The organism is Shewanella sp. 1180_01 (genome assembly GCF_052850535.1).
Window position 1 is genome coordinate 115,343 of the sequence record NZ_VXCT01000002.1, and the last position, 45,995, is coordinate 161,337.

General features: G+C 46.4%; 41 protein-coding genes and 4 tRNA genes (1 of these 45 cut by a window edge). 33 read left to right on the forward strand and 12 right to left on the reverse strand.

Going from position 1 to position 45,995, the window contains the following annotated elements; all coding sequences use genetic code 11:
- Positions 1-1,696, reverse strand: the 5' portion of a protein-coding gene (locus FW758_RS02895) for a protein kinase domain-containing protein (protein WP_446444582.1). It extends 113 nt beyond the left edge of the window; the window shows 1,696 of its 1,809 coding nt (coding positions 1-1,696); its start codon is at positions 1,694-1,696; its stop codon lies beyond the left edge, outside the window.
- 249 nt (positions 1,697-1,945) lie between these two features.
- Between FW758_RS02895 and FW758_RS02900 the strand changes: the two genes are divergently transcribed.
- Positions 1,946-2,287, forward strand: coding sequence for a hypothetical protein (locus FW758_RS02900; RefSeq protein WP_106651699.1), 342 nt, complete (start codon positions 1,946-1,948; stop codon positions 2,285-2,287).
- Positions 2,288-2,389: 102 nt separating this feature from the next.
- On the forward strand, positions 2,390-3,046 hold the full coding sequence (locus FW758_RS02905) for a thiopurine S-methyltransferase (RefSeq protein WP_446444583.1): 657 nt from the start codon (positions 2,390-2,392) through the stop codon (positions 3,044-3,046).
- A gap of 268 nt (positions 3,047-3,314) precedes the next feature.
- Here FW758_RS02905 and FW758_RS02910 read toward each other — a convergent pair whose 3' ends face one another.
- Entirely contained in the window at positions 3,315-3,506 is a 192-nt protein-coding gene (locus FW758_RS02910; RefSeq protein ID WP_006080031.1) for a bacterioferritin-associated ferredoxin, read from the reverse strand.
- Positions 3,507-3,767: 261 nt separating this feature from the next.
- Here FW758_RS02910 and FW758_RS02915 point away from each other — a divergent pair, with 261 nt between their 5' ends.
- Positions 3,768-5,342: a methyl-accepting chemotaxis protein gene (locus tag FW758_RS02915; protein WP_006084217.1), complete on the forward strand. Its 1,575-nt coding sequence runs from the start codon at positions 3,768-3,770 to the stop codon at positions 5,340-5,342.
- Positions 5,343-5,427: 85 nt separating this feature from the next.
- Here the strand turns inward: FW758_RS02915 and FW758_RS02920 are convergent, their stop codons facing one another.
- Positions 5,428-6,363, reverse strand: coding sequence for a D-2-hydroxyacid dehydrogenase (locus tag FW758_RS02920; RefSeq protein WP_446444584.1), 936 nt, complete (start codon positions 6,361-6,363; stop codon positions 5,428-5,430).
- Between the two features lie 94 nt (positions 6,364-6,457).
- Between FW758_RS02920 and FW758_RS02925 the strand changes: the two genes are divergently transcribed.
- Positions 6,458-6,790: a DUF3392 domain-containing protein gene (locus tag FW758_RS02925; protein WP_446444585.1), complete on the forward strand. Its 333-nt coding sequence runs from the start codon at positions 6,458-6,460 to the stop codon at positions 6,788-6,790.
- 20 nt (positions 6,791-6,810) lie between these two features.
- On the opposite strand, the gene FW758_RS02930 is transcribed toward FW758_RS02925, so the two are convergent.
- From FW758_RS02930 to rsgA, 5 genes are all read right to left on the reverse strand, one after another.
- Positions 6,811-7,533: a glycerophosphodiester phosphodiesterase gene (locus tag FW758_RS02930; RefSeq protein ID WP_446444586.1), complete on the reverse strand. Its 723-nt coding sequence runs from the start codon at positions 7,531-7,533 to the stop codon at positions 6,811-6,813.
- Positions 7,534-7,547: 14 nt separating this feature from the next.
- A complete protein-coding gene (locus FW758_RS02935) occupies positions 7,548-10,751 on the reverse strand; it encodes a mechanosensitive ion channel domain-containing protein (RefSeq protein WP_446444587.1) in 3,204 nt (1,067 codons plus the stop codon).
- Positions 10,752-10,819: 68 nt separating this feature from the next.
- Positions 10,820-11,701 (reverse strand): DMT family transporter, encoded by an 882-nt coding sequence (locus FW758_RS02940; protein WP_446444588.1) that lies wholly within the window; start codon positions 11,699-11,701, stop codon positions 10,820-10,822.
- A gap of 6 nt (positions 11,702-11,707) precedes the next feature.
- Complete coding sequence (asd, locus tag FW758_RS02945; RefSeq protein WP_006080041.1) at positions 11,708-12,586, reverse strand: archaetidylserine decarboxylase; 879 nt, start codon at positions 12,584-12,586, stop codon at positions 11,708-11,710.
- Between the two features lie 62 nt (positions 12,587-12,648).
- Positions 12,649-13,713, reverse strand: a complete 1,065-nt coding sequence (gene rsgA / locus FW758_RS02950) for a small ribosomal subunit biogenesis GTPase RsgA (protein ID WP_259585424.1) — start codon at positions 13,711-13,713, stop codon at positions 12,649-12,651.
- A 112-nt stretch (positions 13,714-13,825) separates the two neighbouring features.
- Here rsgA and orn point away from each other — a divergent pair, with 112 nt between their 5' ends.
- From orn to FW758_RS03090, 28 genes are all read left to right on the forward strand, one after another.
- A complete protein-coding gene (orn, locus tag FW758_RS02955; RefSeq protein WP_006080044.1) occupies positions 13,826-14,371 on the forward strand; it encodes an oligoribonuclease in 546 nt (181 codons plus the stop codon).
- A 270-nt stretch (positions 14,372-14,641) separates the two neighbouring features.
- Positions 14,642-14,717 (forward strand) — tRNA-Gly (locus FW758_RS02960).
- 42 nt (positions 14,718-14,759) lie between these two features.
- Positions 14,760-14,835, forward strand: a tRNA-Gly gene (locus FW758_RS02965).
- A gap of 42 nt (positions 14,836-14,877) precedes the next feature.
- A tRNA-Gly gene (locus FW758_RS02970) sits at positions 14,878-14,953 on the forward strand.
- 42 nt (positions 14,954-14,995) lie between these two features.
- A tRNA-Gly gene (locus tag FW758_RS02975) sits at positions 14,996-15,071 on the forward strand.
- Between the two features lie 658 nt (positions 15,072-15,729).
- The gene (locus FW758_RS02980; RefSeq protein ID WP_006080046.1) at positions 15,730-16,185 is read left to right on the forward strand and encodes a hypothetical protein; all 456 of its coding nucleotides are present in this window, start codon (positions 15,730-15,732) and stop codon (positions 16,183-16,185) included.
- Positions 16,186-16,455: 270 nt separating this feature from the next.
- Positions 16,456-17,940, forward strand: a complete 1,485-nt coding sequence (locus FW758_RS02985; protein ID WP_446444589.1) for an NAD(P)H-hydrate dehydratase — start codon at positions 16,456-16,458, stop codon at positions 17,938-17,940.
- Positions 17,941-18,042: 102 nt separating this feature from the next.
- Positions 18,043-18,501 carry a tRNA (adenosine(37)-N6)-threonylcarbamoyltransferase complex ATPase subunit type 1 TsaE gene (gene tsaE / locus FW758_RS02990; protein ID WP_006084210.1) on the forward strand — a complete coding sequence of 153 codons (459 nt, stop codon included), beginning with the start codon at positions 18,043-18,045 and terminating at the stop codon, positions 18,499-18,501.
- A gap of 8 nt (positions 18,502-18,509) precedes the next feature.
- The gene (locus FW758_RS02995; RefSeq protein ID WP_446444590.1) at positions 18,510-19,931 is read left to right on the forward strand and encodes an N-acetylmuramoyl-L-alanine amidase; all 1,422 of its coding nucleotides are present in this window, start codon (positions 18,510-18,512) and stop codon (positions 19,929-19,931) included.
- Between the two features lie 13 nt (positions 19,932-19,944).
- Complete coding sequence (gene mutL, locus FW758_RS03000; protein WP_446444599.1) at positions 19,945-21,858, forward strand: DNA mismatch repair endonuclease MutL; 1,914 nt, start codon at positions 19,945-19,947, stop codon at positions 21,856-21,858.
- Positions 21,851-22,777, forward strand: a complete 927-nt coding sequence (gene miaA / locus FW758_RS03005; protein ID WP_012090254.1) for a tRNA (adenosine(37)-N6)-dimethylallyltransferase MiaA — start codon at positions 21,851-21,853, stop codon at positions 22,775-22,777. Before mutL ends, miaA begins: the two co-directional genes overlap by 8 nt.
- Positions 22,778-22,869: 92 nt before the next feature.
- Positions 22,870-23,142: an RNA chaperone Hfq gene (gene hfq, locus FW758_RS03010; RefSeq protein ID WP_006080054.1), complete on the forward strand. Its 273-nt coding sequence runs from the start codon at positions 22,870-22,872 to the stop codon at positions 23,140-23,142.
- A gap of 23 nt (positions 23,143-23,165) precedes the next feature.
- Complete coding sequence (gene hflX, locus FW758_RS03015; RefSeq protein ID WP_006080055.1) at positions 23,166-24,473, forward strand: ribosome rescue GTPase HflX; 1,308 nt, start codon at positions 23,166-23,168, stop codon at positions 24,471-24,473.
- 36 nt (positions 24,474-24,509) lie between these two features.
- Positions 24,510-25,649: an FtsH protease activity modulator HflK gene (gene hflK / locus FW758_RS03020; protein WP_006080057.1), complete on the forward strand. Its 1,140-nt coding sequence runs from the start codon at positions 24,510-24,512 to the stop codon at positions 25,647-25,649.
- 3 nt (positions 25,650-25,652) lie between these two features.
- Positions 25,653-26,546, forward strand: coding sequence for a protease modulator HflC (hflC, locus tag FW758_RS03025; protein ID WP_006080058.1), 894 nt, complete (start codon positions 25,653-25,655; stop codon positions 26,544-26,546).
- A 372-nt stretch (positions 26,547-26,918) separates the two neighbouring features.
- Positions 26,919-27,509: a ubiquinol-cytochrome c reductase iron-sulfur subunit gene (petA, locus tag FW758_RS03030; RefSeq protein WP_106651681.1), complete on the forward strand. Its 591-nt coding sequence runs from the start codon at positions 26,919-26,921 to the stop codon at positions 27,507-27,509.
- Positions 27,509-28,723 (forward strand): cytochrome b, encoded by a 1,215-nt coding sequence (locus FW758_RS03035; RefSeq protein ID WP_006080061.1) that lies wholly within the window; start codon positions 27,509-27,511, stop codon positions 28,721-28,723. Before petA ends, FW758_RS03035 begins: the two co-directional genes overlap by 1 nt.
- Positions 28,723-29,421 carry a cytochrome c1 gene (locus FW758_RS03040; RefSeq protein ID WP_446444591.1) on the forward strand — a complete coding sequence of 233 codons (699 nt, stop codon included), beginning with the start codon at positions 28,723-28,725 and terminating at the stop codon, positions 29,419-29,421. The genes FW758_RS03035 and FW758_RS03040 overlap by 1 nt, the downstream gene beginning before the upstream one ends.
- A 96-nt stretch (positions 29,422-29,517) precedes the next feature.
- Positions 29,518-30,147 carry a stringent starvation protein SspA gene (sspA, locus tag FW758_RS03045; RefSeq protein ID WP_006080065.1) on the forward strand — a complete coding sequence of 210 codons (630 nt, stop codon included), beginning with the start codon at positions 29,518-29,520 and terminating at the stop codon, positions 30,145-30,147.
- Positions 30,147-30,584, forward strand: coding sequence for a ClpXP protease specificity-enhancing factor (locus FW758_RS03050; protein WP_006080066.1), 438 nt, complete (start codon positions 30,147-30,149; stop codon positions 30,582-30,584). The genes sspA and FW758_RS03050 overlap by 1 nt, the downstream gene beginning before the upstream one ends.
- Positions 30,585-30,776: 192 nt before the next feature.
- On the forward strand, positions 30,777-31,361 hold the full coding sequence (locus FW758_RS03055) for an anthranilate synthase component II (RefSeq protein ID WP_446444592.1): 585 nt from the start codon (positions 30,777-30,779) through the stop codon (positions 31,359-31,361).
- A 207-nt stretch (positions 31,362-31,568) separates the two neighbouring features.
- Positions 31,569-34,049: a S9 family peptidase gene (locus FW758_RS03060; RefSeq protein ID WP_446444593.1), complete on the forward strand. Its 2,481-nt coding sequence runs from the start codon at positions 31,569-31,571 to the stop codon at positions 34,047-34,049.
- A 204-nt stretch (positions 34,050-34,253) separates the two neighbouring features.
- Complete coding sequence (locus tag FW758_RS03065) at positions 34,254-35,399, forward strand: HDOD domain-containing protein (RefSeq protein WP_006080071.1); 1,146 nt, start codon at positions 34,254-34,256, stop codon at positions 35,397-35,399.
- Positions 35,400-35,454: 55 nt separating this feature from the next.
- Entirely contained in the window at positions 35,455-36,366 is a 912-nt protein-coding gene (locus tag FW758_RS03070) for an alpha/beta hydrolase (protein WP_063881800.1), read from the forward strand.
- Positions 36,367-36,674: 308 nt separating this feature from the next.
- Positions 36,675-37,892: an aspartate aminotransferase family protein gene (locus FW758_RS03075; RefSeq protein WP_006080073.1), complete on the forward strand. Its 1,218-nt coding sequence runs from the start codon at positions 36,675-36,677 to the stop codon at positions 37,890-37,892.
- A 127-nt stretch (positions 37,893-38,019) separates the two neighbouring features.
- Positions 38,020-39,039 carry an arginine N-succinyltransferase gene (gene astA / locus FW758_RS03080; protein WP_012090250.1) on the forward strand — a complete coding sequence of 340 codons (1,020 nt, stop codon included), beginning with the start codon at positions 38,020-38,022 and terminating at the stop codon, positions 39,037-39,039.
- A 9-nt stretch (positions 39,040-39,048) separates the two neighbouring features.
- Complete coding sequence (gene astD, locus FW758_RS03085; protein ID WP_446444594.1) at positions 39,049-40,509, forward strand: succinylglutamate-semialdehyde dehydrogenase; 1,461 nt, start codon at positions 39,049-39,051, stop codon at positions 40,507-40,509.
- 209 nt (positions 40,510-40,718) lie between these two features.
- Positions 40,719-41,522 (forward strand): DUF1338 domain-containing protein, encoded by an 804-nt coding sequence (locus tag FW758_RS03090; RefSeq protein ID WP_107949274.1) that lies wholly within the window; start codon positions 40,719-40,721, stop codon positions 41,520-41,522.
- 115 nt (positions 41,523-41,637) lie between these two features.
- On the opposite strand, the gene FW758_RS03095 is transcribed toward FW758_RS03090, so the two are convergent.
- From FW758_RS03095 to crp, 4 genes are all read right to left on the reverse strand, one after another.
- Positions 41,638-42,966: an ATP-binding protein gene (locus FW758_RS03095; protein ID WP_446444595.1), complete on the reverse strand. Its 1,329-nt coding sequence runs from the start codon at positions 42,964-42,966 to the stop codon at positions 41,638-41,640.
- The gene (locus FW758_RS03100; protein ID WP_006080080.1) at positions 42,963-43,637 is read right to left on the reverse strand and encodes a response regulator transcription factor; all 675 of its coding nucleotides are present in this window, start codon (positions 43,635-43,637) and stop codon (positions 42,963-42,965) included. The genes FW758_RS03095 and FW758_RS03100 overlap by 4 nt, the downstream gene beginning before the upstream one ends.
- On the reverse strand, positions 43,618-43,965 hold the full coding sequence (locus tag FW758_RS03105) for a PepSY domain-containing protein (protein WP_446444596.1): 348 nt from the start codon (positions 43,963-43,965) through the stop codon (positions 43,618-43,620). The genes FW758_RS03100 and FW758_RS03105 overlap by 20 nt, the downstream gene beginning before the upstream one ends.
- An 82-nt stretch (positions 43,966-44,047) precedes the next feature.
- Positions 44,048-44,683 (reverse strand): cAMP-activated global transcriptional regulator CRP, encoded by a 636-nt coding sequence (crp, locus tag FW758_RS03110; RefSeq protein WP_006080082.1) that lies wholly within the window; start codon positions 44,681-44,683, stop codon positions 44,048-44,050.
- A 430-nt stretch (positions 44,684-45,113) separates the two neighbouring features.
- Here crp and FW758_RS03115 point away from each other — a divergent pair, with 430 nt between their 5' ends.
- Complete coding sequence (locus FW758_RS03115; protein ID WP_011845736.1) at positions 45,114-45,893, forward strand: tetratricopeptide repeat protein; 780 nt, start codon at positions 45,114-45,116, stop codon at positions 45,891-45,893.
- The last annotated feature ends 102 nt before the right edge of the window (positions 45,894-45,995 follow it).

Sequence of the window (45,995 nt, forward strand, 5' to 3'; positions counted from 1 at the left end):
GGCCTTGGATTTTGCCGACATGATGCAAGATGCGATCGAGACTGGCGCGAAATGCCGCCTGCTTACGGGGGTTGAGCAGCTTCAAGTAACTGTGGATCTTTAAGTGATTCGGCAGCGCCTCAAAAATGATGCAGCCTGTGTGGTGAATTTGGTTGATGCGGGCTAATTCTTCCATGATCTCCACCGGCAATTCGAGGTTTTCGTCGGGATCTTTACCGTCTTCGAAGTAAGAGTGTAACCGTGACTTATCTTCTAAGGTGGGCACATCACCAACTTCAAAGGGCAATTGCAGATCGGCGCTGGCAACAAACGGCTCGCTGATATCTGTTCGCTCGATATGCAGCGTGTCTTTGGCGTTAAAGAAACAGGCCTTAAACACCCCGATACGTTTAATTCCCCGCGCCAGATCCACCATATTGTTGACCGCAATAATTAAGGCACTTTTTTGCTTTGCATCGTAAATCGCAAGATTGGAGTCGATAAACACGCCGGTTTCTTGCCAGTGGATCGCGAGACCGCCCACGATCGGATATTGCGCTAACCGACCCACGGCGGCGATAAAACCTTTTTCGGTATCGCCCATGCCTGCGAGGAAGTTGCGGTAATATTTTTCGAGCTGAATATCATCCATCTTGGCGATAGGATCTTGGGCGTTATGTTCCTTCAAAAAGGACTTACGCGAGCTGTAGCTGACGGTTTCAACATCTTTGTCGCGGGATTGCACCCACACAGGAATTTCACCCTGTAACTCGACTTTGGGCAGTTCTGGTAAATGCAGTCTGTGGCTGTGGCGCATACTTTTTAAAAAGTAATCACCGGCAATATTGCGCTGCTTAGGATCTGTGCTGAGCATGCCCTCTAAGGTGCGGGCTAATTCCATTGGTAAGCCAATGCTGGTGGGCGAGATAACTTGTGCGCCGAAGCGGCTTGCTTGCCCTGAGGCAAGGGCATACAGAGTTGCTGCTACACCTTGCTCATCGAAGCGCGGGCTGGAGAGTGCCCCATTGAGTTGCTCTTCGCCGATAAAGTACACATCGCCCATACGGGCGTTGGTATGTTGTTGATCGCTCGACATTAACGCCATCACATTGTCTTCGACAGGCTTGTTATATTCATCTCTCTGGGCAAATACCGCCGAGCCCCAATCGATCAACGATAAGTGTTGCTGCTCAATGTCGTAAACCAGGTTCGAAGGTTTGATATCGCCGTGCACTAAGGGCTTGCCCGTGCGCAGGTAATACAAGATATCGGCGAGTTGTCGGGCGATGCTCATGACCATAGCTGTGGGCAGGGCGCCCATACGGCGGCAAAGTTGGTCGAGATCTTCGCCTTTTGCCCGCTCCATCACAAGTATGCCTTGCTTGCCGACTCGCTCAAATTTGATCGCGCCCGGCACATTGGGATGCTTGAGTAAGGACAGCATAAAGGCTTCTTCTTCGAGCCTATCTTGAATGTGTTGTGGCAGATTAATCCGCGAGAACTTAAACACATGGGCATCGCCCGCTTGATTGATACCCGCAAACACGAAACCGTAGGCACCTTTGCCGACCAATTCGATATCGGTATAACCTAACTTGCTCAGCTGCTGTTTACAGAGACGGATCCACGCCTTGTGTTTACGGGCATCATTGGCTTTGAGCAAGTAAATGGATTGCTCTTCAGAAATATAAAAATGCTGCAGCTGAGGTGTTTGCAAATTGTGCTCCTTGTTTTGTTCATTTAACCAGTAAGCGGGGGCGATAATCAAATAGCGGCTGGCTTTATTTTAGGATTCAGAGCGGCATTAGTGATCAGCGTCAGGCGCGGCTTACCTATACCATCATTTCGTCACTGACTTTGACTTACATCAAGTTAAATCCTCGCGACTATAGGTAATCTTTGGGACATGAGATGGAATCAGTTTTTGTTAATTAACCCACAGACAAAGTGCAGCTAAGGAGGGCATATGCCCACCCAATATAAAGCCTTGTTGATCGAGCTATTGGAATATCCGCGTAAGCGAATTTTGCAGTCAATGGAAGTGACCCATTGCCCACATGCGGTATTTTTTAATGATAGCGACGAGCAATGTTTAACTTGTCATCAGGGCATGGAATGTATCTGGATGAACCAGAACGACGAGCTGGTGGCCGTGAACGAAAAATCGATTGCCGAGTTAAAACAGCAGTTGTTGATCGCCGTGGATTTTATTGACTCATCGTTAAGCCCGCACCATTTATCACGCCGTCAATGTCAGTGTGATAACTGTGTTTGGCTGCGTAAAGTGCAAGCCACGTTAGATCAGTAAGTGAGTCTTTACATTGCTGAGTTTGTCGAATGGCAGGCAGCTTTGCATCCGCTTTAAAATGTCATTAGAGTAAGGACAACTTTAGCGAATAGAGATAAACCCATGGAACCCGGTTTTTGGCATGAAAAGTGGCACCAGCAGCAAATAGGTTTTCATCAGCAAGACATCAATCCTTTCCTGGTTAAGTATTGGCAGAATCTTGGATTACCCGCAGATACGCAGGTTTTTGTGCCCTTATGCGGCAAGTCGCTAGACATGTGTTTCTTGGCCGAACAAGGGCATCAGGTCATAGGTTGTGAGTTGAATGAATTGGCGGTGCAGCAATTTTTCAGCGATAACCAACTCGAGATGACGCAAACGACCGTGGGTGAACACCAGCATTATCAAACCGAACAGATCAGTTTGTATCAGGGTGATATTTTCACTTTACCTAAGGCTATCACTCAAGAAGTGACAGCTTTTTATGATCGCGCCGCGTTGATCGCATGGCCAGAGAGCATGCGTGCACAATATGCCAAGCAGCTCGCGAGTTTGTTACCTAGCGGCAGTGTCGGCTTATTAGTGACCTTAGATTATCCGCAGGAAGCCTTAATTGGCCCACCTTTCGCCGTATCCCCAACTTGGGTTGAGCAGCATCTGAGTGATGACTTTGACATTGAAGTATTAGCCTCCCAAGATGTGTTGGCCGACAATCCCCGCTTTATTAAAAAAGCCGTGCCTTGGCTTAATGAAGCCGCCTATTTGTTGAAACGTAAGTAGGGTTGAAACGTAAGTAGAATTGACTCGAAAGTGGATCTGCAACCCCATTGAATGATCAGTAGTATTAGAGTTCAGTGGGACTTGTCATTAAAACATCATATCTAAAGTCTAAACTGGCAAGATTATTTAAGACGAAGTGGCGGGCGGATGGAAAGTTTTGTTTTCGCTGGACTTTTTTGATTGAGTTTGCTTGAGTCAGCGTGGTTTTAGCTTGTCGGAAGTGTGTTCGTTAGCGAGTTACCCATTACCACTCTATTCGCGATTCAATTTACGCGACTTCGTAATAATTAGGCTCACGCTCTAATTGATTCTGGATGATCTGCACCGCCATTCTTGCACACTTGCCACATTGATCGGCAACACCTAAGCGCTTTTTCACGTCAGCAAGCGAGCTATCGCCCTGGCTTACTGCATTTTTAATTTGCGTATCGGTGATCGCATGGCAAAGACAAACGTACATATATTAGTCTCCAAAAGAATTGCGCTAATTCTAAATGAAAACGCTTATCAAATGCAATCATGATTTTTGAGTGATTTTCATACATTAACGTTTTTGTTACATGGCGCACGTTTTATCGTCTATGCTAGATGTGTTTTAGCATTACACTGCTAGGCAGTTTTAGAAGTAGGTTCAGGAATATAGAGTCAGGGTGATGATGCCTCACGGATGGATAACTCATGGATGAATAACGAAGAATTAATCAAAGATCCATAAGGTTTCATGAGAACTAATCTACCAGTTACACAGCGAGAATATGATTATCCAGCGGATTGGATTTTATTGTCGACCACGGATACTCAAAGTCATATTACCTACGCCAACCAATCCTTTTGTACCGTTGCCGGTTTTGAACTCGATGCCATGTTAGGCAAGCCTCACAACATGGTGCGTCATCCAGATATGCCTCCCCATGCGTTTGAAGATATGTGGCGCTGCATCAAAAAAGGCGAGCCTTGGAAAGGGATAGTGAAAAATCGCTGCGCCAATGGCGATCACTATTGGGTTGATGCCTATGTCTCACCCATTTCAGTTAATGGCAAAGTCGTCGAGTTTCAATCTGTACGCACTAAACCCACCCGCGAGCAGGTTAAGCGTGCAGAAACGGCTTATGCAGAGTTGAACAAAAAGGGCAGTGTCAGCGCGTTAAAACGTACAGTGAGCATGCCCGCCAAATTGCTATTACTAGCCCTACTTGCCATGCTGCCGATGCTTTACCTTGCTCTGCAAATTGGCTTAATGGGCTTTATTGCCCTAGCGATAAGCATCTTAGTGTTGCTGGTGGGCGGTAATCTGGTGCTGAGTCGTTATTACGCGATAGTGGCTAAGGCAAAGCATATCTACGATAACCCCTTGATGGCGCATATTTACAGTGGAAGCAGTGATGATCTTGGCGCGATTGATTTGGCGCTCCAAATGCAGACCTCTGAGCTTAAGTCGATTCTGGGGCGTGCATCGGATTCCTGTTATAACGTGTCTGAACAGGCCAAAATATCTGCCGCAAAGGGCAAACAAATTCAGAGTACCAGTCAGGCTCAATTGTCTGAAATAGAGCAAGTTGCTACGGCGATGCAGGAGATGACCGCCACATTAGGTGATATGTCTTCCAATTGTGCCGATGCCGCCAGTGCCACGCAAATGGCATCCGCTGAAACCATCAATGGCGATAAAACGGTGTCGAGCACCATTAGCTCGATTCAAGCTATGGCGGAGCAACTGCAACAAACGTCGAAGGTTATTACTGAGTTAGAAGCCCACAGTAAAGATATCGGCACTGTGCTAGATGTGATTCAGAGTATTGCGGGTCAGACTAATCTACTGGCATTAAATGCCGCGATTGAAGCGGCGCGTGCGGGTGAGCAAGGCCGTGGTTTTGCCGTTGTTGCTGACGAGGTTAGGGCATTGGCGCAACGTACCCACGATGCCACCAAGGAAATCCAAAGTATGATTAACCTGTTGCAGCAGGGGACCAATAAAGCTGTAGTCAGCATGCAGCAAGGCGTGGTTGCCGCGTCCCAATGTATTTCAACGGCGGATTTAGCGGGTACGGCATTACGTACGATTCGTGAAGCTATTTCGACCATTACCGATATGACGCACCATATTGCCAGCGCGGTTGAAGAGCAATCGAGCGTGGCGAATGAGATGAATCGCAGCGTGGTGAATGTGTCGCAATTTACCCATTCTAGCCATCAACTTGGCAGTGAAATGGTCGGCTTGAACGATGAAGTGACTCGCGAGATGGATTCTCACTCAGTCTTGGTTGATCAATTCTTAAAGCGCAGCTTTAGGGTGTAATCACCTAAAACGTAAGATAAAAAGGCAATAGTCTGACTATTGCCTTTGCTTTTTCTGCTCTCTGCATCAATTCCTGAGCGCTAACTCAATAGCCCTTACTAAAGTCGATTCGATTCTGCAGTGGCTCACCGCTAATGTAGCGGCGATAGTTTTGGCTAAAAATCTCGACGATTTGTGCGGGATGGCTTGGCGCAGAAATATGCGGCGTGATGATGGCATTTTCCCGCTCCCAAATGGGATGGCTATTGGGCAAAGGTTCTTGAGCAAAAACATCTAAAACCGCTTGTTGAGTAGGTTTAGCGATAAGCTGGATATTGAGCGCATCGAGATCGAGTGCATCACCGCGGCCAACATTAAACAGCACTGCATCATCTTTTAGCTTACCTAAGGTTTCAGCGTTAAGCAGGTTCTGGGTTGCCGGAGTGCAGGGCAGTAAATTGACCACCACATCGGCTTGTATCAACATCTGGACTAAATTGGCCATCGTTTCAATAGCATCAAAACCTTCAACTGTATTACCACTACGATTGATCCCTGTGACATGCATGCCAAAGTGCTTTGCCGTCTGCGCGAGATGCTGGGCAATTGAGCCAGTACCGAGTATGAGTAATCGCATTCCTTGTAAACTTGAGTGGCGTATGGGTGGTTGAACTTGCCACTGTTTTTGCTGTTGCAGCTGGCGATAAAAACCATGACCACGGATATGCGCGAGTAAATAACCGAACACAAACTCACTCATCAACGGGCCGAAAATGCCTTTAATATTGGTAAGTTGATAGTCTTTTCGGCCCCTTGGGCTCATCAGAGCATCTATGCCTGCAAAGCTTGATTGTAACCATTGCAGATTTTTAGCATGGGGCAATTGGGGCGCGGCGAGTTTAGGTTCGGCTAACCAAATATCAGCTTCAATTATGCCCGCTGGATTATCGTCGAGTAGCTCTAAATCAGGGAGTTCCTGCGCCTCAATCAAATCGCGATACTGTTGATTTGCCTTCGTTAGCAAGAGTAACTTGTGCCCCATGGCGTCTCCCTTTATGCTTGGTTATTGTTATTTTTCAATGTGCTGTCGCGGCCACTCAGATGGATTGCACAGCATCTTTTTAGGTTGAGTCATTATGGATCAGTTAGTCGCCCTTATTGCCCAGTTGGGTAACATGCTTCGCCCTTGGGCTTTTGATATTGCTACCGCTATGGTGGTGTGTCTTATTTTGGTTTTTTCAGCGGATGTAAATCGTATCTTAAGGCGTCATTTGTTGGGGCATTCTTTTGTGCTGCGAACATTTGTTTTTATTATTGTGAATGCCTTTGGCTATGGCCTATTGATCGTGAAAGCCACGCCTTGGGTGGCAAGGCATATAGTGGCTATGCCATCCCATTGGATGTTTTTACTGATAGTGGCCGTGTTCATTTTTATCGGCTATTGGGCTCAGCGAAATAACCAAGTCTAATATCAATATCAAGCTTGTCGTTATTCGAAGTAACCAGAGTAATCGGCCGTTGTCATTTGAGTTAAGGCTTGCATGGCGCGGTCGGGATAATTGCTAAACACGCCATCGACGCCTATTTGCTTAAGTGCATGAATATCATCGCAATGGTCGACAGTATAAACATAAACCTTGGCACCTCGGTTATGGGCGTCATCTACTAGTGCTTGGCTGATAAAACTCACATCCAAATGCAATGAATAGGCATTAAGGTCGCTTACCACGCCAGCCCCTTCGAGTGGAATACTGGCAAGCAACGGCGCGACTAAAGCATCTGGCAACGCCTGTTTAAGTTCATGCAGATACGGGTGATTAAAAGAAGAGATCAGTAACTGCTCCTGGGTAAACCCAAGCTGACTCATAGCCTTTGGGTATAAGTCGATTAACGGCGTGACGGTATTAATGCCTTTTAATTCAATATTGACTATGCAGCGCCCCGCAATCAGCTCAAGTACCTGCCATAGCGTCGGAATGGATTCACCTTTCACATTGATGCTTGCCAGATAATCCTTACTTACTAAATGGATCACGCCAGAGCCCGAGCTTTTATTATCAAGCCTTCGGTCATGAAACACGACTAACTCACCTTCGACATTATGCACATCGAGCTCGACGGCCTGAGCCCCTAATTCTAACGCCTTAGCCATGGCAGCTAAGGTATTCTCGGCCTGATAACCGCTGGCGCCGCGGTGAGCAAAAATAAGCATGTTCTGCGATCCTATTAGCTTCTAATAATGCCTTGTTGCTCTCGACTTTGACCATTCTTAATATGGATTTCCATCTGCGGATAGGCGAGTTCGAGATTGTTTTCTTTGAGTTTTTTAGTCACTCGTTTATGTAAATCATGGCGCAGTGGCCAACGTGCCGACATATCTTTTGCATAGGCGCGCACTTCATAATCTTGGGTATGTTTACCAAAGCCGGCAAACCAGACTTCAGGTTCTGGGCTGGCGAGTGCATCTTCACATTCTTGCACCGCTTGGTACAACGTCGCTTCGACTTTGGCGGGATCAGAATCCCGCGCCACCGACACATAAACAATGACCCGCGTAATAGGATCTGACAAAGACCAGTTGATCAACTGCTCTGTGATAAAGGCCTTGTTCGGGATGATAATTTCCTTTCTATCCCAATCGATAATCGTTGTCGCCCGAATTTGAATTTTACTGACAGTCCCCGTTAAATCGCGAATCGTCACTGTGTCGCCAATCCGTACTGGCTTTTCAAACAAAATGATCAGACCCGAAATAAAGTTGGCAAAAATTTCTTGTAAACCAAAACCTAAACCGAGCGACAGTGCGGCAATCAGCCATTGCAACTTAGACCATTCCATCCCGAGATTAGAGAAGCCGATTAATAGTCCGAGGAAAACCACTAGATAACGACTGACGGTTGTGATCGCAAACCCTGTACCGGGGGAGAGATCGAGTCTTTGTAGGATCATCAACTCAAGTAAGCCGGGGAGATTAGTGGCAATCATCAGCGAGAAACCGACCACTATCAGGCCAAACATCAAGGACTTCATGGTAATGGGCAACTGTTGTTCTAGGCCATTGACGCTGGTATTGGTCGTCCACAGCGTGATGCCATCGAGGAAGGAAAACAGCGCCGTATGGGTTTGAGTCCACAGACCAATCAAGCTGACTAAGAAGGCCAATAACAACAGCGAACGCACTAGGCCGAGGGATTGGCTCGAAATGGTTTCCAGATCGACCACGGGTTCTTCGTAGGTATCGAGTCCATCGGCGGAGAGATGATGGGTTTCACCTTTTTCCCGTTGGGCCAAGCGTTCGGCACGTTTTGCCTTAGCGCGGTCGAAGGCGATACGCCGGCGTTCAATTAACATCCAGCGTTTGATCAGTTGGTATAACAGCAAGAAACCCAGACCAAGTACGATCGACAATTGCAGTTGTAACAGCATTTGGAAAGCGGTGAAGTAGTAACCCCTAAAGGCTAATCCGGCACTCAACAAAGGTACAGAAATCAGCAAGGTCCAGAGGATTTTCTGAATGAGTTTTTTGTTTTTACCGTCTTTCTTAGCATCCGAGTTTTTACGGCTAAGAATTAAGATGTCTTTGTATAACAAGAATAAAACGATACAGAAAACAATAAAGGCACCACGGCCTATGCTGTTGCGCACCAGTGAGGTGTCGAGCACTTCGGTAAAGCCCATCAAGCCCAATAATGGACTGGCGACCAGCACAAAGTGTCTGAGCCTTGATTGTCCCGCTTGGATGAGTTTTGAAGGGCGTTTAAAATGGCCCACGAGTACGCCTTTGTCGAGCGTCAGAATAAAGATGAAGCGATATAAGAGGTAGACTAAACCAATCGCCAGTATGCCCATGCCCACTGCTTGCACAAAGTTGCGATCGGATTGATAAAAAATCAATCCCGCCATGATCACAGGGAAAGGTTTTATTAAGGCATAACTGACACTGCAGGCGAGCGCCTTGAGGGTATAAATAAATTTATCTTGGGTCACATTGCCCACATAAGTGGTGTAATGATTAAGCAAGCGATTGAATTTAGGCGTGATTAAGTCCTGTACGACTAAACACAGTACCAGCAATATGATCCACCAAGACCAATAATCGTTTTGCTCTTCCCACGCTTTACCCAGTTCATCCCACTGCGCTTGCTGCACTAGCCAAACCGCGCTGCGCTCAAGGTCGGTCAGCCATAACTTACTGATACTGGCAGCATTAGGCACCCAGAACAAATGCTCGTTAAGGGTGTTTTTGAGGGTGAGGTGCTGCTGACTCAGTTGTTGATAGTTGACCTTCAACTTACCTAATTCACTCAAGTACTGGTCATAGCTTTGCATCAGCTGCGAGATCAAACTTTGTTGGGAGTGCAGTAGCTTAATCTGCTGCTCATTGTATAAGCCGGGCTGTTCTAACTCTTGATCATTAAGGGCTTGTTGCTGCTCTAAATGGTATCTGTCTAAGCGCGCATCGGCGATCAGGGTTTGTAGTTTTTCGTGATTCGGCGGCTTAGGTAGCGATTGCAACATTTGCAAAAAGCGCTCACCAAAGGCGGAGTTCATTTTGACCCAAGTGATCTGTTCTTGGATGTTCGCCAACTGTTTGGCTTGGGATTGATATTGGGTTTCCGATTGCTCTTGTTGCTCGACCACATTGTTGATCTGCAAGGTTAAGGTTTGCAGTTTTTGGCCATAAATCTGGTTAGTGTCGGCAATGTTGCGGGTAATAGGATCGACGACTTTGCCCGTGTTGACTAAGTTTTTGGCTAAAGTGGCATCGGTTTGTTGCTGACGTTGTTTATTGATCGCCTTATTGATGGTTTCAATCAAAGCTTCTTGCTGCACCAGTTGTTGCCGTACTAGCTGTAATTGTAATTGCGTCAGTTCAATGCGTTTTTGGCTGCTGGCGAGTTCAGCCTCATTGGTCGCAAGGCTTTGTTCAAAGAAGAGTCGTTGAGTTTGTTGTAACTCACCCGTTGGGGTATCAAGTGGGGCGAGTTCAGCCTTTTTGTTTTGGGCGACACTCTGCCTCGCGCTGGCGATCACTGTGGGTAAGTCGTTGTGGCGCTGCAATAAATCGTTTACTTGTCGGCCAAGGGTAGATTCGCTTTCTTTAAGCTCAGACAAACGAATATAGGCCATCGAAGCTTGCTGGCTGAGGTCTGTGCCTTTTTCCAGAGAGAGAGGTTTATAGGCTTCTTTCAGCGCTTGGTTGGTGCGCTTCTTGTGTTGTTCAAAATCGATTTGCGCCTGTTGGAAACTGGTCGCACTGGCGGCGAGCTTCTCTATGTTAATTTTTAGGTCGTTAATTTGTTCATCAATGCTGAGATTTTGTTGCTGATCTTGCTTATTTATGCCAAGACGTTTGTCCAACTGCAAAGGCGAATTGGCTAAGACGGAAAATGAGAAAAAAGCAATAACGAACAATAAAATACGTGGCATATGGGCTAAAGACAATTAGGGGCGAAAGACGCTCCATATTAGCCAAATTGCGTTGAGATTGGTATGTTTCAGGCGTTCTTTTTTCGCCGCTGTGACTGGTGCGATTGATGGGTTTCGAAGATGGCGGTCGCGACTATGATAGTGCCGCCGATTACGGTATTGAGATTGAGCTCTTCACCCAAAATAATCAGCGCTAACATGGCGCCATAGAAGGGCTGTAAGCAAGAGACTAGCCCAACCGTTTTGGCGCTGAGTTGCCTCAGTGCGGAAGTGAATAGCGCATGGGGCGCGGCGGTAAAGGCAACGCCGAGTAAAATAATTAACCCCCATACTTCGAGTGAGATGCTGTTCAGTTCCGTTTGGTGCCACGGCATTAGGAACACGACGGCGACCAAGGTTTGGTAGAACATGGCATGTGGGCCGCTGTACTGGGAAAAGTAGCGTTTGTGCAATAAGTTGCGGGCGGTGAACAAGATGGCGGACACTATGCCGATGGCAATGCCCAGCGTAGTGTCGTTACCTAAATTGGCCTCAGGGATGAGTAATATCACCCCTATCAGCACTAACACACCGCTGATCATATCGAGTAATTTTATTTTACAGCCTGTCAGCAACGGCTCGGCAATCACTGTCATCACCGGATAGGTGAAAAATGCGATCATGCCAATGGCAACCGACGAGAGTTGCATGGCGGCAAAATACGTGACCCAATGCAGGCTTACGATAACCCCAAGCCCGATGGCGACCAGATAATCTTGTTTGCTGGCCAGCGTTAGCCGTTTACGGCTGAGTTTGACCAGCAAACCTAACACAGTGGCTGCGACGATACAGCGTAGGAAGGTGATGTCGAGGGCACTGAGTGGGATTAATTTAGAAAACAAAGCCGTGCCGCCAAATAGCAGCACAGCCAAATGTAATTCAATTAATCCCGAAGGTTTAGCAGAACTCAAGAAGGGTTAATCCGCTTGCTTAACATCTTTCAGGTTAGCGAAGGCTTGTCCCATACGCGTAACAGCTTCGGCTTCGACACCTTCAGCAAAGGTCGCGATAGCATCTTTAGCAAACAACATCACTACAGTACTGCCTAACTTGAAGCGACCCATTTCCTCACCTTTGTCTAAGGTAATGGCATCTGGACCTTGGGTTGGATATTCCCAAGTGAAGACTTGCTTACCTGTCGGCGGCGTGACTGTGCCTGCCCAGACGGTTTCGATACTGGCAACAATCGTTGCGCCAACCAATACCATGGCCAATGGACCTAATTCGGTTTCGAAAATCGCCACCACACGTTCGTTGCGGGCAAAGAGACCGGGTACGTTTTTGGCCGTTAACGGATTAACCGAAAACAGTTCGCCAGGTACGTAAGTCATTTTTGATAACGTGCCTTTAATCGGCATGTGGATACGGTGATAGTCTTTAGGCGCCAGATAGATAGTCGCAAAATCACCGCCTTCGAAGCGTTTAGCATCTTCAGCTTGATCGCCAAGCAGGGTTAAGGATGAATAGTGGTGACCCTTAGCTTGGAAGATGCGGCCGTTTTTAATCGGGCCTAATTGGCTTACGGCGCCATCGACGGGATGCACCATGATATCGGCGTCCATATCTAACGGACGAATACCGGGTTTAAGGGCGCGGGTAAAAAAGGCATTAAAGCTTTTATAGGCTTCAGGCTCACTCTGCGCCGCTTCGCTCATATCAATTTTATATTGTTTAATAAACCACTTGATAGCGGCCGTGGTTAACGCGCCCGCTTCGGCGGCGGCGAGTTTACCCACTAAACGAGATAATAAGTGTTTCGGCAGCATGTACTGCAGCGCAATTTTGACTTTATCCAATTTTAATTCCTTTTCTTACTGCTCAATCTTTGCTGAGACTGTTGTTATTTATCAATAAGTCGCTATTCGTCAGTGGCCGCACGGAAATGGCGGGCATGACGTTGTTCATCTAAGCTGGCGATAATTTTATGGTAATTATTAAAACGATCTGCGCTGATCTTACCTTGGCTCAGGGCTTCTTGCAGTGCACAGCCGGGATCGTCACCGTGTTTACAATCGCGGAACTTACACGCGCCAAGATACTCGCGAAACTCGATAAAACACCAGCCCACACGTTGTGCAGGAAGATGCCATAGGGCGAATTCGCGCACGCCTGGGGAGTCGATTAAATCGCCGCCACTAGGTAAGTGCAACAGTTTGGCTGTGGTGGTGGTGTGCTGACCTAAACCTGAGTTATCGGAAACATCACCAATCACTAGTTCGGCATCGGGTAATAGGGCATTGATGATCGATGACTTACCCACACCAGATTGGCCGGCAAATACGCTGACTTTATCTTTGAGTATGTCTTTGATGGTATCGATACCATCACCTAACTTGCTGCTGACTTTATAAACTGGATAGCCAATATCTTTATAGCGCTGCAGCGCTTCATCGATTGCCTGCGCTTCATCGGGATTGAGCAAGTCAATTTTATTCAAAATGATGATAGGCGGAATATCAGTATCTTCGGCGGCCACTAAATAACGGTCGATGATCTGGGTGGTAAAGCTGGGTAATACCGAGGACACAATTAAAATTTGGTCGATATTCGAGGCGATAATTTTCACGCCATCGTATAAATCTGGGCGTGTGAGTGATGAGCGACGTGGATGAACGGCTTCAACAATACCCGCTATGCCGCTATTGGCTTGGCTCTCAATGGCTAAGCGTACGATCACTTTATCGCCAGTGACTAAACTGGTGACGGCACGGCGAATATTACAGCGCACAACTTGGCCGCTTTCGGTTTCTATGTCGGCATGTTGGCCAAAACGAGAAATCACAGTACCGGGCTGTTCTTGCCCCAGTGAACTATCCTGTAATTCTGGCGTATTTTTTTCGCCACTGTCACGATTGAGTCGCTTCTCGTGATTAGCACGCATACGGCGTAATTGACCTTGGCTTAGGGGTTTCTTTTTACTCACTGATTCGTCTTCGTCAATTAGGTGATTTTTTGTGTCGGAAAAAAGCAGTATGATACACGCTCTTGAATAAAAAAGCCTGAATTTAGGCTAACTGACATGATAAGGCTGATTTATGACGGCAGATGTAAATAATCTCATTTGGATCGATTTGGAAATGACAGGGTTAGAGCCCGACGTCGACAGGATCATTGAAATTGCCACTTTAGTGACAGATCAAGAACTCAATATTATCGGTCAAGGTCCGGTTATCGCGATTCATCAATCGGATGACGTGCTGGCCGCTATGGATGATTGGAATCAAAAGCACCATGGTGAGTCAGGGTTGATTGACCGCGTTCGTGCTAGCCAAGAAACCGAAGCGCAAGCCGTGGCTAAGACGATTGCCTTCTTAGAACAGTATGTTCCTAAGGGCGCTTCTCCAATGTGTGGTAACAGTATTGGCCAAGATAGACGCTTCTTAAATCGTTATATGCGCGAGCTGGAAGATTATTTCCACTACCGCAATGTGGATGTCAGTACGATTAAAGAGCTAGTGAAGCGTTGGAGCCCAGAAACTATGGCGGGCTTTAAGAAGCAAAATACTCACCAAGCACTGCAGGATATCCAAGAGTCGATCGCTGAATTGCAGTATTATCGTAGCAAAGTATTTAAAATTTGACCGATCAGTAGATAAATATGCAAGAAGGGGTTGCAGCCGCATGAATTTTTCATATAATGCGGCCTCAACTTTTTGATGCGAACAGAGATGTACGGTCATTTAGATTGAATGCGACATTAGCTCAGTTGATAAAGGTTGATAGACGATACCTTTGTTAATTTTGAAGGCAAATGTAGCAGCGATACAAAAGGCGACATTAGCTCAGTTGGTAAAGGTTGATAGGCGATACCTTTGTCAATGTTGAAGGCAAATGTAGCAGCGATACAAAAGGCGACATTAGCTCAGTTGGTAGAGCGATACCTTGCCAAGGTATAGGTCATCGGTTCGAACCCGATATGTCGCTCCAAATTAAAATTTAGTGATTTGCCAAATCATTAATACAGATTATGCGACATTAGCTCAGTTGGTAGAGCGATACCTTGCCAAGGTATAGGTCATCGGTTCGAACCCGATATGTCGCTCCAAATTAAAACTTAGTGATTTGCCAAATCATTAATACAGATTATGCGACATTAGCTCAGTTGGTAGAGCGATACCTTGCCAAGGTATAGGTCATCGGTTCGAACCCGATATGTCGCTCCAAATTAAAATTTAGTGATTTGCCAAATCATTAATACAGATTATGCGACATTAGCTCAGTTGGTAGAGCGATACCTTGCCAAGGTATAGGTCATCGGTTCGAACCCGATATGTCGCTCCAATTTCCTAAATATTCCACTATCATATTACTCAATTGACATTAGCTCAGTTGTGATTTTTGATATGGCGATACCTTTGTGATTGTTAAATTAGTCAAGGTATAGGTCATCGGTTCGAACCGCTCTTGATCAAAATCATGTCGCTCCAATTTCGATAAATCCCCCCAAACTACCTTATCAAGCATCATTTCAATCGTGTTGCTCATATTGCTATCACTTACAATGCTTAAGCCGTGAACTAAGGCATAGATTATTTCTCGACCACTTCCGATAAAATCATTTCGCTGTAATTCCGTTAAACTCTCAACAGCGACTTTTTCACGTCATTCCCTCAATTAGCTCATCTATTCCTTTCTTGATTAACTACTATCCACTTCAAACCCTCTATCTTTGATTCATCATGCACAACCAAAGACTTACTCCAACCTTTTAGACTAAGTATTTTGAGATCTCTTTTGGCTTTTCTCTCTTATACAAAACAGTGTGATAGGATTTAGATGCGTGATCTGTAGCGTGTTTCTTCAAGTTTTCCTAAATTAGATAGCTTCGCGAAAGTTAAATTATGACCTTGTTCAAATATTCGTAACGCTTTTACTCACATAATGAAGCTAGACAAAATTAATAGCGCCAAGTAGTTGGCCTGACAGTGGAGTGCATTATATGCGTATTCAACAATTACGTGATCTACTTGAGTATGTGGCAAATTGCCGCTTAGATATGGCGCAACTCTATGGCCGACTCAATAATCAAGCTGACTCGGCACGTGTGAAAATGATGCTGGATTATTTTGAGTCACATCAAAAAACCATGGCGGAGAAACTGCGCGATTATATAGAAGAAGCGCCACATCGTATTCTCGATACTTGGTACAAAGACTTCACCTTTGAAGACTTTACCAAGCGTTGCCAAGATACTATGTTGCCCGCGAACATGAATGAAGACGATGTGCTCAACTTGCACTTAGACTTAGAAAATCGTCTGATTGGTTTGTTAGAAAAAACGGTTAACTCAACCACTGCCGAAGATGCGCGTAATGCACTAGCCAACTTGATCCGAGTAGAAAAAACTCAGCAACAACGTTTGGTCCACAGCACGATTCGGATGGACGATATCTAAACCGTCATCGCTTCTCCATTCCCAACGCCAGCCTAGTGCTGGCTTTTGTCTTTGTGTCATCTATTTATTGACGACTTTTGCGCTACTTTGCTCCATTTGGGCGAGTATCTGCGCCTGAACTGATTTACGTCATAATTTCCCGATCCGATTCTTGCTACTTTCTTGATCTATTGGCTGATTTTTTTATCGGCCTTGCTCAATGCTGCCAAGACTCCTATGGTGAGGTAACTCATTGTGGAATGAAGTCGTTGGCATCTAAGGAGATCCTTCATGGCACAAGATCTATCGCAATTTCCCAAGGCCTTATTTACCCAAGCACAAGTTCGGCAAGCTGAACTGAGTGCTGTGTCGCAGGGAGCCTCTAGCCTCTATGAATTGGTCGAGCGTGCTGGCGCGGCGGCTTTTGAATGTTTAACAAAACATAACCTCAATGCCTCTTCTGTATTTATCCTCGCTGGCAGCGGTAACAATGGTGCCGATGCCTTAGTGTGCGCCCGTTTAGCCCGTGCCAGTGGTATGGCCGTTTCAGTGATGATGACGTCAGCGGCAGGCACGCCTGAGTGTCAGCAAGCATTGGCCCATTATCTTAAAGACGGCGGAGAGTTACTGCCGAAAGCCGTTGCGCCCATTCTTGCGGCCAAAATCATCGTCGATGGTTTACTCGGCACAGGTGTGCGAGATGCGGTGCGCGATGATATGGCTGAGTATATTCGTGCCATCAATGACAATGCAGCTTGGGTATTGAGCCTTGATTTACCGTCTGGAGTGATTGCCGATACCGGCGCTGTGGCGGGTGTTGCTGTGATGGCGGATGTCACCTTGTGTTTTGGTGGCTGGAAGCAAGGTTTGTTAACGGGTAAGGCGCGGCATTACAGCGGCGAACTTGAATTTGCCGCTTTAGGATTAACGCCTTTCTTCGCTGAAGCGAGTGCACAAAGAGTAGGAAGAGAGACGCTTAAAGATTACTTTGCCGCCAGAGCGCGCGATAGCCATAAAGGCCAGTCGGGTAAGGTCACTGTTATCGGCGGTGATATGGGCATGGCTGGCGCCGTGCGACTGGCAAGTGAGGCATGTTTGCGTGCCGGTGCAGGATTAGTCACAGTGATCAGTCGACCTGATCATCAATTGACGGTGAATGTCTCTCGTCCGGAATTGATGTTCTGGGGTTGTGACTTAGTCGATATGGAAGTGTATCTGCGCCTTGGTTGGGCGCAGGTTATCGTACTTGGTCCTGGTTTAGGTAAGCATGACTGGGGCTATAACTTGTTTAAAGCCGTGGGCTTAAGCGATAAACCCTGTGTTTTGGATGCCGATGCCTTAAATCTATTGAGCAATGAACCGCGGTGGCAAACCAATTGGGTGCTAACACCGCATCCGGGTGAGGCTGCGCGTTTACTCGGCTGCTCTGTGGCAGAAATTGAGCAGGATAGGTTTGCGGCTGTACGGGCGATACAGCAAAAGTACGGCGGTGTTGTGTTGCTAAAAGGCGCGGGAACGGTCATTTTTGATGGCAAACAAATGGTTGTTGCACCTGTCGGTAATCCTGGGCTTGCCAGTGGTGGGTGTGGCGATGTGTTATCTGGTATTATAGGCGCGCTCATGGCTCAGGGAATGGATAACATGCAGGCGACTGTGCTGGGTGTTGTTGTACATGGTTGCGCTGCCGATCTTGCGGCAATACAGGGAGAGCGTGGCATGTTAGCGAGCGATTTAATGCCTTTTATTCGCCAATTAGTGAATAGTGATTTACTCTAGGCGGTATGTGAGACTCAAGCGGAGCTGGACTTTGTTCTGTGCTCTGTGCCTTTTTAGGGTTGAGTCGCTTCTCCATTAATAACAGCAGTGATATAAGCGGATATGACAGAGTTAACTTTTTTCTTAGACAACGAAGACGACACTATTGCGGTTGGGCAAAAATTAGCCCGCCATGTCCAAGCGCCTTTGACTCTGTATCTTACGGGTGATTTAGGCGCCGGTAAAACGACGCTGAGTCGCGGCTTAATTCAAGGTTTGGGCCATAAAGGGGCAGTTAAAAGCCCGACTTACACTTTAGTTGAACCATATGAGCTAGAGGGTGTCGAAGTTTATCATTTTGATTTGTATCGTTTAAACGATCCAGAAGAACTCGAGTTTATGGGTATTCGTGATTACTTCACGGATAAGAGTCTGTGCATTGTTGAATGGCCAGATAAGGGAGAGGGTTTATTGCCCGATGCCGATGTCCATATGCATTTAAGTTATCAAAATAGTGGGCGTGAAATACGCATAGAGGCCTTGTCAGAGCCAGGTGAAAAGTTATTAAAAGCGATAAAATAAAAACTAAAATGATAAAAAATAACCCTTATTTTCAAATTATTATTCTTTCTTTATTTTCTTTTTTATCTGTGGCGGCCTATGCGGCTAATCAGTTAGAAAGCGTACGCATTTGGGCTGCGCCTGAGTCGACTCGAATCGTGTTTGACTTAAGTGAAGCGCCTGATTACACCTATTTCTCTTTAGATGGCCCTAATCGCTTAGTGGTGGATTTAAAAAAGTCCGCCACTAAAGTTGCGCTTAAAAATCTTGAAAACAACAGTAAGTTAGTCAAGGGCGTGCGAGTCAGTAAGTCGCCGACTAAGGGTGATTTACGCTTAGTGATCGATTTGGTGAAGCCTCTGAATGCAAGCTTGTTCTCGTTACCTGTGACCGCGCCCTATGGCAATCGTCTCGTGGTTGATTTAGAAGATAAAACCTTAACAACCGCCACCGCAGTCGTCTCATCCACACCCGTTAAAACCGTTACCCAAGCGGCGCAATCATCCCGCGATATCGTGATTGCTATCGATGCGGGTCATGGCGGTGACGACCCCGGCTCCATTGGCCCTTCTGGCGTTTACGAAAAAAAGGTTGCCCTAGAAATCGCCAGACGTGTTTCGAGTAAAATCAATGACACGCCTGGCATGCGCGCTGTGATGATCCGCACCGGCGATTATTTTGTGAATTTGAATAAGCGCTCTGAGTTGGCCCGCAACAGTAAGGCCGATCTACTGATTTCTATCCATGCCGATGCTTTTACTTCCCCGAATCCTCGCGGCGCCTCTGTGTGGGTATTATCCATGCGTCGGGCTAACAGTGAAATTGGCCGTTGGTTAGAGCAAAAAGAAAAGCATTCTGAGTTACTTGGCGGCGCGGGTGAGATTATCCAAAACACGGATAATGAACAGTATTTAGCTATGACGCTGCTGGATATGTCGATGAACAGTTCGATGGCCATTGGTCATTCAGTCGCTGGCGATATTCTTAAGGATTTAGGCGGCGTGACTGATTTACACAAGAGTCGCCCCGAGTCGGCGAGTTTAGCTGTGCTGAAATCACCGGATATTCCTTCTATCTTGGTGGAAACGGGCTTTATTTCGAATCCGAAAGAAGAGCGTTTGCTGTCGAGTAGCCGCCATCAAGAAAACATCGCTAATGCTATCTACAAGGGTGTGAGTCGTTACTATCACAATAATCCGCCGGCGGATACCTTGCTTGCCCAGCGAGGCGGCGCAAGCTCTAGCAGTGCTAAATCGACTAAAGAGAGAACGCCAACCGCTTATGTGGGAAGTTCAACGGCATCGAACGTCAAACATAAAGTCAGTCGTGGCGAGTCTTTATCGGCCATCGCGCAGCGTTACCGTGTGCCTATGTCTAGCATCAAACAAGCGAATGGGATGAAGTCCGATGTGGTGCAGTTAGGGCAAACGTTAGTCATACCCCAGAGTTAAATAGGAAAGCATGATGGGCATTCAGATCCTGCCACCGCAATTAGCCAACCAAATTGCGGCGGGGGAAGTGGTTGAGAGACCCGCTTCCGTAGTCAAAGAATTGGTCGAGAATAGTCTCGACGCAGGAGCGAGCCGAGTCGATATTGAAATCGACAAAGGCGGCAGCAAGTTGATTAAAATTCGCGATAACGGATCTGGTATACCCAAAGATGAACTCGCGCTCGCCTTATCGCGCCATGCGACCTCAAAGTTACACACCTTAGACGATCTCGAAGCGATCCTCAGTTTTGGTTTTCGCGGTGAAGCGCTAGCCAGTATCAGCTCAGTCTCACGCTTAACCTTAACCTCGCGCACTGCTGAGCAAACCGAAGCATGGCAAGCCTATGCAGAAGGTGCCGACATGGCGGTTAAAGTCATGCCCGCCGCGCATCCTGTTGGTTCTACGATTGAAGTGGTGGATTTATTCTTCAATACGCCAGCTCGCAGACGCTTTTTAAAGAGCGATAAAACCGAATTTACCCATATCGATGAATGGTTAAAGCGCATTGCATTAGTGCGCGGTGATATCCATTTTACGCTGACCCATAACGGTAAGACGGTACGCAATTATCGTCCTGCCATGAATGAAGCCCAGTATTTACAACGTTTGACGCAAGTGTGTGGTCGCCCATTTGCTGAGCAAGCGCTTAAGATTGAATGTCAACACGATGATTTGCGCCTCAGTGGCTATTTACAGTCACCTTGGTCGCCTGTTATCAGCGATACCCATTACTTTTATGTCAACGGACGCCTTATCCGTGACCGCTTAGTCAATCACGCGGTGCGCCAAGCTTTTGCCCAAAAAGCGGAACTGGAGCAACCCGGCTATGTGTTGATGTTGGATATCGATCCCCATCAAGTGGATGTTAATGTGCATCCTGCTAAGCATGAGGTGCGATTCCATCAGAGTCGCTATGTGCATGATTATATTCTGCAAGCATTGCAATCGGCGCTGGAAGAAGCAGGGGAACTCAACTTCGTTCACTCAAGCTCTTTGGATGAAGTTGAAGATGTGTTTGTGGATGCCCCGACAAGCGCCACTGAAATCTCAGCCCCTTTTGTGCTTGGTGCTGATTCAGCTCAAGTTAATGTGCCAGCTGATACACTTGAGTCTGCTCAACCGTTAGTTGCCTCTGCCGTTCAAGTAAAATCTGCCGGCGCAGGACGAGAAGGCACCAGTTTTGGCACTCAAACGAATGCCTTTGGCAGCATGGCCACGCCAAGGGACAATAGTCGCGGCAGTTATTCTGCTGGTGAATCTCGGCAACGTACTGAATTACCGTCAAAAGCGGCAATTGCAAGTTATGGTGCTTTACTGCAAACACCTGCTTACAGTGTAAAAGATCAAGATTATCAGCCATCTCTGCCTATGCCTGCGATTTTAGATAGCCAATATTGGGTAATGGCGACGGCGGATAAACTCAGTCTATTGCCAATAAAATCAGTAGCATTGGCGACGCGTTGCCAAGAGATTGAAGCTAAGCTAGCGACCGGATTAATTGGGCAGCCTCTACTGATGCCAGTGTCTGTCGCGGCCGATGCAGATTGGCAGGCTGTGCTCGATGAACATGACACGCTGATCCGCCAATTAGGTTTAGAACTAACAATTCGTTACCAGCAGTTGATTATTAAAAAAGTGCCCCCATATATCAGAGAGAGCCAGTTAGCAAAAGTGATCCCTGAGTGGTTACAATCGCTGCGTTTTGAAACACCTGCGCCAAGCGCACTGGCATTTTGGTTGGCAAAACACAGTTTAACGGGATTCGTTTCGGCACCAGAAATCTGGGCAGCATTTTCGCAGTTAGCTGAAGAGAAAAGACAGCTTATTGCCAACAAAGCAATATTATTACCTTGGCAATCGTGGCTAGAAGAGCAAGCAAGTGAATAAAGAATTACAGCCTAAAGTGATATTTTTGATGGGGCCAACGGCCTCAGGCAAAACTGCTTTAGCATTAGAATTGGCCGAAAAGCATAACTGTGAAATCATTTCGGTCGATTCAGCATTAATTTATCGCGGTATGGACATTGGCAGTGCCAAGCCTTCCGCCGACGAACTGGCCCGTGGGCCACATCGATTGATCGACATTCGCGATCCTAGTGAAAGTTATTCGGCAGCCGACTTTAGAGCCGATGCGATAACCGAGATAGAACAGATTATCAGTATGGGCAAAACGCCAGTATTAGTTGGCGGAACCATGATGTATTTCAAAGCGTTACTCGAAGGTTTGTCACCTTTGCCGAGTGCGGACGAGGCCATTAGAGCCGAAATCCAAGCTGAGGCGGATGAAAAGGGATGGGAAGCACTGCATGACCAATTAAGGGAGATAGATCCCGTGTCGGCAGAAAGAATTCATCCTAATGATCCACAAAGACTTTCAAGAGCGCTGGAAGTCTATAGAATAAGCGGCAAGAGTATGACTGAGCTGACTCAGACCAAGTCTGCTCCCTTGCCCTACGACGTAGTGCAGTTTGCTATTGCACCGCGTGAGCGCAAAGTGTTACATGACTTAATTGCGCAACGTTTTGCGATTATGCTCAAGCAGGGCTTTCTTGAGGAAGTCACAGAGCTGAAAGCCCGTGGAGACCTGCATTTAGACTTGCCTTCAATGCGTTGTGTGGGTTATCGACAGTGCTGGCAATATCTCGATGGTGAGTTTGACTATGATACTATGGTCGAAAAAGCGGTTGCTGCTACTAGGCAATTGGCTAAGCGTCAATTAACATGGTTGCGCAGTTGGCCAGAGTTGAATTGGCTCGAAAGTGGTGCTGAGGGGAATTTAGTTACACTTATGCGTCAATGCCGCTAGCTTATTAGCCCTTGCTGTATAATACTAAAACTAAACAAAAAACTATCACTGATATCGATTTATTTTATATAAATTAAAAAGGAAATAATAAAATGGCTAAGGGGCAATCTTTACAAGACCCATTTTTGAACGCATTGCGTCGCGAGCGCGTTCCTGTATCAATTTACTTGGTGAACGGCATTAAACTCCAAGGACAGGTAGAGTCGTTTGATCAATTTGTCATTCTGTTGAAAAACACAGTGAGCCAAATGGTTTATAAACACGCTATTTCTACTGTCGTGCCAGCACGCCCATTCAACGTCACTGGTCACCAAAATGCCCAAGGCGGATATGGTGCTCAAGATGATACGCCTAGTGGCGAATAAGCTATATCTAAGGAGTTTACTTCTTGTTTGATCGTTATGAGGCGGGAGAAACTGCGGTTCTTGTCCATATCGACTTTTCCGATGAGGAACGCCGAGAAGATTTAGTCGAGCTGCAGCTATTAGTGGAATCAGCTGGAGCCCGATCAGTCGGGGTGATTACTGGAAGTCGACGTTCGCCGGATCGCAAATTTTTTGTGGGTTCTGGTAAAGCTGAAGAGTTAGCCGCATTAGTGGCGGCGACCGAAGCCAATGTGGTGATTTTTAATCATGCATTGAGTCCAGCCCAAGAGCGTAATCTTGAGCAAGTGTGTCATTGTCGAGTACTCGATCGTACGACACTTATTCTCGATATTTTTGCCCAAAGAGCGCGTACTCACGAAGGTAAGTTACAGGTGGAGCTAGCGCAATTGCGCCATATGTCGACTCGCCTGATCCGTGGCTGGACGCATCTTGAAAGGCAAAAGGGAGGTATTGGTTTACGTGGTCCAGGGGAAACCCAGCTCGAAACCGATAGACGTTTGCTCAGAGGACGGATTAAAAATATCAACAAGCGCTTAGAGCGAGTTGATAAACAACGTGAACAGAGTCGACGTGCACGTAAGCGCAGTGATTTGTCGACAGTGTCATTAGTCGGCTACACAAACGCGGGTAAATCAACGCTGTTTAATGCCCTAACATCATCCGATGTTTATGCTGCAGATCAGTTGTTTGCCACACTCGATCCCACGCTAAGAAAGTTAGATTTACCCGATGGTGCCGTGATATTAGCTGATACTGTAGGGTTTATTCGTCATTTGCCCCATGATCTCGTTGCTGCATTTAAGGCAACCTTACAAGAGACAAGGCAAGCTGAGTTACTACTGCATATCGTTGATTGTGCAGATGAAAACATGGCGGATAACTTTGATCAGGTTCAATCTGTACTGAAAGACATCGAAGCCGATGAAGTCATGCAACTCGTGGTGTGTAACAAAATCGATTTACTCGAGGATGTAACTCCAAGAATTGAATATAACGACATAGGCAAACCCGTTCGAGTTTGGGTTTCGGCACAGAAGCGTTTGGGATTTGATTTGCTGTTGAAAGCCATCACTGAGCTAATTGGTGAGGTGATTAAAGAGCTAACACTTAGAATTCCGGCAACTGCTGGACATTATCTTGGCCAGTTTTATCGACTGGATGCGATACAGCAGAAAGAGTACGACGATCTGGGGAACTGTATTTTGTCTGTTCGTTTATCGGACGCCGATTGGCGCCGATTAGCTAAACAGAGTCAGGGTGAGTTAGAAACCTTCATCTACGAAGATTCGATAGATGAGGCTGTTTGTTAATAATCTAATTTATTTCATCCACTTATGGAGTGCTAAATGGCTTGGAACGAGCCCGGTAACAAGGGTAATGATCCTTGGGGAAATAAAGGTGGTAACGACAAAGGACCACCGGACCTTGACGAGGTTTTTCGTAATCTTTCAAAGCGCTTTGGCGGCAAAGGAAACGGCTCAGGCCAATCTTTTAGCTCGTTTAGCCTAATCATCATTCTTGCTGTTGCTGTAGTTGTTTGGGGACTTTCGGGTTTTTATACAATTAAAGAAGCTGAGCGTGGTGTGGCACTGCGATTTGGTAAACACGCTGGCGAAATTGGCCCTGGACTTCATTGGAAAGCCACATTTATCGACCAAATTTATCCCGTCGACATTCAATCGGTTCGCTCTATTCCTGCGTCTGGTAGCATGCTGACATCCGATGAAAACGTCGTGAAAGTTGAGCTTGATGTTCAGTATCGTATTTTAGATGCTTACTCATATCTATTTAGTGCCGTCGATGCGAACGCCAGTTTGCGTGAAGCGACTGACAGTGCACTGCGTTATGTCATTGGACATAATAAGATGGATGATATTCTGACTACCGGCCGTGATGCTATTCGTCGCGATACGTGGAAAGAGTTAGAGCGCATTCTTGAACCGTACAAATTGGGTCTCGCTGTTGTTGACGTCAACTTCTTACCGGCGCGTCCGCCTGAAGAAGTGAAAGACGCCTTCGATGACGCGATTTCTGCCCAAGAAGATGAACAACGTTTTATTCGTGAAGCTGAAGCCTATGCCCGTGAAATTGAACCAAAAGCTCGTGGTGAAGTTGAACGTATGGCACAACAAGCGAATGCTTATAAAGAGCGTGAAGTCTTAGAAGCTCGCGGTAAAGTGGCTCGTTTTGAGCTGTTATTACCTGAGTACCAAGCCGCGCCTGACGTGACTCGCAAGCGTTTGTATCTCGATACAATGCAGCAAGTGATGACAGATACGAATAAAGTGCTGATTGATGCCAAGAACAACGGCAACTTAATGTACCTACCGCTAGATAAGTTAATTCAGCAGAAGCCTGCGACAACTGAGCTGGAAGCTAAGCCACAGCAAAATGTCAATTCTTCATCTGTATCAACGACTCGCGCGAATGAGCCTTTGAGTGGACGTCCATCCCGCGATGATCGTACTCGCCAAGGGAGGGAGTAATCCATGGGTAGATTAAGCGTTATTCTTATCGCCGTACTCTTAGGTATTGGTTTGTCATCTTTAATGGTGGTGAATGAAGGCGAGCGCGCAATTGTGGCGCGTTTCGGGGAAATTTTAAAAGACAACGTTGACGGTAATCGAGTCACCCGCGTCTACGGTCCAGGTCTGCACATTAAAGTGCCTGTGATCGATAAAGTAAAATTACTCGATGCCCGTATTCAAACACTCGATGGTGCTGCTGATCGTTTTGTGACTTCAGAGAAGAAAGACCTTATGGTCGATTCCTATGTGAAGTGGCGTATTGCAGATTTCGAAAAATATTACCTGTCTACAAACGGTGGTATTAAGTCGAATGCTGAATCGCTATTACAACGTAAGATCAACAACGATTTACGTACTGAGTTTGGTCGTCGCACTATCAGAGAGATTGTCTCTGGTAAGCGTGATGAATTGCAAAATGACGCGTTAGAAAACGCCTCAGAAAGCGCCAAAGACTTAGGTATTGAAGTTGTCGATGTGCGTGTAAAGCAAATCAATTTACCTGCTAACGTCAGTAACAGTATTTACCAACGTATGCGTGCCGAGCGTCAAGCTGTGGCAAAAGAGCATAGAGCACAAGGTAAAGAGCAATCTGAAATCATTCGTGCAACGATTGATGCCAATGTAACAGTGAAGATTGCTGAAGCTGAGCGTAAAGCCTTAACCATTCGTGGTGAAGGTGATGCATTAGCTGCGAAGATATATTCTGATGCTTACAGCAAAGATGCTGAGTTCTTCGGCTTTGTTCGTAGCTTAGAAGCCTATCGTGCCAGCTTCTCAGGCAAGTCCGATATTATGGTATTAGAGCCTGATAGCGAGTTCTTCAAGTATATGAAGAGCACTGCACCTAAGAAGTAATACGTTAAAAGTATTGATCTAATAGGCCCTGTTACCCAGGGCCTATTTTTTTATCTAATGATTGCTAACTTAGGTAAAGAAAACGGCGGTCGTATTCATATTAGCGATGCATGCTTTATGCCGATGTCACAGACAAGATGCTCAAAATATGATCCAAATGGATTAAAATGGGTTAATAGTTGGGTCTTTTTTAGACTTTTTTTAAAAAACACGCAATCTCCCTAACTTACTTGCGTGTTTTCACTATGATCTGCTTCTAATTTTTAGCTATAATGAGCCCCGCTTCAAACTTCGATTTTTGACCCTAGTGATGACTAAGGGCCGAAAGTCTTTGAAATATAAAAATTCCAACACCCTCTGGGAGATAAGTGGATGAGCAATGCGCCAGTCGATACCGGACGTCGCAGATTCCTGACAGCCGCAACCGCCGTAGTAGGTGGTGCTGGTGCCGTCGCTGTAGCGGTTCCTTTCATCAAGTCATGGAATCCGAGTGCCAAAGCGAAAGCTGCAGGTGCACCGGTCGAAGTAAATATCAGTAAAGTAGAGCCAGGTCAGCTGATCCGTGTTGAGTGGCGTGGAAAACCTGTATGGGTTGTCCGTCGCACAGATGCTGTGATCAATGAACTGCCAACACATGATGATAAGTTAAGAGATCCTGCTTCTGCTGAAATGCAGCAGCCTGAATATGCAACAAATCCTTTGCGCTCAATTAAGCCAGAGTATTTTATTGCTGTCGGTATTTGTACCCACCTCGGATGTTCACCTACTTATTTACCAGATTCATTTGGTGAGCAAGTTGAAGGTGTCACTTCTGGTTTCTTCTGTCCATGTCATGGCTCTAAGTTCGATATGGCTGGCCGCGTCTTCCAAGGCGTACCTGCTCCATTGAACCTAGTTATCCCTCCACATCAATACGTTGATGATGGCACCGTGATTATCGGTGTAGATAAAGGAGTGGCGTAATGGTTAAGAATTTAATTAATTGGATTGATGCGCGTATCCCTATGACGGCGACTTATAACCGTCACGTGGGTCAGTATGCAACGCCAACTAACTTTAACTTTTGGTACTTTTTCGGTTCGCTAGCGATGTTGGTATTGGTTAACCAATTACTGACGGGTATCTGGTTGACGATGAACTATGTACCAACAGCAGAAGGCGCATTCGCTTCTGTTGAGTACATAATGCGTGACGTTGAATACGGTTGGTTGCTGCGTTATATGCACTCTACCGGTGCTTCAGCGTTCTTCGTAGTGATCTATCTGCATATGTTCCGTGGTCTGATTTACGGTTCATATCAGAAGCCTAGAGAACTACTGTGGTTGTTCGGTATGCTGATTTTCCTCGTGCTGATGGCTGAAGCCTTTATGGGTTACTTGCTGCCATGGGGACAAATGTCGTACTGGGGCGCGCAGGTAATTATTTCTCTGTTTGGTGCTATTCCTGTTATTGGTGACGATTTAACCCTGTGGATCCGTGGCGATTACGTGATCTCTGGTGCAACATTGAACCGATTCTTCGCACTGCACGTGATCGCACTGCCGTTAGTATTAGTGGTACTCGTGTTCTTACACTTAATTGCGCTACACGAAGTGGGTTCAAACAACCCTGACGGTATCGAGATTAAGAAGAACAAAGACGAGAATGGCTGGCCAGTTGATGGTATTCCATTCCACCCATACTACACAGTAAAAGACATCATGGGCGTTGCAGGCTTCCTGATTGTGTTTTGTTATGTGTTGTTCTTCATTCCTGAAGGCGGCGGTTACTTCCTTGAGAAGCCAAACTTTGAAGCGGCTAACCCGATGAAGACACCTGAACACATTGCACCTGTATGGTACTTCACACCTTTCTACGCCATTTTACGTGCCATTCCTGATAAATTAGCAGGCGTAATAATGATGGGGCTATCGATTGCTGTACTGTTCGTATTGCCTTGGTTAGATCGTTGTAAAGTTAAATCAGTTCGCTACCGTAGCACACTGCACAAGTTGAACATTGCTCAATTCGCAATTTCTTTCATAGTGTTAGGTTACTTAGGTGTAGTTCCTGCTACGCCGACGCTGACGATAGTTGCACAGGTGTTTACTTTTACTTACTTTGGTTTCTTTGTGGCGCTGTGGGTATACAGCAAGAATGAAAAAACTAAACCTGTTCCAGCGAGGTTGACACACTAATGAAAAAATTACTGATTGCATTAGTCACCTTGTTGCCGACGCTGGCTATGGCCGCAAGCGGGCATAAAATACATTTAGAAGACGCTAATGTTGACCTGCATGATAAAGCTTCTTTAGAGCGTGGTGTGGACCTGTTCCAACATTATTGTTCTGGTTGCCATAGCACTCAGTATCAGCGTTATGAACGTGTCGCTACTGATCTCGGTATCTCTATTGATGACATGCGTAACAAGTATATGTTCACCGATGCCAAAATTGGTGAGCTTATGCAAAACGCGATTCCGCATAAAGATGCTGCTAAATGGTTTGGTGCTACACCGCCTGATTTAACATTAGTTGCACGCGTTCGTGGCGAAGATTGGGTTTATTCCTATCTAAAAGGCTTCTATAAAGATCCTAGTCGCCCATTTGGTGTGAATAACACAGTGTTCCCATCTGTTGGTATGCCACATGTACTCGAAGAGTTGCAAGGCACACCAGTTAAACAAGAAGATGGCACTATTGTGGTGACTGGCGGTAAATTAAATGCGGAAGAATATGATCAAGCGATTCGTGATATCACGGGTTTCTTAGTCTATTCGGCTGAACCTGTTAAGCTAGAGCGTCAAGCTATGGGTTGGTGGGTACTCGGATTCCTGTTTATATTCTTTATTGTGGCCTACCTCTTGAAGAAAGAGTATTGGAAAGATGTACACTAGGCACCAATAACGGGTAAAATGTAATATCCGCATAGTGTAAACGGGGGGCTTAGCCCCTCGTTTACTTTTGTTTTATTTCGATTCTGGAGGGTATCAATGGCTGTTGCTGCCAACAAACGCTCTATCATGACACTGTTTTCAGGTGCTGATGATCTGTATAGCCATCAAGTACGTATCGTGTTAGCTGAGAAAGGGGTTACTGTTGATGTTTTACAGGTCGACCCTAACGAAATGCCTGAGGATTTGCTCGAAGTAAATCCATATAACTCAGTGCCAACTTTGGTAGACCGTGAACTCGTTTTATACGAATCACGCATTATCATGGAATATTTGGATGAGCGTTTTCCTCATCCGCCTTTGATGCCAGTTTATCCAGTGTCTCGCGGCCAAAGCCGTTTGATGATGCACCGCATAGATACAGACTGGTATTCGCTAGTTGACCGTATCCGTAAGGGTGATCGTGTTGAAGCCGCTCGTAAAGAGTTGACTGAAAGCCTGATTGCAATTGCGCCAATCTTCGGTGAAGTGCCTTACTTCATGAGCGAAGAATTTGGTCTAGCGGATTGCTACCTTGGCCCATTGTTATGGCGCTTACCTGTATTAGGTATTGAGCTAGATAGCCGTGTAGCGAAAGATATCAAAGCGTACATGACACGTATTTTTGAGCGTGAATCGTTTAAAGCTTCTCTAACTGAAGCTGAACGCGAAATGCGCATGGGTATGTAATGAAACCTTTGACTCCAAATCGTCCTTATTTACTAAGGGCTTACTATGATTGGTTGATGGACAACCAATTGACTCCTCACGTTGTGGTGGATGCCTTTGTTGAAGGCACTCAAGTACCGCAGCAATACGTGAAGGATGGCCAGATAGTGTTGAATATCGCTGCTGGCGCAGTGGGCAATTTGCAAATTAGCAATGAGTTTGTGGAGTTCAATGCGCGTTTCGGTGGTGTTCCCCAGCAGGTGATGTTGCCAATGGCGTCGATTGTCGCTATTTATGCCCGTGAAAACGGTGCTGGCACTGTCTTCGATATTGAAGATGCTTACCTGGTGGATGATGAAGTCGATTCATCTTTATCGGTTGTTGAAACAAACGATAAAGCACCTGAGCCGACTGATGAACCACCTAAGCGTCGCAGCCATTTAACCGTCGTAAAATAACGACCGCTAAAGAGCTGTGGTGAAATGCCCAAGTTGTTTTAAAACTAAGCCAGTCCTATGACTGGCTTTTTTGTCGCTGTATTTTATCGCCGTAATTGGCTAAACCTTGAGGATAAGGTGTGGTAGCATTTGCGCCCGCATTCATCCGTCGGATATGCGTTACCTTTACCCATTTAGGCCAATGGATCTTGTATGTTGCTAATGATCGATAATTACGACTCTTTTACCTTTAACTTAGTGCAGTATTTTCAGCAGCTAGGGCAAGAGATAGTGGTTAAACGTAATGACGAAATTAGCATCGCCGAAATCGAGGCGCTTGCGCCTACTCATCTGGTGATTTCGCCCGGCCCTTGCACTCCCAATGAGGCGGGGATTTCCCTTGCGGCGATTAAACATTTTGCCACGCGCATGCCGATCCTAGGTGTGTGTTTAGGGCATCAGGCGATGGCGCAGGTTTTTGGTGCCAATGTGGTGCGTGCCTCGCGGGTAATGCACGGCAAGGTCAGCGCCATTGCGCATACTGGCCAGCGGTTATTTGAGGGATTAAATCAGCCCTTAACCGTCACACGTTATCACTCGTTATTGGTGGATGCTGTGCCTGAAGGTTTTGTTCTCGATGCTTGGTTTGATGATCCAATTCACGGCCGAGAAATTATGGCCATGAGCCATCAAGACTTACCGCTGTATGGGGTTCAATTTCATCCCGAATCGATTCTTACCGAGCAAGGTCTCGAACTGTTAGCTAATTTTTTAGCGCAATCGGCAGTGCCTGTATAATTTCCTCGCCCTAAAAACTCCTCGTCCTAAAAACTCCTCGCACTATATTCGTACTATCAATTTCTGTTACAAGATTTATCCTTTTTTTAAGCAAGTTTAGCGATTAACTATGCTATAACTGCGGCAAAACTACGCGAATAGGCAAAACCAGCAGATAAACTAGACTGGGTCATTTAGCCGTTGCGATAACAATAAAAGGAAGGACAAATGAGAAGCGTAATGCGAAATTTGGGTTTAAGTGCGTTAGCGGTTGCCGTGTTGGCAGGTTGCGCAGCGACATCGACTGAAACAGCAGCTCCTGCATCATCCCCACAAGCATTCCAAGTTCCCTTAGCCCAACCGCCACAGGTTTCACAGGCACTTACGCTTAATCAAATTATGGCAAATCCCGATTGGATGGGTGTTTTCGCCAAAGAGGCTTACTGGAGCGACGATAGCCAAAGCGTGCTATTTGCCCGCCAAGCGAGTGCTTCACCTCTGCGCAGTTATTATCAGCAAGGCATCAATGACAGTCGCGCCGTCGAGCTAGCGCTTGATAAATTACACGTGGCAGATCAGCAGTTTGGTGTGTTTGATCGCACTAAGTCACACAAGGCTTATCTGTATCAGGGCAACATTTTTGTTAAGCAATTAAGCACAGGTAAAATCAGCCAACTGACTCGTCAGCGCAGTGCCATCGATGGCGTGCGTTATCTCAATAATGGCGATATCGCCTATTGGCAGGGCGACAATGTTTTCCAAATTCATCAAGACTCAGGCTTAGTCGAGCAGCTTGCCGAAATTAAAATGGCGAAAGCCCCAGAAGGTGTAAAAGAGCCAACGTCTTACATTGCCAAGCAACAGCACAGATTGATTAAGTATGTGGCGCTGCAGCAAGAGAATGCTAAAGCCAAAGCACAGTACAAAGATGAATTGCAAAAAAGCGACCCGACGCTCGCCGCCAGCACTTGGTATTTAGGCGATAGCGAAGTGGTTTCAGAGCTTAGTCTGTCACCGGATGGCCGCTATATCTTACTCGCCCTGACCGATAAGAATTACACCGGCAGCAGTGAACACGACATCATGCCTAACTACTTAGGTAGCGATGGTTATATCGACCCTGTGCCAGTACGTGCACGTGTGGCTGAAGATACGCCACCAGGACAACGCTTTGTAGTGCTTGATTTAAACCAGCATAAACAAGTCGATATCACTATCGAGGGCCTTACTGGTTTTGATGAAGATGTACTCGCCAAAGTGAAAGCTGAGAATGCTAAAGCGAAAGGCGAAACTTACCAAAGCACTAAAGCGCCACGCAAGATTCAGCTAATTCAGGATTGGGGCTGGACTCAGAGCGCGATTCAGTGGCATGAATCGGAAGATAAATTAGCCCTGATGCTAGAAGCCACCGATAACAAAGATCGTTGGATCGCCAGTGTCGATTTAACTAAGGGTAAATTCACCACCGAACATCGTTTGCATGACGACGCTTGGGTGAATTACGACTACAACCAATTCGGTTGGTTGCCGGGGACGGATTCTCTGTACTATTTGTCGGAAGAATCAGGTTATTCGCAGCTCTATGTGAAAGGACTCGGTGAAAAGCCGCGCGCCTTAACCCAAGGTAAGTTTGTAGTGAGCGACATCCAGCTGTCACCGGACGCAAATTACATCTACTACAAAGCTAACCAAACTCACCCTGGCATTTATAACGTTCATCGGGTGAATTTAGCCACAGGCAAAAATGAGCAATTAACGCAGTGGGATGGCAACTTAGATTACAGCCTAAGTCCTGATGGCACTCAGCTACTACTCAATGCTTCACGCCGTACTCAGCCCAATGAACTTTATGTTCAACCTATTGGCGGTGAGTTAAAGCAACTGACGTCTTACACCAGCGATGCCTTTAAAAACTATCCATGGCAAGCGCCAGAAGTGGTCGCTGTACCTTCAAGCCATGGTGCCGGCAAGGTGTACGCCCGCGTCTATTTGCCACAAGGCTATGATAAATCCCGCGCCGAGAAATACCCTGCGGTGATTTTCAACCATGGCGCTGGTTATCTGCAAAATGCTGACTATGGCTTTAGCGGTTACTTCCGCGAGTTTATGTTCCACAGCCTGCTGACTCAGCAAGGTTATGTGGTGATGGATATGGATTACCGTGGCTCTAAAGGTTATGGCCGAGATTGGCGCACCGCGATTTATCGCAATATGGGTCATCCAGAAGTCGAAGACTTAAAGGATGGCGTTAGCTGGATGGAAACCAATACGAATGTCGATACGCAACGTGTCGGGACTTATGGTGGTTCCTACGGCGGATTCTTAACCTTTATGTCATTGTTCACTGCACCAGACCTGTTCCAAGCAGGAGCCGCACTGCGTCCTGTGGCGGACTGGGCACATTATAATGCGCCTTATACCTCCAACATCTTAAATACGCCTGATGTCGATCCTATCGCCTATGAGCGCAGCTCTCCGATTGAGCATGCTCAAGGATTAACGAAACCACTGCTTCTTATGAGTGGCGTTATGGACGACAACGTTTTCTTCCAAGACAGCGTGCGTATGGTGCAGCATTTGATCGAACTGGAAAAACCAACCTTTGAAACGGCGATTTATCCTGTCGAGCCCCATGGTTTCCGTCAGCCATCAAGCTGGTTAGACGAATACCGCCGTATCTATAAGCTATTTGAACAAGAACTCAAATAACCCAGCTCTACTTCCTGTAAAGGCCTCTTTGTGAGGCCTTTTTATTGGGCGACTGAGTAGGAAATATCCGATATAACACTATGTTTGTGTTCTGCGACTTTGCGTTATTGCTAAGATTAAGTGTATGTGCTGAAATTGTAATGATTTTGAGAGTTTGATTGTTTTGACGTCACTCGGGCATTAGCGATATAGGAAAGATTTATAGTGGCGATTTCGGTTGCGGGCGGTGTAAGACCCGGCAAAATTATAGAGATAGAGCACAGACTCTATCAGCAATTGATCCTCGGAAAGCATAAAGCGAGCCCGACTCTTTTGGATGACCTCGACCTTGAATTAGAGGCCGATGCGAATAAGTTAGATGTTGAGCGCGAAGCGATTTTAGCGCGTTTGATGAAACAAATTAAAGCCAAAGAAGTGTTCGAAGCCGTGTCGAGCCAGCTGCATGAAACGGTCAATAACGCCATCGAGCATCAACTCGCGTCCCCCGAACTGGTTCTGGCTAAGTCAGAGATCAATGAGTCGCAAATTCTATTGCTGGAATTACTGCTAGCAAAAAATCTTGATGCGACGCGATTAAGACCGCTGATCAGTAACTTAAGTTGGTTGTGCCGCGACTTAACCAATATGGTCAACAGCCCGTCTTTTCGTGCCCGCCGGCCTCAGAGCTCAGATGTGCGAGTCACTGATATTAAATTGGTTATGAATTACATCGGTATTGAAAACCTGCGAACGATTATTCCTTACTTTTGCCTGCGTAATTGGCTGCCGAGCGCCAATGCTAAGTTGCTGTGGACTACCCGTAAATTGTGGCGCTACAGCATAGTCAGTGGTATCGCGGCCAATGCGTTGGCTCAGCTTCATAATACTGACTCAGCCTTAGTTTATAGTAGTGCCTTGCTCAATCAATTAGGCACCTCGGTTGTGCTGAGTTTGAGTGCCCGCTTATTCGATCAAACCTGGGGAGCGTGGATAAGGGAAGCCAGCAGCAGCCGTGACAAGGAAGTGTATGATGCTGTGATTGCCACTGAGTTTCCGGCCAAAGCGGTGTTTGAACAAGTGTTAAGCCATGGTCATAAACTTAACTGGCAGCTATTAGAGTTACTTAAGTTTGAAGCGAGCCCTTTGACTGGGTTATTGAAGGAGTTAGACCTAACCTTAAGCTATCGAGAATTGTCACCGCAGGCCGCATTAGTCGCGCGGGCAAACTGTTATGCTAAGGTGGTATTACTCGAAGAGATGCGTCAAATCGATCCCCAAGAAAAGCGTTTAATGTTCGATTATTACGAGTTAACTGAGCAAGAAGTGCTGCGCTTAAAAGCACAGAATTATAGGAAGTTAGATCTGCTGTAGTCCACGACCTGCGACTTGAGCGTCGGGATGGCGGCGTTTAAGTAGAGGAAGGGATATGCCAAGCTGGCAAGCATCTGTACTGAATACTATTTTATCTTATGTCGCTAGGCCATCCATCAGTCGCGGCAAGGCCAAAGTCCCCCTAGCGCAGGTGCGTAAAAAGTTGCTTGATCTCGATAAACGTTGGCTTCCTTGGCCGGATAAGTTAGTCAGTGCCACCATCCCTTTGCAACACTCTAGCTTGCTGCACTATGTGCTTCTCAATGAGCAAACTCGCCTTGGCAATCTGTTTTATATCCGAGGCGGAGGCTTTTGTTTTAAAACGCCCCACGCCCACGCAAGATTGATCGCAGATATCAGCCAACGTTGTAAATTGGATGCCTATATTCCTGATTATCGTCTCGCACCTGAGCATCCTTTTCCTGCGCCATTTGATGATGTGCTTGAAGCCTATAAGCGATTAATTGCGCTTAAGGGCGCTGAGAATGTGATCCTCATGGGCGACTCTGCTGGCGGCAATTTAGCCCTGAGTTTGTTGCTGGAATTAAAGCGTTTAACCCTGCCTTTGCCGACGGCTTGTATCTTGTTATCTCCCGCGTTGGATTTAGCACTAACCGGAGATACTGAGTTGATACTCGCGGCTGACGATCCCTTCTTCACCATCGAAGCTTTGCTGCGTTTACGTGGCGCTTATCTTGGGGGGGCCGACCCCATGTCAGCAAAAGTTTCCCCCTTGCAGGGGGACTTGGCAGATCTGCCGCCCATCTTAGTGATTGCGGGTACGCGGGAGCTGTTATTGCAGGATTCTGAGCGCCTAGTCGCTCAAGTCAAAGCCAGCGGTGGCGAGATAACGGGCTGTTTTTACCCTAACATGCCCCATGTGTTTCCCTTGTTCAATTTATTGCCAGAAGCCCTTGAAGTGAGGTCGAAAATTAGCCATTTTGTGCTTTCACACTTGATTCGTTAAAATGGTGTAGTTATTCACATTCAGTGAATAGCTAGCAAAATGAGGGGTAAATAACTTTTTTTCTGACTAATTATGCTGAAAGCCACGGGCATAACCGCTTGTATAGTTCTTAAACTGCAATCTTTATGCACTTTGGGTGGAAGTGCGAGGATTGATGTTTGTGAAAAACTGGTATTTTGATCACATTTTCGCTAATAATGGTTATTAATAGACACAAGCAATCCCAGTATCACTAACTCTAGATAAAGATACCTATGGGACTCTGACGGTGCAAGGCGCCGTTAAACAAACACAAAGGACGAAGAAGAATGAGCGTTGATATGAAGTTAGACCGTGCCCAGTTTGACGCAGTGATGGTGCCTAATTATGCGCCTGCTGCTGTGATCCCTGTTCGTGGCGAAGGAAGCCGAGTTTGGGACCAAGAGGGTAATGAGTTTATCGATTTTGCTGGCGGTATTGCGGTAAATTGCTTAGGTCACTGTCATCCTGCCCTTGTGAATGCCCTTAAAACACAAGGCGAAAAATTATGGCATCTGTCTAACGTAATGACGAACGAGCCTGCCTTAGAATTGGCGACTAAATTAGTTAACAGCACGTTTGCCGACAAAGTGTATTTTGCCAACTCTGGCGCCGAAGCCAACGAAGCCGCATTGAAACTTGCCCGTCGTTACGCCTTAGAAAAACACGGCGTTGAAAAAGACGAAATCATAGCATTCGATAAAGCCTTCCACGGCCGTACCTTCTTCACCGTTAGCGTTGGTGGACAAGCTGCCTATTCCGATGGTTTTGGTCCTAAGCCACAGAGCATTACTCACCTGCCATTTAACGATGTTGCTGCATTAGAAGCTGCAGTAACGGACAGAACCTGTGCCATCATGCTTGAGCCGCTGCAGGGCGAGGGCGGTATTATTGATGCCGATCCTGCATTCCTAAAAGCTGTGCGTGAACTGGCTAACAAGCACAATGCGCTAGTGATTTTTGATGAAGTGCAAACGGGTGTGGGTCGTACTGGCGAACTGTACGCTTACATGGGTACTGAAATCGTGCCTGACATTTTAACCACAGCTAAAGCACTCGGCGGTGGTTTCCCTATCGCAGCTATGCTGACAACGGCTGAGATTGCTGAACATCTAAAAGTGGGCACTCACGGTTCTACCTATGGCGGTAACCCATTAGCCTGCGCTATCGGTAATGCTGTGTTAGACGTAGTGAACACCCCTGAAGTGTTAGACGGCGTTAAACATCGCGAGCAGTTATTGCGCGATGGTTTGAACAAAATCAATGAAAAATACCATGTATTTTCAGAAGTACGCGGTAAAGGTTTGCTGTTAGGGGCAGTTCTTAATGAACAATACCAAGGCCGTTCACGCGACTTCTTGGTAGCCTCTGTCGCTGAAGGCTTAATGAGCCTGATGGCGGGTGCTAACGTGGTGCGTTTTGCTCCTTCTCTGGTGATCCCTGAGGCAGATATTGCTGAAGGTCTAGCTCGTTTTGAACGTGCTGTGGCGAGCATAGCTGCCGCCTAAATGACCAAAGGAGTGTTGAATTTATTCGCACTCCTTTTTTGTCAGGGAATACTTACGTGCATCATTACCTGTCTTTTTGAAGAGAGGCGCCTTGATGCACGGCAAGCCAAAGTGAGGAGACACTAAGATGTTAATCATACGTCCTATTCAGGCTGGCGATTTTGAAGCCTTATATCAAATTGCCGAAGAGTCTGGTCATGGTTTTACGTCATTACCCGTGAATGCCGATTTGCTCAGACATAAAATTGCGCGAGCAGAAGCCTCATTCGTCAAAACCGTCGATGCGCCCTTCGATGAAGGTTATCTGATGGTGCTGGAAGATACCGACACCCGAGAAGTGGTGGGGACGTGCGCTATCGAAGCAGCTGTGGGAATGGAAGATGCGTTTTACCATTATCGACTCGGTACCGAAGTCTATCATTCCGAACAAATTGACGTGCGTAACGAGGTCGAAACCCTCACCCTTTGCCATGATTACACTGGCGCCGCCGAGATGTGCACCCTGTTTTTGCGTGAAGCGTATCGCAAGGGCAACAATGGCCGCATGTTATCTCGCAGTCGCTTTCTGTTTTTGGCGCAACATGCAAAGCGTTTTGGCGAAACTGTAATTGCCGAAATGCGCGGTGTGAGCGATGCCGATGGTCATTCACCTTTCTATGGCTGGCTGCAAAAACACTTTTTAGGCATTGATTTTATTCAGGCAGATTATCTTTCTGGTTTGGGTAAAAAGGCATTTATGGCCGAAATGATGCCACGAAATCCGGTATACGTTTGTCTATTGCCGGAAGAAGCGCAGAAAGTGATTGGCGAAGTGCATACCAATACCCGTCCCGCATTAAGTCTGCTGCAGGCCGAAGGTTTTAGATGCCGCGGTTATGTGGATATTTTTGATGGTGGTCCAACGGTTGAGTGTCGTTTATCGGACATTCGCGGCGTGCGTGAAAGCCGTTTATTAACCGTCGATATTGGTGACATGGTCGAAGCCGACACTCAATTTATTATCTCAAATACTCAATTAGCCAATTATCGAGCGACGTCTGCCGCACTGGCTGTGGACGAAAAATCCGAACACATCATTATCAGCCCTGAGCTGGCAGCGGGTTTGTTACTCGCAAAAGGCGATCAAATCCGTATTTTGGCAATGTAGGAATAGCAAATGACACATTATATTCAAGGTCAGTGGCATGCTGGCAAAGGTCATGACGTGGCCTCAATTAACCCAGCCAATGCTCAAACTATTTGGACAGGTAAAACGGCTACAGCAGAACAAGTTAACGCTGCCGTTGATGCCGCGCGCGCCGCGCAGTTTGATTGGTTTATGTTAGGTTTCGATGCACGCTTAGCCATAGTCGAAGCGTATCGCAGCCAACTTGAAGTCAATAAAGCGGAATTGGCTGAAACGATTGCCCAAGAAACGGGTAAACCTCTGTGGGAAACGGCGACCGAAGTTGGCGCCATGATAGGCAAGATTGCGCTATCAGCCGCGGCTTACAATAAACGTACGGGCACTGAAGCCAACGATACGCCAGCGGGACGCGCGGTTATCCGCCATAAGCCCCACGGTGTTGTGGCGGTGTTCGGTCCTTACAACTTCCCCGGTCATTTGCCGAACGGCCACATAGTGCCTGCGCTGCTAGCGGGGAATACTGTGATTTTTAAACCTTCTGAATTGACGCCTAAAGTTGCTGAGCTGATGGTTAGCCTATGGGATAAAGCGGGTCTGCCTGCTGGCGTGCTCAACTTAGTCCAAGGTGAAGTGGATACGGGTAAAGCACTGGCTTCTCACCCGCAGCTCGATGGTCTGTTCTTTACTGGCAGCTCACGCACAGGTCATTTTTTACATCAACAATATGCCGGTCATCCGGGCAAGATTTTAGCACTTGAGATGGGTGGCAATAACCCACTGATCATTAAAGGTGTGCAGGATATCAAAGCTGCCGTGCACGATATTTTGCAGTCGGCTTATATCTCCTCTGGCCAACGTTGTACTTGTGCGCGCCGTCTATATGTAGAGCAAGGCGAGCAGGGCGATGCCTTGATTGCCATGTTAGCCGCTGCGGTCAAACAGATTAAAGTTGGCCCTTGGAACGCGCAGCCACAACCTTTTATGGGCTCAATGATTTCTGAAACTGTTGCTAAAGGTATGGTTGCGGCGCAGGCGAACCTGCTGAACTTAGGCGGTGTGTCGTTAGTCGAGTTAACCCATTTAGAAGCGGGTACGGGTTTAGTCTCTCCTGGCCTTATCGATGTGACGGCTATCGATGTTTTGCCGGATGAAGAATACTTCGGACCTCTGCTACAGCTAGTGCGTTATAGCGATTTCGATCAGGCAATCAAACTGGCTAACCAAACGCGTTATGGTTTGTCAGCGGGTTTACTGGCCGATAGCCGTGAAGATTATGACTATTTCCTTGCGCGCATTCGTGCAGGGATTGTTAACTGGAACAAACAAATCACTGGCGCATCGGGCGCGGCACCTTTTGGTGGCGTAGGTGCATCGGGTAATCACAGAGCGAGCGCTTTCTATGCCGCCGATTACTGTGCTTATCCTGTCGCTTCGGTCGAGGCCGATGCAGTGAGCTTACCTGCGACATTAAGCCCAGGTTTGAGCTTGTAAGCGGGTAGATATTTGACTTTTATCTGGTAAAGAGTACGTGGTAAAGAGGAGGAAGGACGAATGTTCTTCCTTTTTAATAACAAGCAGTAACGTAACTTGAGCTTCTACTGTGGGTATGTGTGACGCTGCAACAGTGGCATTTAGGTCGTTACATTTAGTGTTCGCGGCAAAATAACAGCAATAACCGCAGCACAATAAAAGGAGTTTTTATGCATACTGACATCAACGCGTTATTTGCCGCCCTGTGGCAAGACTATATTCAAATGACCCCTTCGGCGGCAAAAGTGCACGCGCTGCTGGGCCATGGTAAGCCAATCATAAACGATCATATCGCCCTGCGTACTTTCAACATCGCTAAGGTGAATTTGGATGTGCTTGCTAAGCATTTCACTTCATTAGGTTATGTACCTTGCGGTGATTATAAGTTTGAACAGAAAAAATTGATCGCTAAGCATTTTGAACACCCAGATTCGACTCAGCCTAAAGTGTTTATCTCTGAGCTATTAGTTGAAGAATTTAGCCCAGCGCTACAAGAGACCATTCAAGGCTTAATCGCCCAAGTAGATGCTGCCGCGACCACGGCGGACAACTTTATTTACTCGGGTCGCCATTGGTCTTTAGATTCTAAAACCTATCAGGACTTATTAACTGAGAGCGAATATGCGGCTTGGGTAGCGGCTTTTGGCTATCGCGCTAACCATTTCACTGTATCTATCAATCACCTCGACGGTTTTGAAACCTTAGAGTCAGTGAATGATGCCCTGAAGCAAGCGGGCTTTGTGCTCAATGGCTCAGGCGGCGAGATCAAAGGTTCGCCAGAAGTGTTATTAGAGCAATCGTCGACTATGGCCGATAAGATTGGCCTTGAATTCACCGATGCGACAGTGGAAATCCCAAGTTGTTTCTATGAGTTTGCGCTGCGTTATCCTATGGCCAATGGTGAGCTGTATACTGGCTTTGTGGCTGCGTCTGCCGACAAGATTTTTGAAAGTACTAACGTGAATAAGGCTTAACGTGAATAAAGCCTAACGTCATCAGACATTAAGCATAAAAAACGCCATCAATTCGATGGCGTTTTTTTATGAGTATTTTAAAGAGAGCATTTAACGCTGAGCATGTTAAGCGAGACTAACTGAAGGTCAGTTCGATCCTCAGTCCACCTAAGCGAGTGCTGTGGCTAAACTTAAGCCCAATCTCATATTGCTCGGCAATTTCCTTCACTATCGACAAGCCTAAGCCGTGCCCCATGACAGACTCATCTAATCGAGTGCCCCTTTGGGTGAGCTTATCGAGTTCATCATCGGCAACCCCAGGACCATCATCATCGATACAAAGGCAGAGACGCTCCTGTTGGCGTGATAACTGAATGCTGATTCGGCTCTGGGCCCATTTAAAGGCGTTGTCCAGCAGATTGCCTAGGAGCTCCATGCCATCTTCCCTGTGGATCGGCAGCCTGAGAATATTAGGGTCGAGTTCGAAAGCACATTCGATGGTTTTATTGCGGTGAACCTTATTTAAGGTGTTGGCTAGGCTGTGTAAATCCCTTGGGATCACTAACTGCGCCGCAGGAAGCATATCGCCTGTGATCCTTGCCGCCGCCAGTTTGCGCTCGACCATCTTGTGGATAGAATCCAGCTGTTGCTGCAAGGCAATGGCGGTTTCAGGATCTTTAAGACCAAGGGCTTCGACCTGTTGCTGCATCACGGCCAGCGGGGTTTTAAGCCCATGGCTTAAGTTACCTAAGTTATTGCGGCTACGCTCAATTTGCTTGGCGGTGTACTCGAGTAACTCGTTGTAAGTCTTAGCGAGTGGCTGCACTTCGGGGGGGATATTATTCAGCTCCAGCGCGTTAATCTCGCCTTCTCTTAGCCGCGAAAGCGCGTGCTGAATATGCTTAACTGGCTTAAAGGATTGGCGCAGGATGAGGAAGATCCCCGCGATCATAGCCACTAACATCGCCAGATTAATCCCAAGCTTAGTGCCATAGACTTCGCTAAATACGCGTCTGCCGATACTCAAGTCTTGGGCGACGGTTAAGGTGGCGCTGACATTGGCACTACTGGAATTTAATCCCAGTGATAACAGCTGCATATCGTTATTTTTTGGCCCTTTAGCTTGCCAGACACGGGTTTTATTTGGCGCGAGTGGCTCGATATCTAACTGCATATCCCACAGGGAGCGCGAGCGAATGACTTCATTGGGCAGGTTAAGCTGGAAATAGCGGCCTGAATAGGCGGGCTTGTAGAAACTGGAAAGCTGGCTTTGATCTATGCTGATGTCCCCATCGTGGATATGGGTTGCCAACATAATATGTTCGAGATCTTCTTCTAAGCGATTGATAATAGAGTCATGGAAGGCTTGACGCAGCATGGACTCAAACAAGATGAGCCCAATGACTGTGCCTATTACCAGTAAGCCCGTTAACCATAAACTGAGCTTAGTGCGGATCGAGATCATTCAATAATGCCGTGGAAGATATAACCTTGGCCGCGACGGGTTTCGATAGCGGTTTTGCCTAATTTTTTACGTAAGTGGGTCACATAAACTTCGACCACATTACTCTCTTTTTCATCGTCAAACTGATACAGCTTATCGGTGAGCTGTGTCTTAGATAACAGCTTCTTAGGCGACATCAGGAAGATTTTTAACAATCTGAATTCCATCGCCGTCAGTTCAAACAATTGGTCTGCCACTTTCACCGTTTGCTCGGCTTCGTCTAAGATCACGCCGCCATAGCTCAATTGCTTGCTAGAAGTGTTCAAGCGACCATGCGCACGGTGAATAAGGGCTTGAATACGGGCCAATAATTCCTGTGCGTGGAAAGGTTTACCTAAGTAATCGTCGGCGCCAGCATTAAAGCCTTCGACTTTTTCATGCCATTGGCTGCGTGCGGTCAGCATGATGACTGGAGTGCTGATCCCTTGATTACGCCAGCCTTCGAGCAGTTCGAGGCCGTTGCCGTCGGGCAAGCCGATATCTAAGATCACGCAATCGTATTGGGTTTCTTTGATCAGATAATCGGCTTCAAGCGCTTTGTCTGTAATATCGGTCACATAGCCAGCGAGTTTGAGTTGTTTCTCCAGCTCGGTGACTAGCATTGGGTTATCTTCAACGAGTAACAGTTTCATGTTTTCGACATTCGCTCGGTAATGCTATTGAGTGATCGGCTTGACCGTTAGTTGCATCAATACTGAGATTGACGATTTGGCCACGCTGAACTTTGATTTGCAAATCATAGCGCCATTTATGATCTTCTTGATAGAGATGAGCATCAATTAGTTCACCTTGGCAAAACTGATTAACTACGGCGAGTGTACCGTTTAAGGACAGTATTTGCCCAGAGTTGACGAGTGCCTTGGCTTGATAGTGTTCTAATTCAATAGGTTCGGCATTCAATTTTATTGGATGCGCCAGCGTGAACAGGCTGAAAAAACAGATTAAAAACAGCCGTTTCATTTGAGCTCTCCAATAAAAAATGGCCTAGAATTTATTCTAGGCCACTTTAATAAGGCAGGCTTAAATCAAGCTGAAGACTAACTTAACGGGTACCGTATACCACGATTGTCTTACCATGAGCTTGGATTAAATTCTGTTCTTCTAACATCTTCAAGATACGACCCACAGTTTCCCGTGAACAGCCAACGATTTGGCCTATCTCTTGACGAGTGATCTTAATCTGCATGCCATCAGGATGCGTCATAGCATCAGGCTGTTTCGCCAGATGTAACAGCGTTTGGGCAATGCGGCCAGCTACGTCTAAGAATGCGAGATTACCCACTTTCTGGCTGGTGCTTTGTAGGCGATAGGCCATTTGCGCAGACAGCTTCATCAGAATTTCAGGGTTAACTTGAATTAACTGTCTGAATTTCTTGTATGAAATCTCAGCGATTTCACAAGCTTGCTTAGCACGAACCCATGCAGTACGTTCGGCTTGTTCTTCAAACAAACCTAGTTCACCGATAAAGTCACCTTGATTCAGATAAGAAAGGATCATCTCCTTACCTTCTTCATCTTTAATCAATACCGCTACAGAACCTTTTACTATGTAATAAAGAGTATCTGAATCTTCACCAGCATGAATAAGAGTGCTCTTTGCAGGGTACTTATGAATGTGACAGTGTGATAAAAACCATTCCAAAGTTGGATCAGGTTTTGGCTTACCAATCAGAGCCATGTTGGTGTTCCTCGATTGATTAAAACGAAAGTAAGAGTATTCTAAATAAGCATTTTACGTCAATTAAACTAACAAAAACTTGATGGAAGTCTTACTTTAGAATAAGTGAATAAATGCAATTAACCATCTAAAATTAGAGCTTATTTTGCTACTTTAGTGATTTAAGTCAACTAAATCGGCGTGAAACTCGCTGGATTCACTTAACTCTGTCGAGTTAATCACATCTTACCAGTCTAATTAAGCCGTTTTATTATAGATTATGGATAAAATAGGCCCCTAAATTACAGTATAAGATGTTCCACTTTTTAAATTCGGCGCTTATTTGCTACAACGTCCCCCATTATCCTGAGGTTTGTGTGTATTTAGGCTCGACTTATGGGGTTAATTCTGGCTAACTTTGTGGGCAGTCGCTTTTAAGAGAGGTAAGCAAGTGAAATACAGATTATGGGTTTTAGGTGCAGGTTTAAGCTTAACGATCGGGCTGAGCTCTGCGGCGCACGCATTTTCTATCCCGCAGCCTGCTGCCGAACTCGCGGCCAGTAAGTTTGTGCATATACAGGTGACGGCAGAGCAAGGCGACGCCGATGCCCAATTTTTGCTGGGATTAATGTATCTTTCTGGCCGTTTTGTGGCGCAAGAAGTGCCCTCTGGTTTGCACTGGATTTCACTTGCCGCCGAGCAGCAACATGAAAAAGCCCAGCAAACCTTAGCCGACCTGTCTTTTGAAGGCCAATTGATCAAGCGTGACTTATCCGTGGCCGAGCATTGGTATCGAGCCTTGAGTGAGCAGGGCAGTCGTTGGGCACAATTCCGTTTAGGTTTTATTTATGCTTCTGGCGGCGATGGTGTGCAACGTAATTGTGGTAAAGCGGTCGAGCAATTTTCCCAAGTGGGTGATGATGTTGCCTTAGGTAATGTGGCGTGGATTTTAGCGACTTGCCCAGAAGCTGAGTATCGCGATGGCAATAAAGCGGTCGAGTTATCCTTAAAGTTGCTCAAAGTGAATGAAAACGACCCGACAAATTTAGATAATCTGGCGGCGGCTTATGCCGAAGTCGGCGATTTTGGTGCGGCAATTTCGACGCAGCAAAAAGCAATTGAAGCGTTAAAGATGAGCGCCGAAATGACTAAGACAGATGAATTTATGCAGCGTTTACAAACCTACGAGCAAAAGCGTGCGTATCGCGAAACCTTACGTTTACTCGAATAAGGCATTGGTTATGCTCTTTAATTAAGTTCTATTAATTAATTCGCGTATTGATTGAAGTTGAAAATAAAGCCTGAGTTAATACTCGGGCTTTTTTGTTTTTGA

Excerpts from the sequence above, each read along its gene's own strand:
- FW758_RS02900 (WP_106651699.1), top strand. The coding sequence starts at position 1,946 with ATGCCCACCCAATATAAAGCCTTGTTGATCGAGCTATTGGAATATCCG.
- FW758_RS02905 (WP_446444583.1), top strand. The coding sequence starts at position 2,390 with ATGGAACCCGGTTTTTGGCATGAAAAGTGGCACCAGCAGCAAATAGGT.
- FW758_RS02910 (WP_006080031.1), bottom strand. The coding sequence starts at position 3,506 with ATGTACGTTTGTCTTTGCCATGCGATCACCGATACGCAAATTAAAAAT.
- FW758_RS02915 (WP_006084217.1), top strand. The coding sequence starts at position 3,768 with ATGAGAACTAATCTACCAGTTACACAGCGAGAATATGATTATCCAGCG.
- FW758_RS02920 (WP_446444584.1), bottom strand. The coding sequence starts at position 6,363 with ATGGGGCACAAGTTACTCTTGCTAACGAAGGCAAATCAACAGTATCGC.
- FW758_RS02925 (WP_446444585.1), top strand. The coding sequence starts at position 6,458 with ATGGATCAGTTAGTCGCCCTTATTGCCCAGTTGGGTAACATGCTTCGC.
- FW758_RS02930 (WP_446444586.1), bottom strand. The coding sequence starts at position 7,533 with ATGCTTATTTTTGCTCACCGCGGCGCCAGCGGTTATCAGGCCGAGAAT.
- FW758_RS02935 (WP_446444587.1), bottom strand. The coding sequence starts at position 10,751 with ATGCCACGTATTTTATTGTTCGTTATTGCTTTTTTCTCATTTTCCGTC.
- orn (WP_006080044.1), top strand. The coding sequence starts at position 13,826 with ATGACGGCAGATGTAAATAATCTCATTTGGATCGATTTGGAAATGACA.
- FW758_RS02980 (WP_006080046.1), top strand. The coding sequence starts at position 15,730 with ATGCGTATTCAACAATTACGTGATCTACTTGAGTATGTGGCAAATTGC.
- FW758_RS02985 (WP_446444589.1), top strand. The coding sequence starts at position 16,456 with ATGGCACAAGATCTATCGCAATTTCCCAAGGCCTTATTTACCCAAGCA.
- tsaE (WP_006084210.1), top strand. The coding sequence starts at position 18,043 with ATGACAGAGTTAACTTTTTTCTTAGACAACGAAGACGACACTATTGCG.
- FW758_RS02995 (WP_446444590.1), top strand. The coding sequence starts at position 18,510 with ATGATAAAAAATAACCCTTATTTTCAAATTATTATTCTTTCTTTATTT.
- mutL (WP_446444599.1), top strand. The coding sequence starts at position 19,945 with ATGGGCATTCAGATCCTGCCACCGCAATTAGCCAACCAAATTGCGGCG.
- hfq (WP_006080054.1), top strand. The coding sequence starts at position 22,870 with ATGGCTAAGGGGCAATCTTTACAAGACCCATTTTTGAACGCATTGCGT.
- hflK (WP_006080057.1), top strand. The coding sequence starts at position 24,510 with ATGGCTTGGAACGAGCCCGGTAACAAGGGTAATGATCCTTGGGGAAAT.
- hflC (WP_006080058.1), top strand. The coding sequence starts at position 25,653 with ATGGGTAGATTAAGCGTTATTCTTATCGCCGTACTCTTAGGTATTGGT.
- petA (WP_106651681.1), top strand. The coding sequence starts at position 26,919 with ATGAGCAATGCGCCAGTCGATACCGGACGTCGCAGATTCCTGACAGCC.
- FW758_RS03035 (WP_006080061.1), top strand. The coding sequence starts at position 27,509 with ATGGTTAAGAATTTAATTAATTGGATTGATGCGCGTATCCCTATGACG.
- FW758_RS03040 (WP_446444591.1), top strand. The coding sequence starts at position 28,723 with ATGAAAAAATTACTGATTGCATTAGTCACCTTGTTGCCGACGCTGGCT.
- sspA (WP_006080065.1), top strand. The coding sequence starts at position 29,518 with ATGGCTGTTGCTGCCAACAAACGCTCTATCATGACACTGTTTTCAGGT.
- FW758_RS03050 (WP_006080066.1), top strand. The coding sequence starts at position 30,147 with ATGAAACCTTTGACTCCAAATCGTCCTTATTTACTAAGGGCTTACTAT.
- FW758_RS03055 (WP_446444592.1), top strand. The coding sequence starts at position 30,777 with ATGTTGCTAATGATCGATAATTACGACTCTTTTACCTTTAACTTAGTG.
- FW758_RS03060 (WP_446444593.1), top strand. The coding sequence starts at position 31,569 with ATGAGAAGCGTAATGCGAAATTTGGGTTTAAGTGCGTTAGCGGTTGCC.
- FW758_RS03070 (WP_063881800.1), top strand. The coding sequence starts at position 35,455 with ATGCCAAGCTGGCAAGCATCTGTACTGAATACTATTTTATCTTATGTC.
- FW758_RS03075 (WP_006080073.1), top strand. The coding sequence starts at position 36,675 with ATGAGCGTTGATATGAAGTTAGACCGTGCCCAGTTTGACGCAGTGATG.
- astA (WP_012090250.1), top strand. The coding sequence starts at position 38,020 with ATGTTAATCATACGTCCTATTCAGGCTGGCGATTTTGAAGCCTTATAT.
- astD (WP_446444594.1), top strand. The coding sequence starts at position 39,049 with ATGACACATTATATTCAAGGTCAGTGGCATGCTGGCAAAGGTCATGAC.
- FW758_RS03090 (WP_107949274.1), top strand. The coding sequence starts at position 40,719 with ATGCATACTGACATCAACGCGTTATTTGCCGCCCTGTGGCAAGACTAT.
- FW758_RS03095 (WP_446444595.1), bottom strand. The coding sequence starts at position 42,966 with ATGATCTCGATCCGCACTAAGCTCAGTTTATGGTTAACGGGCTTACTG.
- FW758_RS03100 (WP_006080080.1), bottom strand. The coding sequence starts at position 43,637 with ATGAAACTGTTACTCGTTGAAGATAACCCAATGCTAGTCACCGAGCTG.
- FW758_RS03105 (WP_446444596.1), bottom strand. The coding sequence starts at position 43,965 with ATGAAACGGCTGTTTTTAATCTGTTTTTTCAGCCTGTTCACGCTGGCG.
- crp (WP_006080082.1), bottom strand. The coding sequence starts at position 44,683 with ATGGCTCTGATTGGTAAGCCAAAACCTGATCCAACTTTGGAATGGTTT.